48 protein-coding genes, 1 tRNA gene and 1 pseudogene (1 of these 50 running past the window's edge) are annotated in these 57,671 nt (G+C 45.3%); 19 read left to right on the top strand and 31 right to left on the bottom strand.

Going from position 1 to position 57,671, the window contains the following annotated elements; all coding sequences use genetic code 11:
* On the top strand, nucleotides 1–75 hold the 3' portion of the coding sequence (locus tag TW84_RS20720; RefSeq protein WP_084720276.1) for an MATE family efflux transporter. Its footprint begins 1,329 nt before the window's first position; only the last 75 of its 1,404 coding nucleotides appear in the window; its start codon lies off the left edge, out of view; the stop codon is at nucleotides 73–75.
* A 28-nt stretch (nucleotides 76–103) separates the two neighbouring features.
* Here the strand turns inward: TW84_RS20720 and TW84_RS23800 are convergent, their stop codons facing one another.
* From TW84_RS23800 to TW84_RS20680, 7 genes are all read right to left on the bottom strand, one after another.
* The gene (locus TW84_RS23800; protein ID WP_052707950.1) at nucleotides 104–922 is read right to left on the bottom strand and encodes an AraC family transcriptional regulator; all 819 of its coding nucleotides are present in this window, start codon (nucleotides 920–922) and stop codon (nucleotides 104–106) included.
* Between the two features lie 275 nt (nucleotides 923–1,197).
* The gene (locus TW84_RS20710) at nucleotides 1,198–2,310 is read right to left on the bottom strand and encodes a linear amide C-N hydrolase (protein WP_045977520.1); all 1,113 of its coding nucleotides are present in this window, start codon (nucleotides 2,308–2,310) and stop codon (nucleotides 1,198–1,200) included.
* 538 nt (nucleotides 2,311–2,848) lie between these two features.
* Nucleotides 2,849–5,005: a TonB-dependent receptor gene (locus TW84_RS20700; RefSeq protein WP_045977518.1), complete on the bottom strand. Its 2,157-nt coding sequence runs from the start codon at nucleotides 5,003–5,005 to the stop codon at nucleotides 2,849–2,851.
* Nucleotides 5,006–5,293: 288 nt separating this feature from the next.
* Nucleotides 5,294–6,250 (bottom strand): GntR family transcriptional regulator, encoded by a 957-nt coding sequence (locus TW84_RS20695; protein WP_045977517.1) that lies wholly within the window; start codon nucleotides 6,248–6,250, stop codon nucleotides 5,294–5,296.
* A gap of 198 nt (nucleotides 6,251–6,448) precedes the next feature.
* Nucleotides 6,449–8,446: a Fe(3+)-hydroxamate ABC transporter permease FhuB gene (gene fhuB / locus TW84_RS20690; protein ID WP_045977516.1), complete on the bottom strand. Its 1,998-nt coding sequence runs from the start codon at nucleotides 8,444–8,446 to the stop codon at nucleotides 6,449–6,451.
* Entirely contained in the window at nucleotides 8,446–9,339 is an 894-nt protein-coding gene (locus TW84_RS20685; protein ID WP_045977515.1) for an ABC transporter substrate-binding protein, read from the bottom strand. Before TW84_RS20685 ends, fhuB begins: the two co-directional genes overlap by 1 nt.
* 17 nt (nucleotides 9,340–9,356) lie before the next feature.
* Nucleotides 9,357–10,124, bottom strand: coding sequence for an ABC transporter ATP-binding protein (locus tag TW84_RS20680; protein WP_045977514.1), 768 nt, complete (start codon nucleotides 10,122–10,124; stop codon nucleotides 9,357–9,359).
* A gap of 153 nt (nucleotides 10,125–10,277) precedes the next feature.
* Between TW84_RS20680 and TW84_RS20675 the strand changes: the two genes are divergently transcribed.
* Nucleotides 10,278–11,486 (top strand): MFS transporter, encoded by a 1,209-nt coding sequence (locus tag TW84_RS20675; protein WP_045977513.1) that lies wholly within the window; start codon nucleotides 10,278–10,280, stop codon nucleotides 11,484–11,486.
* On the opposite strand, the pseudogene TW84_RS25350 reads toward TW84_RS20675, so the two are convergent.
* The 11 genes and pseudogenes from TW84_RS25350 to TW84_RS20625 form a co-directional block, all read right to left on the bottom strand.
* A pseudogene (locus tag TW84_RS25350) lies at nucleotides 11,483–11,579 on the bottom strand ((2Fe-2S)-binding protein); the annotation flags it as partial. The gene TW84_RS20675 and the pseudogene TW84_RS25350 sit on opposite strands and share 4 nt — an antisense overlap.
* Before the next feature lie 261 nt (nucleotides 11,580–11,840).
* The gene (locus TW84_RS20670; RefSeq protein WP_006960580.1) at nucleotides 11,841–12,092 is read right to left on the bottom strand and encodes a DUF2999 family protein; all 252 of its coding nucleotides are present in this window, start codon (nucleotides 12,090–12,092) and stop codon (nucleotides 11,841–11,843) included.
* A 72-nt stretch (nucleotides 12,093–12,164) separates the two neighbouring features.
* A complete protein-coding gene (locus TW84_RS20665) occupies nucleotides 12,165–12,419 on the bottom strand; it encodes a Rho-binding antiterminator (RefSeq protein ID WP_045977512.1) in 255 nt (84 codons plus the stop codon).
* 2 nt (nucleotides 12,420–12,421) lie between these two features.
* Complete coding sequence (locus TW84_RS20660) at nucleotides 12,422–12,736, bottom strand: cupin domain-containing protein (RefSeq protein ID WP_045977511.1); 315 nt, start codon at nucleotides 12,734–12,736, stop codon at nucleotides 12,422–12,424.
* Between the two features lie 4 nt (nucleotides 12,737–12,740).
* Complete coding sequence (locus TW84_RS20655) at nucleotides 12,741–13,037, bottom strand: Dabb family protein (protein ID WP_045977510.1); 297 nt, start codon at nucleotides 13,035–13,037, stop codon at nucleotides 12,741–12,743.
* A complete protein-coding gene (locus tag TW84_RS20650; protein WP_045977509.1) occupies nucleotides 13,034–13,561 on the bottom strand; it encodes an O-acetyl-ADP-ribose deacetylase in 528 nt (175 codons plus the stop codon). Before TW84_RS20650 ends, TW84_RS20655 begins: the two co-directional genes overlap by 4 nt.
* On the bottom strand, nucleotides 13,561–14,538 hold the full coding sequence (locus TW84_RS20645) for a D-2-hydroxyacid dehydrogenase family protein (RefSeq protein ID WP_045977508.1): 978 nt from the start codon (nucleotides 14,536–14,538) through the stop codon (nucleotides 13,561–13,563). The genes TW84_RS20650 and TW84_RS20645 overlap by 1 nt, the downstream gene beginning before the upstream one ends.
* Nucleotides 14,539–14,606: 68 nt before the next feature.
* The gene (locus TW84_RS20640; RefSeq protein WP_045977507.1) at nucleotides 14,607–15,014 is read right to left on the bottom strand and encodes a VOC family protein; all 408 of its coding nucleotides are present in this window, start codon (nucleotides 15,012–15,014) and stop codon (nucleotides 14,607–14,609) included.
* 18 nt (nucleotides 15,015–15,032) lie between these two features.
* Nucleotides 15,033–15,629 carry a LysE/ArgO family amino acid transporter gene (locus TW84_RS20635; protein WP_045977506.1) on the bottom strand — a complete coding sequence of 199 codons (597 nt, stop codon included), beginning with the start codon at nucleotides 15,627–15,629 and terminating at the stop codon, nucleotides 15,033–15,035.
* Nucleotides 15,630–15,637: 8 nt separating this feature from the next.
* The gene (locus TW84_RS20630) at nucleotides 15,638–16,186 is read right to left on the bottom strand and encodes a DUF924 family protein (protein WP_045977505.1); all 549 of its coding nucleotides are present in this window, start codon (nucleotides 16,184–16,186) and stop codon (nucleotides 15,638–15,640) included.
* Between the two features lie 86 nt (nucleotides 16,187–16,272).
* The gene (locus TW84_RS20625; RefSeq protein ID WP_045977504.1) at nucleotides 16,273–17,721 is read right to left on the bottom strand and encodes an aminotransferase-like domain-containing protein; all 1,449 of its coding nucleotides are present in this window, start codon (nucleotides 17,719–17,721) and stop codon (nucleotides 16,273–16,275) included.
* 86 nt (nucleotides 17,722–17,807) lie between these two features.
* Between TW84_RS20625 and TW84_RS20620 the strand changes: the two genes are divergently transcribed.
* A complete protein-coding gene (locus TW84_RS20620; RefSeq protein ID WP_045977503.1) occupies nucleotides 17,808–18,719 on the top strand; it encodes a DMT family transporter in 912 nt (303 codons plus the stop codon).
* A 142-nt stretch (nucleotides 18,720–18,861) separates the two neighbouring features.
* Complete coding sequence (locus tag TW84_RS20615) at nucleotides 18,862–19,647, top strand: substrate-binding periplasmic protein (protein WP_045977502.1); 786 nt, start codon at nucleotides 18,862–18,864, stop codon at nucleotides 19,645–19,647.
* Between the two features lie 31 nt (nucleotides 19,648–19,678).
* On the opposite strand, the gene TW84_RS20610 is transcribed toward TW84_RS20615, so the two are convergent.
* Nucleotides 19,679–20,227 (bottom strand): MSHA operon transcriptional regulator, encoded by a 549-nt coding sequence (locus tag TW84_RS20610; RefSeq protein ID WP_045977501.1) that lies wholly within the window; start codon nucleotides 20,225–20,227, stop codon nucleotides 19,679–19,681.
* Nucleotides 20,228–20,509: 282 nt separating this feature from the next.
* On the opposite strand from TW84_RS20610, the gene TW84_RS20605 reads away from it, so the two are divergent.
* Both TW84_RS20605 and TW84_RS20600 read left to right on the top strand, forming a co-directional pair.
* Nucleotides 20,510–22,789, top strand: coding sequence for an ATP-binding protein (locus TW84_RS20605; RefSeq protein ID WP_045977500.1), 2,280 nt, complete (start codon nucleotides 20,510–20,512; stop codon nucleotides 22,787–22,789).
* Between the two features lie 124 nt (nucleotides 22,790–22,913).
* The gene (locus tag TW84_RS20600) at nucleotides 22,914–24,263 is read left to right on the top strand and encodes a UDP-glucose dehydrogenase family protein (protein ID WP_045977499.1); all 1,350 of its coding nucleotides are present in this window, start codon (nucleotides 22,914–22,916) and stop codon (nucleotides 24,261–24,263) included.
* Between the two features lie 34 nt (nucleotides 24,264–24,297).
* Here the strand turns inward: TW84_RS20600 and TW84_RS20595 are convergent, their stop codons facing one another.
* Together TW84_RS20595 and TW84_RS20590 are read right to left on the bottom strand one after the other, a co-directional pair.
* Complete coding sequence (locus TW84_RS20595) at nucleotides 24,298–24,759, bottom strand: RDD family protein (protein ID WP_045977498.1); 462 nt, start codon at nucleotides 24,757–24,759, stop codon at nucleotides 24,298–24,300.
* A gap of 173 nt (nucleotides 24,760–24,932) precedes the next feature.
* Nucleotides 24,933–25,196, bottom strand: coding sequence for a DUF3012 domain-containing protein (locus TW84_RS20590; RefSeq protein WP_045977497.1), 264 nt, complete (start codon nucleotides 25,194–25,196; stop codon nucleotides 24,933–24,935).
* 307 nt (nucleotides 25,197–25,503) lie between these two features.
* On the opposite strand from TW84_RS20590, the gene rbsD reads away from it, so the two are divergent.
* From rbsD to TW84_RS20555, 7 genes are all read left to right on the top strand, one after another.
* Nucleotides 25,504–25,923 (top strand): D-ribose pyranase, encoded by a 420-nt coding sequence (gene rbsD, locus TW84_RS20585; RefSeq protein WP_045977496.1) that lies wholly within the window; start codon nucleotides 25,504–25,506, stop codon nucleotides 25,921–25,923.
* A 24-nt stretch (nucleotides 25,924–25,947) separates the two neighbouring features.
* Nucleotides 25,948–27,453 (top strand): ribose ABC transporter ATP-binding protein RbsA, encoded by a 1,506-nt coding sequence (rbsA, locus tag TW84_RS20580; protein WP_045977495.1) that lies wholly within the window; start codon nucleotides 25,948–25,950, stop codon nucleotides 27,451–27,453.
* Nucleotides 27,450–28,433: a ribose ABC transporter permease gene (gene rbsC, locus TW84_RS20575; protein ID WP_045977494.1), complete on the top strand. Its 984-nt coding sequence runs from the start codon at nucleotides 27,450–27,452 to the stop codon at nucleotides 28,431–28,433. Before rbsA ends, rbsC begins: the two co-directional genes overlap by 4 nt.
* 57 nt (nucleotides 28,434–28,490) lie before the next feature.
* Nucleotides 28,491–29,369, top strand: coding sequence for a ribose ABC transporter substrate-binding protein RbsB (gene rbsB / locus TW84_RS20570; RefSeq protein ID WP_045977493.1), 879 nt, complete (start codon nucleotides 28,491–28,493; stop codon nucleotides 29,367–29,369).
* A 136-nt stretch (nucleotides 29,370–29,505) separates the two neighbouring features.
* A complete protein-coding gene (gene rbsK, locus TW84_RS20565; protein WP_045977492.1) occupies nucleotides 29,506–30,426 on the top strand; it encodes a ribokinase in 921 nt (306 codons plus the stop codon).
* A 22-nt stretch (nucleotides 30,427–30,448) separates the two neighbouring features.
* On the top strand, nucleotides 30,449–31,453 hold the full coding sequence (locus tag TW84_RS20560) for a substrate-binding domain-containing protein (RefSeq protein WP_045977491.1): 1,005 nt from the start codon (nucleotides 30,449–30,451) through the stop codon (nucleotides 31,451–31,453).
* 155 nt (nucleotides 31,454–31,608) lie between these two features.
* Nucleotides 31,609–33,156: a DUF3369 domain-containing protein gene (locus TW84_RS20555; protein WP_045977490.1), complete on the top strand. Its 1,548-nt coding sequence runs from the start codon at nucleotides 31,609–31,611 to the stop codon at nucleotides 33,154–33,156.
* Here TW84_RS20555 and TW84_RS20550 read toward each other — a convergent pair.
* Entirely contained in the window at nucleotides 33,153–35,090 is a 1,938-nt protein-coding gene (locus tag TW84_RS20550) for a PAS domain-containing sensor histidine kinase (protein ID WP_045977489.1), read from the bottom strand. The genes TW84_RS20555 and TW84_RS20550 overlap by 4 nt on opposite strands.
* A 127-nt stretch (nucleotides 35,091–35,217) precedes the next feature.
* Here TW84_RS20550 and TW84_RS20545 point away from each other — a divergent pair, with 127 nt between their 5' ends.
* Nucleotides 35,218–36,186: an ABC transporter substrate-binding protein gene (locus TW84_RS20545; RefSeq protein ID WP_045977488.1), complete on the top strand. Its 969-nt coding sequence runs from the start codon at nucleotides 35,218–35,220 to the stop codon at nucleotides 36,184–36,186.
* Nucleotides 36,187–36,244: 58 nt separating this feature from the next.
* On the opposite strand, the gene TW84_RS20540 is transcribed toward TW84_RS20545, so the two are convergent.
* Nucleotides 36,245–38,155 carry a DEAD/DEAH box helicase gene (locus tag TW84_RS20540; protein WP_045977487.1) on the bottom strand — a complete coding sequence of 637 codons (1,911 nt, stop codon included), beginning with the start codon at nucleotides 38,153–38,155 and terminating at the stop codon, nucleotides 36,245–36,247.
* Nucleotides 38,156–38,464: 309 nt separating this feature from the next.
* On the opposite strand from TW84_RS20540, the gene TW84_RS20535 reads away from it, so the two are divergent.
* Both TW84_RS20535 and rnb read left to right on the top strand, forming a co-directional pair.
* Nucleotides 38,465–38,713 (top strand): NAD(P)-binding protein, encoded by a 249-nt coding sequence (locus tag TW84_RS20535; protein WP_045977486.1) that lies wholly within the window; start codon nucleotides 38,465–38,467, stop codon nucleotides 38,711–38,713.
* Between the two features lie 261 nt (nucleotides 38,714–38,974).
* The gene (gene rnb, locus TW84_RS20530) at nucleotides 38,975–40,969 is read left to right on the top strand and encodes an exoribonuclease II (RefSeq protein WP_045977485.1); all 1,995 of its coding nucleotides are present in this window, start codon (nucleotides 38,975–38,977) and stop codon (nucleotides 40,967–40,969) included.
* A gap of 58 nt (nucleotides 40,970–41,027) precedes the next feature.
* On the opposite strand, the gene TW84_RS20525 is transcribed toward rnb, so the two are convergent.
* Complete coding sequence (locus tag TW84_RS20525; protein ID WP_045977484.1) at nucleotides 41,028–41,381, bottom strand: DUF3024 domain-containing protein; 354 nt, start codon at nucleotides 41,379–41,381, stop codon at nucleotides 41,028–41,030.
* A 138-nt stretch (nucleotides 41,382–41,519) separates the two neighbouring features.
* Here TW84_RS20525 and TW84_RS20520 point away from each other — a divergent pair, with 138 nt between their 5' ends.
* On the top strand, nucleotides 41,520–42,338 hold the full coding sequence (locus tag TW84_RS20520) for a phosphate ABC transporter substrate-binding protein (protein ID WP_045977483.1): 819 nt from the start codon (nucleotides 41,520–41,522) through the stop codon (nucleotides 42,336–42,338).
* 52 nt (nucleotides 42,339–42,390) lie between these two features.
* Here the strand turns inward: TW84_RS20520 and TW84_RS20515 are convergent, their stop codons facing one another.
* Complete coding sequence (locus TW84_RS20515; RefSeq protein ID WP_045977482.1) at nucleotides 42,391–43,083, bottom strand: MaoC family dehydratase; 693 nt, start codon at nucleotides 43,081–43,083, stop codon at nucleotides 42,391–42,393.
* Nucleotides 43,084–43,401: 318 nt separating this feature from the next.
* Between TW84_RS20515 and TW84_RS20510 the strand changes: the two genes are divergently transcribed.
* Both TW84_RS20510 and TW84_RS20505 read left to right on the top strand, forming a co-directional pair.
* Nucleotides 43,402–43,492 (top strand) — tRNA-Ser (locus tag TW84_RS20510).
* 512 nt (nucleotides 43,493–44,004) lie between these two features.
* Nucleotides 44,005–47,715 (top strand): hypothetical protein, encoded by a 3,711-nt coding sequence (locus tag TW84_RS20505; RefSeq protein ID WP_045977481.1) that lies wholly within the window; start codon nucleotides 44,005–44,007, stop codon nucleotides 47,713–47,715.
* A 288-nt stretch (nucleotides 47,716–48,003) separates the two neighbouring features.
* Here the strand turns inward: TW84_RS20505 and TW84_RS20500 are convergent, their stop codons facing one another.
* From TW84_RS20500 to TW84_RS20475, 6 genes are all read right to left on the bottom strand, one after another.
* Entirely contained in the window at nucleotides 48,004–51,435 is a 3,432-nt protein-coding gene (locus TW84_RS20500) for a hypothetical protein (protein ID WP_045977480.1), read from the bottom strand.
* Between the two features lie 120 nt (nucleotides 51,436–51,555).
* Complete coding sequence (locus TW84_RS20495) at nucleotides 51,556–52,548, bottom strand: ABC transporter ATP-binding protein (RefSeq protein ID WP_045977479.1); 993 nt, start codon at nucleotides 52,546–52,548, stop codon at nucleotides 51,556–51,558.
* A 12-nt stretch (nucleotides 52,549–52,560) separates the two neighbouring features.
* On the bottom strand, nucleotides 52,561–53,514 hold the full coding sequence (locus TW84_RS20490) for an ABC transporter ATP-binding protein (protein ID WP_045977478.1): 954 nt from the start codon (nucleotides 53,512–53,514) through the stop codon (nucleotides 52,561–52,563).
* A complete protein-coding gene (locus tag TW84_RS20485; RefSeq protein ID WP_045977477.1) occupies nucleotides 53,511–54,500 on the bottom strand; it encodes an ABC transporter permease in 990 nt (329 codons plus the stop codon). The genes TW84_RS20490 and TW84_RS20485 overlap by 4 nt, the downstream gene beginning before the upstream one ends.
* Before the next feature lie 8 nt (nucleotides 54,501–54,508).
* Nucleotides 54,509–55,483, bottom strand: coding sequence for an ABC transporter permease (locus TW84_RS20480; protein WP_045977476.1), 975 nt, complete (start codon nucleotides 55,481–55,483; stop codon nucleotides 54,509–54,511).
* A 120-nt stretch (nucleotides 55,484–55,603) separates the two neighbouring features.
* A complete protein-coding gene (locus TW84_RS20475; RefSeq protein WP_045977475.1) occupies nucleotides 55,604–57,238 on the bottom strand; it encodes an ABC transporter substrate-binding protein in 1,635 nt (544 codons plus the stop codon).
* Nucleotides 57,239–57,671: the final 433 nt, after the last annotated feature.

Raw genomic sequence — 57,671 nt, 5'->3', positions numbered from 1 at the left:
CCATTGGCCGAATTCATCGCCTTTTTGTTAACGCTTCCTTTGCTCTATTTTAAGAAGGAAGAGCAGTTAGTGTAGTGGTTACATAAACTATCGAATTGTGCTTTCAGTGATTGGAATTTGTGGCTTGCTTTTTTCGCCACTGGGCAGGGGTTTGCCCTGTCACCTTTTTGAATTGGCGGATAAAATGCGTAACATCTTTCCAATCTAACTCGGTGGCAATGGCCTGAACAGAGAGTGAGCTGTGAGTCAACCGATAGGACGCTTTCTGTATTCTGGCCTGACAGATCCATTCTCCAACCGTAAAACCAGTTTCTTTTTTTACTATGGTTGCCACATGAGAAGATACGCGGTGCACTGCCGCTGCCACTTCTTTCAGTGAAATTGCATTGTGGCAATTCTGATGAATGAATTTCAGTGACTCTGATGCTAATTGACTGATGGGTTTTTGGCTGTGTTTAAAGCTCATCCCTCGGTATACATCACCTAAGATGATTGAGAGATAGGAGCTCAACAAGTGGGGGGATTCAACACTTGATTGCTGACTTTCATCGCCTAAAGCTTCTAGAATTCGAATCAAAAAAGGCAGTCGCTCTTGGTCTACCGGAACGTTAGGTAAGGCCCCAGCGGTCACTTGCTGAAAAGGCTGCATCAATAAGCTTTCTTCATCAACCCCTAAACAGCCGATGCAAAAAGACACTAAATACATATCAATGTTTTCGGCCCTTACGGCTTTGTGGGGTACACCAGGAGGAATGATGACGATAGCAGGAGCAACAACTTTTAAATTGGAACCATAGACCATCTCGACAACACCTTTGGTTAGCAATGCCAAGCGATGTTCTGGGTGGTGAGCTGTCTGATTATGCCCGTCAAAAGAGACACCAACCAAGTGTTCTATTTCAACATTGTGGGTGTGCTGCATCAATGATTCCTTCGGCTATGTACCATAATATTAGCCGATTTTACCTTATAATAGAGGTTATAGATCAAGTTTGTCTTATTGAGCGTAGCGGACTTGGTGTTGTGCACGACCTTAACAGGCTGAATGTTTACCTGCGGCACCTTCTAACTCGAAAGTGCCGCCCTATGTACTACCGTGAATACTATGTGCTGTTCAATGAAAAGGGGACCTATAACCTTGTTAAGAAGCCCGTTTTCAAATGTTTGAGGCCTTCTTTAGTGTGGCGGAGCCAATAATTATTTTGCGCAGAATGGTTGGCTTTTATTAATGTTGGTGCAAGGCTGTGTTTCTGGTCCGTTTGGGTTGCGGCCTAGTTCAACCACTTTTTTACCATTAACATCAAACATTGCGAAGTCGTATTGCTCAATTTGATCAGTGTCCCAACGGTCTAACTTAAGTGTTTTGTTCTTTAAGTCTACTTGAGAAACCCATAGAGTCGGGAAGTTCATATCATACGCTACGTCCCACTTTGTATAGCCGCTACGCATTTCATGAGCAACACCTTCAATAATATTGCCTAGTTGTTTATTGTCGCGGATACCAAAACGTTCTTCATACGCTTTAACTTCCTCCAGTGCGTATTGAGCTCGGTGACGACGATCCAAAGAGTTAATCGACGCGGTTGGGAAGCGCTTCTCACCCATTAGCTCTTTGTCGATTTCCGCCATAGTGTCAAAGGTTGGGTTGTTAGAAATGACGTCTAAGGAACCTGCTCCTCGATAAAGTTTTTTTTCGCCATTGACCATTTCAACAAGTATGGTCTCACCAGAATTATCGGCAAAAATGAAGTGAGCAAGGAAATGGTCTACTGTCGCATTCGCATCATACTGCCCAGGTACACCACCAAGTTTTTGATCGCGTATATTGGTGTTATTGATAATAGACTGCACTTCATCAAGGTTTTTTGCATTCGCAACAACGTATTGTACAAATTGCTGACCATCTATGTTTGTATTGCCTTTTTTTAGTGCTTTTTCATCTTGCCAGTCGGTATTGAGATAATGAATCTGACCAAGTACACCATGCTCGTTGATGGCTTCTGTGACAAACTCTGCGTCGAAGCTTGCAATTTCAATCATGGCATATTTTGACTTGTAAGCTTGGTTGGCAACCCCTGATTTGTTGAGGTCAACCCCGTATACTTTTGGTGCGCGTGTATCAAGGACTGTCCCTCTTGGGATACCGCGAACAACAGCTTGATCGTATCCTTCCCAATCCATAGAGCGTGTGACCATTGTCGTTTCTAAAGCGTCTGAGTGGTATAAAGCTCGCGTACAAGCCTCTGCTGCGCTAGAAATGGTTCCCATTGTTGTTGCAGTTAAGGTGAGCGCTAGTAATTGTTGATTCATAATCTAAATATTCCAAAAGAGAAGTTTTTATCTGTGAATTGCTAGAAGCCGCAATTAAAAGACCAAGAATATATGTGCCAAAGGCAGATAGAGTGGTTTTGTGCCTGGCTAACTTCAGCTTTCCACTTTTCAGAGGACGCATAACGATTGGTTATTAAATTGGAGTCACTTCTGTGCTCATATTATGCATTTGGTTTTATATTTATTCAACGAATAATCAACAGGTTAAGATGAAGATATGGAAAGTAAAAATTAAAAAAATTAGGGACACACACCAAAAAATAGGGACACACACTATAAGTAGATTGCTGCTTATGGCTTATCGCTTATTCGCTCGAAAGTGGCCAAACTTCTGGGCAACTCATATCGTAAAGTGACCAACGGCATCTAAACTAGATGCCGTATTTTAAAGTTTCTGGACACAGAGGGTCGTTGCAGAAAACCGTTTCTTTTTTCGCTAAGTGCACCCATAAAATGACCAATAACCCAGAGTGATGGGCATCTGAGCATGGAGTCGAATTTTATGGATGCCATAGCGTTAAAACTTAACTTGGTAGTTTAGAGTGTAGGTACGTCCACGACCTTTGTAATCATAAGCAGCAGATTCGTAGTGCTTTGAGTAGATGATTTGTGCACGTTGACCCCAAGCTGTGGTGTAGTCCTTATCAAATAGGTTTTGAATACCGAAACCTAGGCTACCTACTGGAAGCTGGTAGCTACCGACCAGATCAAATAAGGTGTAGCCATCTAACTTGTTGTTTGAAGCATCTTCATAGTCAAACATGGTTTGGCTTTGCAGTTTTACCGCAAGATCTGCGGCGTACCAACCTGCCCAAGCATTGGCTTTAGAAGTACTTGCATAGCCAGCATCATAGTCTTCCCAGCCATTATCGCCTTTCACTTCAGATACTACATAGTGACCAGAAGTACCAAGCTGAATATTGTCATGAACCCAGTAAGATGCCATTGCTTCTAAACCGTAGACACGTTTCTTATCTTCGATTTCTTCGATAAGCAGTGTTGTATCGTTGTATTTAACATTCTTGTCTGATTGAGAGTAGTAAGCCGCAGTCTGTAGGTTCAGATCGTCGATATCTAGACGGTAACCTAGCTCAAAGCTGTTGGTCTTAATCCCTGACATTTTTGATTCGTTGACGTTAATGCTGTCATTTAGTTGCCAATGATCTCCAACCAGTGTGTAGTTACCTTGTCCGTAGTACTTAGCGGGATCAGCAAGATCAAACCCTTGTGAGAAGTTTGCCCATACTTGAGAGTCACTGTTTAGGTGATAAATTGTTCCCAAATTAAATAGCGCGACACCGTAATCTGTTTTACCACCGGGAACTGCATCGGCTGAAGTACCATTTCCTTTGGCAATTTCTTTTTGCTGGTCGTAATCAACAAAATCATTAATCTTGTTTGACATGTATTGGTAGCGTACACCACCTTCGACTGTCCAATCTTCAGTGATTGAATAGTCTGCTTGAGCAAAAGCGGCAACTGAGCTGACTTTAACTCCCGGGTAACGTCCAACTTGGGCATAAGTCTTGTTGATTAGGTTGCCAGAGTTATTGGCAATGGTGGGATCATACAGTGCTTGGTTACTTTCCAATTTGTCTTTATAAGCATCAACACCGTAGACGACGTTAAACTTATCGAAATTCTTCGCGAGTGCCGCTTTAAACGAAATGACATCGGTAATCTGCTGACCAGAAGACTGGTAGTAAGGAGTGTAAGTCTGGTCTTCTTTACGGTATGACGCTTCCGCGATGAGCTGATGGCCAAGAAATTGCTCATCTGCATAAGAGGCGCTAAGCATGATGCGTTCCGTGCCGTGTTCACGGTCAGAATCGAAACCTTTACGCGCATCTACAAAGTCTTTACCGACAATATACAGTCCATATGGCGAGTCTTGTTGGCTATCATAGTATTGCGCAAGAAGGTTCAGCTTTTTGGTGTCTGAAACATTAACACCTACTGTGGTTAGAAAATCTACGGTTTGATTAAACTGGAGCGAGCCCTGTGAGATATCTGGAGTAACAATGGTGCCATTGGCATCGAAGAAGCCTTGAGTCTCTGTGTATACGACAGAAGTACGGGCTTGAACTTTTTCATTGCCGCCTGAAATAGACTGTGCAAGTTTGTAGTCAAAGTCTTCACTTGAGTTAAGGCCAGATGTTCCACCTACATAGGATTCAAATTCTAATTCTTCGCTTTGCGCTTTTTTGGTGATTATGTTGACCACACCGCCTGAAGCACCTGCTCCATATATTGATGTAGAACCAGAAAGTACTTCGATACGATCAATATTGAACGGGTCGATTGAATCTAGATGGCGGCTGATAGAGCGCGAAGATTGCAGAGAAACGCCATCGATCATCACGAGCATCTTACGTCCGCGAAGGTTCTGTCCTAGATTGGTACGGGCACCGCTGCTGACATCCAAAGATGGAATTGCCGTAGCCAGAATATCACCAAGAGTCTTACCTCCGCGGTATTCTTGTTCGATGGTTTCTGATTCGATATACCAAACCGTACCAGGAATATCGCTGATCGCTTTAGGCGTTCGGCTCGAAACCACTACCATTTTCTCTTCAGATGTGAACTCTTGGGCTTGAGCAGTAAACACTGTGCCTGTTGCGGCAATCGCCAAAGCAACAGTAGTTAGATGGAACTTACCTTTACTCGCTTTCATTATTTTCTCTATGTTTATCAATACAAAGCTGCGCAAATTAGTATTTGGCGGCAAGGCTGTTTTGTTATTTCTAAATAAGAATCATTATTATTGTATTTCTGCATCGAAAGTGCAATATGCTAATGCGAATTATTTTCTTTTAACTCAATAGCGGTGTGATAATTGTGGTTTGAAGAGGAAAGATGAACCGCTGACGCCGAGGTTTAGGTGCCTCTGCGACGCTTTAGAGTAAGAAAAAACTTATGGTGAGGTAAAAAGAAGGCAGCTGTAATTGGGCTGCCGATGTGATTAGATGTCTATGTCAGCAATACTGGTTACGAGCTTTTCTCGTTCTGATAGCGAAAGGTTAACCATATTGCCATAAGTGCGCTGCATGACGCGAATATCATTTTCTAGTAGTTGAGTGAGCTTCTTGGATGCACCTTGGTTGTCGCCTGCCAATACAAGCTCGATGATATCCAGGCGGCGTTGGCAAGACTTGGTGACAGAAGATTGAATATGCATAGATACGAGATCGGTCGCTTTACGCATTCGATTATGTTGCTGCATATTGCCAAGCAGAAAGCGATTACCAGAACAAGCAGCAAGCAACTCATGGAACTCTGCACTTAAGCTAAACAAATCACTCGCGCTCACAGCATCAGGGGTTTGAATCGCCTTAAAGTGACTGTCGCGACAATCCTCTAATGCATGGCGGTCGAGTGACCAACTCGGCTCAAGAAGACCAGCAGGTTCGAAGATAAGCCGACATCGGTAGCTCTCAGTGTGTCGTTCAAGCGTGTTGAGTACGCCATCCAGATGCCATTTATAGCCGGGACTGCGGCGTAAGATGCCATCACTTTCTAGTAGGCGGAGTACACTTTGTACTTCACCTCGGTTGGCGTTATAGCGCTCTTGAAGCTCTTTCTCAGAAAATGCAGCGTCGATATCACCGAAGAACAGATCCATGAGTAGTCTCAGGTAGAGCTTCTCCTGACGTGATTCTTCCTTATCGGAGGCGTCATCGGATTTGATGGCTTGCGCATCTAGCTGTAAGACAAAGCCTTTATAGGGAACCGCTTTGGCGATACCTAACGCTGACATATAAGTGAGCACAGCGCGCATCGGCGTTCTTGAGACTTCAAACTGTTGGGCTAATGAAGACTCGTTCAGGCTGTCGCCAACTTTTGCATGCTCCGCTTTGAGCTTGCTGATGACTTTATTGAACAAATCTTGCTGAAGTTTAGTAATTGCTGTCTTTTCCATGAGTGACAATTTGTAGTGTTCTTGCCCCCATAGTAATCATAAATTCATCTCATTACCATTAATTGTATTTTTGCAACTAAAATGTAATTTAATGAATTTGGAATAAGTAACAAATAGATAGGGCGCTTCAATAAAGAGGAGGAGTTGCCACAGAAGACCAATACATTAGCCTCCTGCGGCGAGTTGTGGTTCTAGAGGCTAACGTCTCATTAGGTAGAGGAAGTAGCCGCCACCAATCAAGGACGCAAGCAGTCCAGCAGGGAACTGCCAAGGGAACCAAAGTGTTCGTCCTATCCAATCCGCCAATACCATGATGGTTGCCCCGAGTAAGGCTGCGGTGAGCATTTGCGGAGTTGCTCGATATTGGTGAAGTGAACGCGCCATATGCGGAGCCAGCAGGCCAATAAAGCTGAGTGGGCCAATCACTATGGTGCACAGCGTCGTTAGGGCAGCAACCAGTAACAGTAGCACCAACCTAACCACAGTGGCGTTCATACCAATACTATTCGCCGTGACTTCACCTAAGCCAATCAACTCAATCCAACGATTGAGAGATAGCGCAATCGCACCAACGAAGGTGACACCAACTGCGAGTAATACAACGTCATTGTGTGCTACTAAGTAAGTCGAGCCAGATAGCCAAGTGAGCAGTGCAGACGCGTTATCATGGCCTGAGCTCATTGCGATTCGAAGTAAAGCATCTAAACCTGCACTTAAGGCTATACCCGTCAGTAGGGTTTGTGTTGGGGCAAAATTGTGTTTTCTGCCCATTAACCATACCACTGCGGTTACCGAAACCGCGCCAAGCGTACCGAGCAACATTTGCTGTTCTCGGCGCACAGCGATACCAAACAAGGTGCCGAGAACCAGTGCGAGCGCCGCACCCGAACTAATCCCTAGCACTTCTGGGCTAGCCATTGGGTTGTTAGAGATACGCTGAATTATCGTTCCTGCAAATGCTAAACCTATTCCCGCAAGCAGTGCGACAAGTACGCGTGGCGCGCGCAGTTCGAACATTGCTTGGTTGAAACCAAGACTCCAACCTAACTGATTCTTACCGACCATAATCGCGAAGAGAGAAACCGCGATGAGTGCAATGGTCAGTGCAACCAAAATATTGCGAGTGCTGACCAATTTGTAATGCTCGACATGTTCAGAGCGTGCTTTAAGGTCGGATTGCAGCTTAGTTCGTTGTAGTAGCCACAACAAAAAAGGCGCGCCAATTAAGGCTATCATCGCGCCTGTCGGTAACAGCTCTCCACCGACACCAGAGAAAGGTTGGATAACTAGATCAACAGTGAGCAAGATGCCACTACCAATAGCGCCACTGGCTAGAATTTGTTTGGCAAGGGCTCTAACGCCAAGCATTCTGGCAATCGCAGGTGCAACGATACCGACAAAGCCAATTAAGCCCACTTCACTGACCACTGCAGCAGTAATGAAGATGGCTAACGATAAGCAGAGCAGTTTGATCTGTTTGATATTCACGCCCAACGATGTAGCGACATTGTCACCAAACTGCAGTGCGGATAATGGACGCTGTAAGACTAAGAGTAAGCTGGTAGGTAAGAGAACCAAAGGCAACAGCATTTGTGTACTCGACCAATCGTTCTGATTCAGCACGCCTGCTCCCCAGACAAAGATACTGGTAAGTCGCTGCTCATGGAGCATTAATAGCATGGTGTTGAGTGAGCCTAAAAAGAGGCTCACCACCATACCTGCGAGCACCATATGCAGTGGTGAAAAGCCTCTAGCGGAACTTAAAACAAACACCAGTCCGGTCGCGAGGCAGCCACCAATAAATGCTGGAACAAAACTAGGGATGACAAGATTGGCAGGGATCAACAAAATACCTAGCACCATGCCCAGTTCAGCACCTGCTGCGACACCTAATGTTGTTGGAGAAGCGATCGGATTGCGCAAGACAAACTGCATCACACAACCGGCAACAGCGAGCGCAAACCCACAAATGATTGCGACAGCCAGTCTCGGTAAATAGGTTAAATGGGTGATGAGATGCTGATAATTGGCAGAATCAAAATGAAAAATGGTGTCCCATATGAGGCCGATACCTTGTGAATAGGGAGCGGTGACTTGCAGCAGAGAGCCAATGATCAAAACAGCAGCGCTGAATATCGCTGCTGTTTTAAAACTTAATCGCCCGTTAGCTTGGTTTGCGATTTTTAAGGTATTCATTATTGTTGGATGAGTTGCTCGGTAATGTGGTCACTAAATCTTTGTGCTGCGATTAGTCCACCAAACGTCCAAATTGCAGGAAGCTCGTAAACAGAATCTGTACGAGTGAATTCCATCGCTTGCCAAAGAGGAGACTGTGTAAGTTGCTGACGTTCTTCCTGTTTCAAAGGACCAAAAATCATCACGTTAGCCTTTTGATGTTCAGCCAGTTTTTCTGTTCCCGCTGTTGTGAAACCCCATAGATTGGTTTGCTCTTGCCAGTCATTCTCTAGCCCCATCGCACTGATGGTGTCTTGCGCCAGAGAGCCTTGGCTGTGAATTCGTAGTGTTTTATCGTCAATGAATCGTGCAAACAGTAGTGGCTTGTTTGCCTTGCCGGCTGAAACAACTTTTTCACCGTTGTTCGCCAGGCGTTGTTCCGTTTGCTCGATCACTTGCTTGGCACGCTGTTCTTTGTCGAACAGTTTACCCAAAGAGGTCGTAATGGATTTTGCTGACGCTAATGGTTGCTTTTCTTCACTATAAACACTGTAAACTAGAACAGGCGCAATCTTATTCAACTGCTCATAGGCAGCGGCCATGTGTTTGCTGATTAAGATGGCATCGGGTTTGATATCCGTGAGTAACTCTAAATTAGGTTCACGGCGCGAGCCGACATCAATCACATCAGAATCTAAGCTTGGTTCTACAACCCATTGTTGATAGCCGTTGGTATCTGCGACGCCTTCGAGGTCAACGCCTAGGCTGAGTAAGGTTTCGGTCAGTACCCAATCTAGTGCCACGACTTTCTTCGGCGTCGTTTCAAAGGAAGCCGTTCCCATTTCATGGGTAACATCGATCGCGTAGCTATTGAATGCCAATGCTGCAGAGAGCATTACTATGAGTTTTTTCACAACAGGATCCTTCTGGTTTAAGGGATGTAGCTGATTGGTTTGCCCGTTTTAGGGTGCTCGAACAACGCGAGCTCCATACCGTATATTTTCATTAATGTTTCAGGCGTCATTAACTCTTGAGGAGAGCCAGCTGCAATGACTTTTCCAGAGTGAAGCGCAATCAGATGATCGCTAAACTTGGCAGCCATATTGACATCGTGCAGTACCATGATCACCGTTAAACCCATCGATTGGTTGAGCTCTCGGATTAAGGCTAATAGTTCATGTTGATGGGCGACATCCAAAGCTGAAGTCGGTTCATCAAGCAAAATACATTGGCTTTGTTGAGCGAGCAGCATAGCGACCCAAGCTCTTTGTCTTTCACCACCTGATAAGGTAGCGACAAATCGCTGTGCAAATGGTGTTAAGCCAACTTTCTCAATCGCTTGGTCGACAATGGCATAATCTTCTTTTCCGTAACGACCAAATGCCCCTTTCCATGGATAGCGTCCGAAACAGACTAGTTCGCGAACGGTAACACCGTCAGTGATCGGCGGATGTTGAGGCAAATAAGCCACTTTATGGGCGAACTCTAAGCTCGAAAACGAAGAGACGAGTTGTTGATTAAATAAAACTTGTCCATGGGTTGGCGTATTTTGACGACTAAGAAGTTTGACTAAAGTCGATTTACCGCAACCATTATGACCAAGGAGTGTTGTCACCTTCCCCGGCGCAAACTCGAGGGTAGTGGGAGATAGGATAACCTTACCGTCGATTTCGAACGACGCATCGACAAGTTGATACATAAGTGAAATATGAAGTTGAGTTATTGGTTATTAGCCGCTAACTTTATCACGCAAAAAAGGCAATGAGAATTATTTTCACAATCAATAGTTCCATCAATAACAATGTAGTTAGAGCATTGCTGATTTTTATAACAATTAGAATGAATTACAAATATGTCGGTTTTATACAGCAAAAAGATTCAACTGTGGGCAATCAGTTCAGCTGCAGCACTGATGGGGATTGGCCAAAATGGCTTAATTGTTTCGCTTCCTTTTTTGGTTGAGCGTTCCGCATTCAGTTTACCTACTTGGTCAATTCTTATCGCGATTGGGAGCTTTTTGTTCTTGCCCTCGGCACCTTACTGGGGAAGGTATAGCGATAAACGTGGGCCGAGAAATGTGGTTGTCCAAGCATTGTTTGGAATGGCGACCAGTTTCGTGCTCTTGTTTCTATTTGCCATCTTAAGTGAGTATCAGCCTCATTTGGTGATGCTTTGGTTAGTCGGCTTGCTACTCGCACGGATTATATACGGTTGCACTGTGGCAGGAATGGTACCCGCTTGCCAGCATTGGGCAATCCTTTTATGTGGTGCGGAGCATCGGTTGCAAGCCATCACGAGTATCAGTATCGGATTGAGCTCGGGTAGGCTTGTTGGGCCTTTGATCGCGATAGTGGCGTTAAAGTTTTCCCCTTATTCCTCATTGATATTGATGGTCGCACTTCCTATTGTCGCTCTCTTCGTGGTGTTATTGCTGCCAACGCCTCAACATGATGCAAAGAGTAAGAAAGCGGCTGAGGTTTTACCTTGGTTGCCGAATAAATCCTTTATGCCTTATCTAGTGAGTGGTTTGCTACTTTGCACGGTGATAGCGCTGTTACAGTACAGCTTCACCCCGCTGATGAGTTCGGTAACCAGTTGGTCGACGGCTCAAATCAGTGACGGGATTGGGGTGCTGTTGACGATCAGCGCCGCGTGCACGTTTACCGTTCAGCTGCTAGTGGTTAAAAACAGAAAAATCACACCAGTGAAAATGTATCGACTCGGGGCGTTGGGCTTGCTGTGTGGCTTGGTACTTTTCCTCTTACCCAATATCTGGCTGTACGCTATAGCGATGGCAATTGCTGCGTGCGGAGCTGCTCTACTTGTTCCCGCCTATACTACTGAGGCGACTGAAAAGCATAGTGATGCCCCAGGCTCTGTGGCGGGTTACATCGCTATGTCACATACTATTGGCTATGGATTAGCGTCGTTACTGGCGTTCACCGCAACCATAAACCCTTTGTACCCTATTTATTTGTGTATCGCGTTTTCTGTGCTGATAGTCGCAACCGCTTATTTGGTTACCAAGATCCCCTCTAAAGACGTTTCCGAGCTGTCTTAATGCTTATTATCCGGGTGCCGAGGGCAGTCTAGTACAAAGTCGCCGTCCTTGGCACTTATAGGCTGAGCAACAAGAGACTCGGATAAAGATGAGGAGCATCGATGCTTCATCTTATCTGAGGGAGAAGACGAGCTTTTCGGTGATGTCGTGCGCCGCAAACCATTGTGGCCCCAATGGTCAAATGCTTCCTGGAAAGTAGGGAGAAAAACACAACCAAGCCGCCATCTGCAAATCACTGAACAGTCTATCTAGGCAGGATACGAGTCAATATTGAATCTGCATCAGTCAAATACCACACCGGATACAAAAAACCGCCAGACATAAGACTGGCGGCGGCTTTACGCAGATTTTTGCTTATTGCTGTAACTTGGACTTTGCTTCTTCGACTTTGGAAAAATCTAGGCCAAGCTCCTCAACGGCTTCTTTGATTAGCGCTGGGTTTTGCATTACTTGGCCCATAAGAAGTTGTAGCTTCTCTTGTGGTAGACCAAGTTGGCTGATGGTTGCCATGGCTGCTAGAGGATTCTGTGTCAACGTTTGAAACAGCTCGTTGATTTGCTCGTCGCTGATGTTGTTCTCTTTCAACGTCTCTAGAATGGGGTTCATCGAATTACCTTTTAACCACTAAATGAAATAGGCACCCAGTCTAACATCAAGCCAGCTAAGGTTGTACTAACGCTAGCCGACTTGAGTGAAGAAGATCTCATTGAAATGAGGGTTTTCGACCAAAGCGGTCATGGATACCAAGCTTTCCGTTGGCACATCCACCTCGCCTGCTGAAGAATCGATGATAATCGATTCTCTGCGATGCTCATCGTAACGGGTGGTTTTGGCTTTTCCCTCTACGATTTGACCTGACTCTACAACCAGACGTACAGGGATATGGTAGAGGCAAGCTATCTCGATGTAATCGTATTGGTTACAAGATATCATACTCAGTCCTCGTAAAATATCGCTAGCCAGATGGTTTCTTCATCTGGCGTGGTGTAGCTGACTCTATGCTTAGTATGGGCCGGAATCTGGATATGGTCACCTGTTTTTAACTCGATTTCTTCGCCGGATTGGTACTGAAGGCGGGCGCACCCCGCCAGCAACAAGACCCATTCATGTTCGTCCTGATCATACCAAAAATCAGGTTCTGAACATTGCCCCTTTGAGACGATACGCTCTAGACGAAATTGACGTCCAGAGAGTAAGTCTTCAAACACTTCCTGTGATAAATCTTCGGGAATGGATTGTATAAGGTTCATCTTGTTATACCGTATAATCAAACACTACAATGTCTTCGAGGATTGGTCTGAAGATCTCTTTTAAAGCATCATGTTCTGGGTGGGGGAGGTAAAGGTCGCGACCTGCTTCATCAGCAAACGTCATCATTACACAATGGGTATAGTGCTTATTTTTCCCTTCTGGGCTGTCATTGAGGCCCCATTCTACGCTTTCGACCCCACCAACCTTGTCTGGCATAGATAAAAATGAAGCTTTTAAGGCGTCAATCTGCTGTGATGAAGCATTCGGTTTAAATTGAATAAGTAGAATATGTCTGATCATGATTGTTCCTGAATGAGTGTCGTGTGAACGTGTTGCCAGATGGTCATCATTTCTTCACCAAAAAGGTAAAACTGAATGTCCAGCTGAGCAAATTCGCTCTCTGTGCATACCGTTAACGCAATCTCTGCGGCTTCTTGTAATGGATAACCATAAACGCCGCAAGAAATTGCTGGTAAGGCAATGCTTAGGCACTGATGAGCGAGTGCTAGTTTGAGTGATTCACGATAGGCAGATTGCAATATTTGCTCTGGATTAGCAACTCGATGATAAATAGGGCCGACAGTATGAATAACATATTTTGCTCTTAATTTACCTGCGGTGGTTATTCTTGCTTGGCCTGAAGGACAACGCACACCATCAACGGCTTCTACTTGCTGACAGGCTTTCAGGAGATCTGAACCTGCCGCTCTATGGATTGCACCATCGACGCCTCCGCCACCCAGCATCTTCGGGTTAGCCGCATTGACGATAGCATCTACTTTAGCTTGTGTGATATCTCCGTTAATGAGCGTGATCATGACCATTACTCCAGAATATAGGCGTTAGCGATATTGCTATAGTCACCTTTAGCGAAGGAGAGGATGTTGTCAAAGGCGTGTTGAAAGTAGAGCTCATAACTGCCTTGCTCTACGTAGCCTAAATGTGGTGTTGCAACTACGTTGGGTAAACTCAGTAGAGGTTCGTTGTCTTTTGCGGCGGGCTCATAGTCAAAAACATCCACGGCGGCTTGTTTGGTTGGAGCCTTAGCCAGTGTTTGATAGAGCGCATCTGGCTCAATGAGCTCAGCCCGACTGATGTTAACTAGCAACGAATCCGGCTTCATTGCGTCTAGATCTTTCTGAGTAACAATGTGGCGTGTTGCATCGTTAAGTCTCAGATGCAGTGAAATCACATCGCAATGTTCAAAAAACGTTTCTCGACTGCTTGCGGCTTGGTAACCCATCTCTAGAGCATTTTGTCTGGAGGATTCACTACCCCAGATTATCACCTGCATTCCGAACGCTTCAGCGTATTTAGCAATGCGTTGTCCGATTTTACCAAAACCCCAAATGCCTAGGGTTTGTCCATTGAGAGTTTTCCCCAATCTAGGTTGACCGGATTGCTGCCACTGTCCTTGTTTGAACCGTTCTAGGTATGCAGGAATATGGCGGCTGGCTGCCATAATTAATGCCCAACACAACTCAGACGGAGCAATAGGGGAACCAATGCCTTCGGCAACGGTCACCTGATGTTGATCGCAATCCGTTAGATTAAGGTGATTGCTGATTTTTCCTGTCTGGCTGATGAGTTTTAGGTTTGGTAGGTTTTTAAGTAGATTGGGTGTGATGATGGTGCGTTCTCGAATCAGCACCAATACCTCAAACGGTTGTAGCTGTTCGATCAATTGATTCTCGTTTGAAGGGATGCCAGAAAAAACAGTGACCTCATGGCCATTCAGTTTTTTATAGCAGTCTAAGTGACGAACTTGATCTTGATAGTCATCCAATATTGCAATACGCACAGTACAGTCCTTTTAACCAATGAGATGCATACATTAAAAGAGATGATTGAAGAAATGTAGCGATAGTATTAGGTCAATGTTTGCGCTTTGAGCTCGACCACATTTCCTTCTGGATCATGAATATATATTGAGCGACCAAAGCCTTGAGCACCGTAGCGTTCTGCAAAGGGTTCATAGATGAGGCCGGATTGATCGAGATAGTTGAGCAGAGCGTTTTCTTCTAACGGAGCGATTTGAAGACAGAAGTGATCGACATTGCGGCCATTCTGACTGGGCGCTTTGCCTCCTAATTTGCCGAGCTCACTGTCGACGACAACCAAGTCTATAAGGGCGTTGCCTGCGCGAAGCTGTGTCAAGCCCAGCTCTGGAAGTTCCCGTTCGATAGGGCAGTGTAGTATGTCTCGATAGAAGTGGAGCATAGCTTGGATGTTGCCTGTTCGCAGAACGATATGATCAAGTCCTTTTACTTCAATCATAATGGTGACTCCCTTAAGTCAGAAAACTAAGTTATACGCTAACACAAGCATGATGATACCGATGACCGCTTCAAGTATCTTCCACGCTCTCGCGTGTCGAAAGGCAGGGATAAGGCGTTTCGCCCCATACCCAAGGCTGAAAAAGAATACAAATGAGGCACTGACAGCGCCAAGAGCAAACTGCAATTTATTCGGTTCGTATTGGGTAGAGATAGAGCCAAGTAATATGACGGTATCCAGATAGACGTGCGGATTTAGCCAAGTAAAAGCTAGGCACATCAATGCCGTATTTAAAGCACTTTGTGATGAATTACCCGCAGGGTTGAGGGCGTGATTTGCCGTGCATGCTGTATACAGGCTGCGCAGACCGTACCAGAGCAAAAATAGGCCACCGCCATAACGAGCGACGAGTTCAATCAAAGGAAATTTCGCTACGATTAAACCAAACCCTGCAACACCAGCAGAAATCAGGATGGCGTCTGAAAGTGAGCAAATCAAACAGACCAACAACACGTGGTGCTGTTTGATTCCTTGCTTAAGGACGAACGCATTCTGAGCGCCGATGGCTAAGATTAATGAAAGACCGAGCGTAAAACCCGCGAAAAACGTACTCATTATCGAAGTTAGAAGCTAGAGCCTGGCTGAGTTAGAAATTCAACTTCTTCGGCAGTATTTTCTCTTCCTAGAATCTCGTTTCGGTGCGGATAGCGACCGAATCGCTCAATGATAACCTTATGTTTGATCTCGAATTCGTAGTTATTTTCCATGCCTGGAGCTTTAAACAATTCAACGGCACGCTCATGAATCAGCAGAGACTCACTGTGCATAAACGGCATATAAAGAAAAGACCGCTGTGTTGGTGAAAGCTCGGCATCTTTACTTAAAGCGATGGCCTCTTGTGCCAGCGCCAGTGCTAGTGGATCCTGAGCGAACGCTTTGGGCGTATTACGATACACATTACGTGAAAACTGGTCGAGTACAATGACTTCCGCCAGTCGACCAAGAGCGTTGGTACGCCAGCTGTAAAGCTCAGATTGCGCCGCACGTTGCAATAGGTCACCGAAACGTTGCGTGATCGTATTATCTAGCTGTTCGCTACTTACAAACCAGTCTTTAGGTTCTAACTCTTCAAACCAAAAGGACAGGACTTCTTGCGCAGTGATGGCAGTCATGGTGATATCATCCTTGTATGTAATGGGTTTTCTGTCGAATCTAATATACGAGAGTGACGGATAAATTTAAATGTTTAATCAGGCAGTTATATTAGGGGCGGTGTAGATTCGATAACTTGTTGGTGAATCAGTTTGGCCAACAGTTCGATGCCTTGATGCCACTCCGGAGTATCTTCAAAGTTAGCGGTACTCAGACGGATACAGTGACGAAATTGATCTGCGGTTGCAAATACAGTTCCCGGTAAGATGCTGATCTTATGCCTATTGCACTCCTTATAGAGGGCGAAGCTGTCTACCGATTCGGGCAAGTTAAGCCAAACTAAAAAAGAACCTTGTGGCTGAGATAGGTGGTAATGATTACCGAGCTCAGCATAGCGGTTTAACGCTGTTGTAAGCAGTAGGCTGAAACGGCGGTTGTTTTGCTGATAGATACGCCGCATCTTACTGATATGCTGTCGATATTTTCCTGTCGATAGAAATTCGCCTACAGCCGATTGCATCAGGTTCAAGCTGCCCATATTGTCACAAATCAGATACTTTTCGATCTCTGAACGATATTTTCCAGACAGTATCCAGCCGATTCGCAATCTGGAGTCGAGCATCTTTGACAGTGAATTCACGTAGATAACTCGATCTTGGTTATCGAGTGTTTTCAGTGGCAATACACCGCTATCAAATGCTAGTGCGCCAAAAACGTCGTCTTCGATAATTGGGATATCTTTAGACACGTTGAGTAGTTCAATTCGCCTTTCTTCCGGTATCCGTGACCCTGTTGGATTAGTGAAGTTTGGCGTTATCAGGATCACAGCGATGGGCCATTCCTTAATCGCATTTTCGAGCGCTTTAGGGTCGATACCATTGCGGATGCAACTCGGGATCTCGACCACTTTTAGCCCAAGTGACTCCATCAAAAGCAGATTGCCAAAGTAACAGGGGGATTCCACGGCGACGATGTCTCCGGGTGTGGTTAGAGCGCGAAGTGCAAGACTGATCCCCTGTTGAGCTCCGTGAGTGATAGCTAAATCATTCGGATTGGCTCTGACACCAAGGTCACGGCTGATTTTTGCCAGCTGCTTAATGAGCCTATCATTGCCTGGAGGCAGTTGATAATGACTCGGCATGTGGCTTTGCATTCTGCTGTGACGGCCTATTTCCGCATACAGCGATTTGATGGCTGGAGTCTGAATGTTTGGATGAGCAGAGCCAGTTGGTAACAACTCTTTCTCCTCTGGATAGCTGAGGATTTCTTTCGAAACAGATAGCAAATCAATGGACTGAGGTGGTTGCTGCTGCAACTCCCTTGGCTGTGCCGCTTTAACGCGATAACCTGATTTGGGTACCGCATAAATGAGCTCTTCGGCTTCCATCTCCTGATAGGCTCGAATGACGGTATTTTTGCTGACCTTCAAGTCGACAACCAGTTGGCGGATCGATGGCAGTTTGTCTTCAGGTTGATAAATACCATTGTTAATCGCCTGACGAATGTAGTGCTCTACTTGAACAAACTTGTTGTCGGTTAATGAATCTGTACCCATTTAAATAACTCTATCTGTGTCTTTTTGATTTATCTGTCCCTTATTAAAGTAGCGCCAATTGGAGAGAAAAAGCCAGAGGAAATGACATGTTGGTGAGGTTAATCCCGTTTGTATTTGTGGTGCTTTGGGCATCGGGCTTTGTAGGAGCTAGGTTTGGTCTGCAGTATGCGGAGCCCGCGACATTACTCACTATTCGCATGCTGGCCAATGTAGGTTTTTTTTTGTTGCTGATTGCTTTACTGCGTCGCTCGATACCCCAAGGCAAATTGTTTTGGCATAGCTGCGTGGTCGGGGTTTTGATTCATGGCTTCTACCTAGGTGGCACCTATATTGCGATTGATTTAGGAATGCCAGCTGGGTTGAGCTCGCTTCTGGTCGGTATTCAGCCGATATTAACCGCCATCTTATTGGTGGTATTCAGTCGTGAACAATTCAAAGTGTCGCAGTGGATAGGCTTAGCTTTGGGATTTGTAGGTATTAGTTTAGTCTTGATTGGCAAAACTCAATGGCAAGAGGAAGCGCATAAGTTTGCCGCCATCGCTCTGTGTGTGCTGTCGCTGATCGGGATCACTCTCGGCACTTTGTATCAAAAACGTTTTTGCCAAGGTGCGGATATGGTCGGCAGTGCGATGGTTCAGTATTTGGCGGCAGCTTGCTTATTCTTGCCTTATGCGATGCATTTTGAGTCAATGGAAGTTGATTGGACCGTCGAGTTCGTACTTACTCTTATCTGGCTGGTTGTTGTGCTGTCCTGCGTCGCGATTCTTTTATTGCTTTATATGGTGGAACATGGCGCATCGTCGAAAGTGGCTTCGGTTTTTTATCTTGTGCCTCCGACCACTGCAATCCAAGCGTGGCTTGTTTTTGGTGAGTCTTTTGATGGTCTTGGTATGCTGGGGTTTGGTTTCGCTGCGACCGCTGTCTACTTGGTGGTTAAGGCACCAAGTGGGCCCTCAACGAGAATACGACGCTCCAAGCCAATGATCAGTCGCTCTTAATAGTGCGGTACTCAGGTTCTCGGGGGGAATACAGTTTGTCGGAGTGGCATTACAAGCGCTTGGTTTTAATCCGCTATTTTTTCTTTAGAACTCCCGTTGTGTGGACTAAGTTTATAGAGAACTCACTAACTGGTAATTTGTCATGAAGCGAACACCTGCTCTTCTGTCACCATTGATTGGATTGGTGCTCTCTTTTTTATCGGTGTCTGCGGCGGGAAACTCTAACGACCTGCGTGAACTGTCGTTCTTTACGGAGTCATATCCCCCTGCTAATTTCAAGAAAGACGATAAAATCTCGGGTTATGCGGTTGAAATTCTCGTTGCTGCAAGCAAGTTGGTTGGAGAAGAGATTGATATTTCTCAGGTGACATTACAACCTTGGGCACGTTCATACCGAACTGTCTTAACGCAAGATAGCTCAGTGCTCTTTTCTACCACACGCTCAGAGCACAGAGAAACTCTGTTTAACTGGGTTGGCCCTATTGCTGATATAAAAATCGTTGTCATGGCACGAAAAGATGCGGGCATTAAGATTGAGAAACCGATGGATATGGCCAAATACCGGATCGGGGTGATTAGAGATGATATCGGTGAGCAAACTCTGTTGGCGATGGGCTTGCCAAGAGACTCAATGCAAGAAGCCAATTATGTAACGACACTTGCAGAACAGCTTATGAAAAAACGTATCGATCTTTTGGTTTATGCTCACCGTGCTGCAATATGGTGGTCAAAGCAAGCTGAACTGGATACGGATTTGTTTGAAGCGGTTTATGTGGTGAGGGAAGGCTTTGTCTATTATGCCTTTAACGTGGACGTTAAACCGGAAGTGACCGCTAAACTTCAAAAGGGTATTGACTTGCTGAAGAGTACTCAAGGTCAGTCGGGTAAGTCCTTGTATCAGGAAATTATGGATAAATACGAACGATAATAAGCAGCTCTCTAGCTACTTATTTAGGCGTCTAAACTTTGGCTTTTTTAACAAAGTATGGGTTATCAAACTTTTTCTCTGGGCCGAGTTCTGATTTGACCAGTCGGTTCCAAAGTGCTCTATCGAACTCACCTTTTGGAATTGAAGGGTATAGGGTCTCTTCCTCTTCACGGGCGTAACGGAGAAACTCTTTTTTCTTTATCTGGTTATATTTACGCGCGATATGATTATGCTTTGAGATCCATTCCTGCTTGAATTTTTCTAGCGCAGGCTCAGCTTGCTCAATCGGCAGACGTGTAAGATAGATGCGTTTGTAAGAGACTTTACGATCTACCATAGTTCTCATCGCGGTTTGGATGTATTTACCGTGATTGGTGATTGAAATATCTTCTTTGTCGAACAGATTCACGCTCCAACCTGTTGGAAAGAAATTTGGTTTACGATATTGCTTATTCCGCACTTCTATCGCCTGGTGGATCACCAAGTCCGACGTACCGTTGAATGTCTGTTGCCATTTGGCTATGCGAATTTGAGTCGCAGTGGGCAAACGATAGATATGAGTAAACTTATCTTGGTCCATAAATGAATACACAAATTGCTTTAGTTACGAGAAAGCCTATTTCAAAGGTAAGTGCTCAATAATAGGAACTTCGAAATAGGAATAGTGGGATAGGGATAGGCCCACAACAGACTAATTCTAGTGAAAACTTCAACAGGCTGCCACACTTTATTGGTCAATTTTTGGTAAAGAGCTGTTACGGCTTAAATATGCGTTTTAACAATGACTCTTCTTGTGTGTCACAGTTAAAAGGTATCGACTACGCTTACAGATAATCAGCAAATTATAACTCAAAAGGTAAGTATGGCTGGGACAGATACTGTGTCTCTTCTATGGTTGTTGGTTTGCACGTGTATTGCTTTCTTTATGCAAGCTGGTTTTACTTTAGTTGAAACAGGCAGCGTTCGCGCAAAGAATTCCGTCAACGTTGCCATGAAGAATATGGCTGACTTCCTTGTTGTGTCGGTCGTGTATGTGCTGGTGGGCTTCCATCTTGCTCAGGGAAGTTCACTGCTGTCATTTGATACCCTGCCAATCAGAAGTGAGCACCTGCCTGTTGTTATGTTTAATCTTATGTTTGTCGCGACGGCTGCTACCATAGTGTCAGGCTGTGTTGCAGAAAGGATGAGTTTTCGTGGGTATGTGTACAGTTCTGCTTTTATTGGCATTCTTATTTACCCCGTGGCCTCTTACTGGACTTGGAATCCCAACTCTTGGTTACATACGTTAGGCTTTTATGATTTTGCTGGAGGGGTGACAGTACATGTCGTTGGAGGCATGTGTGGCCTGGTGGCCACCATGGTTATCGGCCCACGTAAAGAGCGCTTCATGGCGAAACAAGAAGTGAACGAGATCCCTTCCTATAACCACACCTTGGTCACTTTAGGCGTATTCCTCATGGTATTCGCGTGGATGGGTTTCAATGGCGGAAGCTTCTATCAGTTCGATACACGTGTTCCGGTTGTGCTGTTTAACACCCTTCTGTGTGCCACTGTAGCGGGTTTCGTGACGCTTATTCTTGTTCATCGTTCTCGACATGTTCCAGTTTTTGTCACACTCAATAGCGTATTAGGGGGGCTGGTCATCGTAACGGCAGGTGCAGACCTATTCAGTACATTTGAAGTTGTGTTACTTGGGGTATTGGCATCATTTACCGTTTACTACGGTGAGAAAGCACTGATTGCCATGCGTATTGATGACCCAGTTGGTGCGATTCCAGTTCATCTCTTCTGTGGCATTTTGGGAGGTGTCTGTAGCGGATATACACTCAGTTTGACCTCGAATGGCGACTTAGTGTGGGATGTCGGCGTGCAGCTTATAGGTATATTGGCGATTTTACTTTGGTCTGGTACAAGTTCTTACATGTGTTTCCAAGTGCTGAGGTATTTTCACCTTGAGCGTGTCTCCCCTGATGATGAAAAACTTGGACTGAACATTACAGAGCATGGCGTTCAGATGAGTTGGTTGGAGACGCTTAGAGTGATTGAAAATATCAGCAGGAATGGAGATTATTCTAAACGCGTACCTGTTGAACTGGGTACAGAAGCTGGAGACGTAGCGATTTCTTTCAATCACTTAATGGACAGGCTCGAATCCAACATTGACGTTCTGCATAACGTCGCAAAAGGTAATCTTGTTGACGTCGACATTAAGCCAAGTAGTGACAAAGACATCATGGCTAACTCGCTTCATTCGATGATTGTCAGTTTACGTTCCTTGATCGACGAAGTTGAGGATGAAATCCAAAATCAGGCAAAACAGATTGAAACTAGTGAGCACTCTATTCAAGCCCTGATTGAGAAGTTCAAGCGTACACAAGACCAATTGATGGAGGCCGAGAAAATGTCGGCCCTGACTGGGATGGTCGTCGGTGTCGCTCATGAGCTTAATACTCCACTCGGAATCACAGTGACCAGTTTGTCTGTCCTTAGCGATAAACTGGATGAGGTCGCAAAGAAATTTTCTGAACGGACTATTACCACTGAGGATTTAAATCGATTTTTGACGGTCGCAAATGAGTGTGTCGAAATGGTGGTAAACAATATCGAACGCTCTGTCGCGATAGTCAGTAAATTGAAGCAAATTAACCAGAAGATGGCATCAGAAGAACCTAAAAGGGTGGCTCTAAGGCAAATGCTGGATGAGGCAGTGTTGCATGTGAATGAGACGCTGACACAGAAATCGATCAATGTGGAAATACAGTGCGAAGCGTCTCTTGATGTCTATTTGCCGCCGATCTCGCTGCAATGTGTGATAGAAGAATTACTCAATAACAGCGCGCTTCATGGATTTACCACAGATGACCACCACTCGCAACGAGTGATTGTAGTGAAAGTCAAAGAGGCGAGTGGACGCATTGATATTATTGTTGAAGACAATGGAGTAGGCATACCGCCAGAGAATCAGAAAAAAATTTTTCAACCTTTCTTTACGACGTTACGCGCCAAAGGGGGTACCGGTCTAGGCTTACATATGGTTTACAACATCTGCACGCAAAAGCTTGCTGGTGAGATCGACATGCAGAGTGAAATTAACAAAGGTACTCGTTTTGTCCTCTCATTGGAGTCTTTCGCTGACGCTTAACGAGGTATTTACTGAGCGCCAGTGAGACAAAATAACGTGTAAAAATATTGCCGCAAAACCTTAAGCGTCTTGTCACTTTTTGCCAAGAAACTGGGGAGCAGTGAGTTAACATGCTGGTGCGGTGATGAATGTAGCAATTTTTGGTAGTGGTTATGTCGGGCTTGTCCAGGCAGCGGTGTTGAGTGATGCAGGACATAACGTTTGCTGCATTGATGTTGATGTTGAGCGAGTAGCAAAGCTGAAAAAAGGCCTTGTGCCCATCTACGAACCAGGGCTTGAAAAGCTGGTTGAAGAAAACGTGTTGGCAGGCCGGCTGGCTTTCATGACACAAGCTGAAGAGGCCCTCAATCAAGTCGAATTAATTTTCATTGCAGTTGGTACACCTCAAGACGAAGATGGCTCTGCGGATCTTAGCCATGTTCTCGCGGTCGCGTCAGAGGTAGGTAAATACATTAACAAAGATATGATTGTGGTTAATAAATCCACAGTGCCTGTTGGGACAGCGCGAGCCGTCGAAGGTGAAATCCAACACCAGCTAGCTCAACGTGGACAGCCAGCGCTTGATATTGCTGTGTTGTCTAATCCAGAGTTTCTCAAAGAAGGTAGTGCGGTGGTGGATTGTATGCGTCCGGATAGAATTGTTATTGGTCTGGATAAAAATCATCGGCGCTACCAGCAACTTAAAGATGTGATACGCGAGCTCTATGCTCCTTTCAATCGAAATCATGAAAAACTGATTTATATGGATGTTGAATCGGCGGAACTAACGAAATACGCAGCAAATAGTATGTTGGCGACCAAAATCAGTTTCATGAACGAAATGGCCAATATTGCTGAGCACGTTGGCGCTAATATTGAGGATGTCCGTAAGGGCATAGGTAGTGATGAGCGCATAGGTTATCACTTTATCTACCCCGGTTGTGGCTATGGCGGTTCATGCTTTCCTAAAGATATACAAGCCTTGATCAAGACCGCCGAAAGCTGTGGTTACAGCAGTGAAATATTGAAAGCGGTCGAGAACGTCAATTTCTATCAAAAGCACAAACTGTATGACTTAGTGCAAACACATTTTGGGGGCAGAGAACAGCTGCGAAACAAGACGTTGGCATTGTGGGGCTTGGCGTTTAAACCGCGTACCGATGATATGCGTGAAGCGCCCAGTCGTGTATTGATAGAAGCACTATGGCAAGCGGGGGCGAAGGTTCAAGCTTTCGACCCTAAAGCCATGGAAGAAGCACAGCGAATCTATGGCCCACGTGCAGATTTGTGTTTGATGGGGACGAAAGAGGCCACATTGAGGGGGGCCGATGGGCTTATCATTTGCACCGAATGGCAGAATTTCAAGGCGCCAGATTTTGATTTTATCAAACAGGCCTTGAATCAGGCTGTAATCTTTGATGGGCGGAACCTGTATGAACCTGAACGCCTTTCAAGCAAAGGTATTCAGTACTACTCTATTGGCCGCCAAACCTAATTAGTAAAAGAGGGGCACAGTGCCCCTCGTCAAGTTAGCCTAAAAACTCTGCCTGTTTGGTGTGTTCAACGACTCTACGAACTACCACAGTATTGGCAATTAAGTCATGCCAGCCTTGTTTTTTGCTACTAAAAGCGATCCAAATGAAACCAAGGCATAGTGGGATGGCGCTGACGTAATAAGCAAAATAACGAAGAACGGACTTTGAAAATGTCAGTCGATGACCACTATCTGCGTCGAGGACTTCGAGTTTCAGAGCCATTTTTCCGGGGGTTGCTGAACGATAAACCCAGAATGCAACTGTGGCGATTAGAGGACAAACCCAGTTAAGGACCAGATCCCACCCGCCCAATAGAAAATCATCCGAGTTCCAATAGACTTCACCATAAATCCAGTGCATTAATGGTGTAATGAGGAGGAAGAGCAGTACCGTATCGATCAGTGACGCCGCAAAACGGATCCAAAAGCCCGCGTACTCGGTTAATTTATCGTTCATTTTTACCTTCTAGCCAGTTGAACAGCCCTTTTATCGCAAGGCTTGGTTGTGTTGAGGTGCATAATAAGAGCAATATATCAGAAGCTGAAGGTTAATTGCTTTCTTTGCTGTGAATCTAACCAAATAATGACGGCAATCATACCATTAGGTAAGGGTGGCGTTGTACTTAGAGATTAAAGAATGCAATGTTTGGCGTAGCTGGTAGCTTCGTTGGCTGTCCAGTCGCCTTTCGGTTTATCAGCTAAGTCTTGGCACCAATCTTCGCTACCGACCGTATTTTGAAAGACACAGTGCTTGGCAAAGTCGAGCGCTCCCTGAGCATTCCATTCGCTCTTCGGTTTATCTTGCATATTGTCACACCATTCCTGTGTGCCGATTTCTTCTTGGCACGCGCTCAGTGCTATCGCTGTGGCAAGAACGAAAACTATTTTTTTCATCGTTTCTCTCAATGTTTTGTTTGCGCCACTATACCCAAATTTGCGTCTCAAGTGTGTAATTTACGGCCGAATCAAGGGGCTGATACGCGAATAAATGCATCAAATTTGGTGAATGATGTCACTTTTTGGCGCTGTCAAAACCATCAATTAAGGATCCGTTTCACACTCTAAAGATGAGTGACTCGCAAAACTGAAGTCAGCGATTATGATTTCATCGAAACGTTTCGATGAGTTTTTTGTTAATAGCAAGACCAGTGTGAAATAGAAACTCAAGGCAGTTTGAACGTGTAATCGATAGGTCGATGAAATGAAAAAAAGTACCCTGATAAACTCTGAACTTTCTTACCTCGTGGCGACACTAGGCCATACTGATGAAATCACGATATGTGATGCAGGTTTACCGATCCCCGAGCAAGTACAGCGTATAGATCTCGCGTTGACTCATGGCGTGCCGGGCTTTCTGGAAACTGTGCGAGTGATTCTTTCGGAGTCGCAAATAGAAGGTGTGATCATTGCTGAAGAGTTTGCCTCCGTCAGTCCAGCGCATCATGAAACTTTGATTGCTGAGCTGCGTGCTGAACAAGCGCAGACAGGAAAAACTATTTCAGTAGTTTATGTACCACATGAAGAATTCAAAACGCGCACGCACCAAAGTCGTGCTGTAGTGAGAACGGGTGAGTGTACGCCTTACGCCAATGTGATTTTCCAAGCTGGTGTTGTGTTTTAAGCCGTTTGAGACTGAGGACCCATTATGACTCAAGCTATTCTACAACTGAGTGAGATTGAGAAAGCTTTTCCTGGCGTCAAAGCCTTGGATAAAGCGAGTTTGAACGTTTATCCCGGTAAAGTGATGGCTTTGATGGGGGAAAACGGTGCGGGCAAGTCAACCTTGATGAAAGTGTTGACGGGAATTTACAGCAAAGATTCAGGTAGCATTCATTACCAAGGCCAACCAGCTGCGTTTAAAGGCCCGCGTGATTCGCAGCAAGCGGGAATCAGCATTATTCACCAAGAGCTAAACCTGATCCCGGAACTCACGATTGCAGAAAATATCTTCCTTGGCCGAGAGTTTACAGGCGCAATGGGTCGAATTCAGTGGGACAAAATGTATGCTGAAGCGGACAAATTGTTAGCAAGACTGAACGTAAAGCACAGTGCTAAACAACTGTTAGGCGAGCTTAGCCTCGGTGAACAGCAGATGGTTGAGATTGCTAAAGCCCTGTCGTTTGAGTCGAAAGTCATCATTATGGATGAGCCGACCGATGCACTGACGGATACCGAAACTGAGTCTTTGTTTGCCGTGATTCGAGAATTACGTGAGCAAGGCTGCGGCATTGTTTATATCTCTCACCGTCTGAAAGAGATTTTTGAAATCTGCGATGACATCACAGTGCTCCGTGATGGAAAGTTCATTGGCGAGTGCTCTGTAGCGTATACCGACGAAGATGGACTGATCGAGATGATGGTTGGTCGTAAGCTAGAAGAGCAATACCCACGCATTGACGTTCAACATGGCGACATTTGCCTTGAAGTGATTGGATTGACTGGCTCTGGGGTTCACGACATCAGTTTTAAACTGCAGCGCGGTGAAATACTCGGTGTCTCGGGTTTGATGGGCGCTGGTCGAACTGAATTGATGAAAGTTATCTATGGTGCTCTGCCCAGTGAGCGCGGCGTAATTAATCTGAATAACAAGACCATTAATCCAGTGAGCCCACAAGATGGCCTTGTAAACGGTATTGCTTATATTTCTGAAGATCGTAAGGGCGATGGCTTAGTCTTGGGTTTGTCAGTCAAAGAGAACATGTCGCTTTGCGCTCTGGATAAGTTGACCAAAGGTGGTCGAATTCAGCATGGTGATGAAGTGGTTGCCGTCGAAGACTTTATTAAACTCTTTAACATTAAGACGCCAACTCGCGATCAGATCATTGGCAATCTATCTGGTGGTAACCAGCAGAAGGTAGCGATAGCGAAAGGTCTGATGACTAAACCTAAAGTACTGATCCTTGACGAGCCCACTCGTGGTGTCGATGTCGGTGCAAAGAAAGAAATTTACCAGCTCATCAATAAATTCAAGGCCGAAGGCATGAGTATCATTCTGGTCTCTTCAGAAATGCCGGAAGTATTGGGAATGAGCGACCGCATTATTGTGATGCATGAAGGCCGCATTAGTGGTGAGTTTGATGCCAAAGACGCCGATCAGGAGAAGTTGTTGGCGTGTGCAGTAGGCAAAGAAATAAACGAGGAAGCAGCATGAGTACTAATACCATGAGCAAACCAAACCAAGCGGGCAGCAAAAAACTGTTCAGCAAAGAGTGGCTTATTGAACAAAAGTCGCTCATTGCACTTATCTTCCTAATTGTTGTTGTATCGTTCCTTAACCCCAACTTTTTTACGGTCGATAACATTCTTAACATTCTGCGTCAGACTTCGATAAACGCAATTATTGCAGTAGGTATGACCTTGGTTATCCTAACCGCAGGTATTGATCTGAGCGTTGGCTCCGTTCTGGCTTTATGTGGTGCGTTTGCGGCAAGCTTGATCGCTTTGGAAGTGCCAGTTTTGATCGCGGTTCCAACGGCTTTATTTGCTGGGGCAGCACTGGGTGCTATCAGCGGCATCATTATCGCCAAAGGTAAGGTGCAAGCATTTATCGCAACACTGGTCACCATGACCTTATTACGTGGTGTCACTATGGTGTACACCGATGGTCGTCCAATTTCGACAGGCTTTACCGATACCGCTGATGCTTTCGCATGGTTTGGTACAGGTTACGCTTTGGGTATTCCTGTTCCAGTCTGGTTGATGGTTATCGTGTTCGCTGCGGCTTGGTATTTACTTAATCACACACGCTTTGGTCGCTATGTGTATGCATTAGGCGGCAATGAATCTGCGACACGCCTATCTGGCATCAACGTCGATCGCGTTAAGATTGGTGTTTACGCTATATGTGGTCTGCTGTCTGCTCTAGCGGGCATCATTATCACATCTCGTCTTTCTTCTGCTCAGCCAACCGCTGGTATGGGCTATGAACTGGATGCCATTGCAGCCGTTGTACTCGGTGGTACCAGTCTGATGGGCGGTAAGGGTCGAATTATGGGCACATTAATTGGTGCGCTCATCATCGGCTTCCTAAACAACGCTCTTAACTTGCTCGACGTGTCATCTTATTACCAGATGATCGCTAAAGCCGTGGTTATTCTGCTTGCGGTATTGGTCGACAACAAGAACAAGTAATTCAAAAAAGGCTTGGAGGTAAGTACTCCGAGCCACCCTACACAAGGACTAAACACAATGAAAAAACTCGCAACTCTTATCTCCGCTGCACTGCTTTCATCCACCGTTTCTATTTCAGCACAGGCGCAAGACACGGTCGCTATCGTACTGTCGACGCTGAACAACCCATTCTTCGTTACGATGAAAGATGGCGCACAAGCAAAAGCCAAAGAGCTGGGCTATGACCTGATTGTTCTGGACTCACAAAATGACCCAAGTAAAGAGCTGTCTAACGTCGAAGACCTTACAGTTCGAGGTGTAAAAGCTATCCTGATCAACCCAACCGATTCTGATGCAGTTTCAAATGCAATCCGCATGGCAAACCGCTCTGATATCCCTGTACTGACTCTAGACCGTGGTGCAAGCCGTGGTGATGTGGTAAGCCACATAGCTTCAGATAACGTAGTCGGTGGTGAAATGGCGGGTCATTTCATTATGGAAAAAGTGGGTGAAAAGGCAAAGGTTATTCAGCTTGAAGGCATTGCAGGTACGTCAGCGGCGCGTGAGCGCGGTGAAGGCTTCATGAACGCCGTCAACGGTGGAGAGATGGAACTGCTAGCAAGCCAACCGGCTGACTTCGACCGCACTAAAGGTCTCAACGTAATGGAAAACTTGCTCGCTGCCAATCCAAATGTACAAGCGGTTTTTGCTCAAAATGATGAAATGGCGCTAGGCGCACTGCGCGCTGTTCAAGCATCAGGCAAAGACGTGATGATCGTTGGTTTCGATGGTACTGATGATGGTATCGCTGCCGTTAACCGCGGTAAATTGGCTGCGACAGTGGCACAGCAGCCAGATCTTATCGGTTCATTAGGTATCGAAACGGCAGACAAAGTACTGAAAGGTGAGTCTGTTGAAGAGTACATCCCAGTACCTCTGAAAGTGATCACAAAGTAATGTGAATTTTGCCCTTCTTGCCATTTTAATCTGTCGTTTGGCGGAGGAGGGCAAATAAGTTTGCGCTTTTGCGAGAGCGCAAACTTATAACTCCCGTTGCAAATTAGTCAGGTTCAATTGAACCGAGGATAACCGTATGAATAAGTTAGTGGTATTAGGTAGTGTTAACGCTGACCATGTTCTCCAAGTGCCTTCTTTTCCTCGTCCAGGCGAGACATTACATGGTCGCAATTATCAAGTTATCCCAGGTGGTAAAGGAGCAAATCAAGCCGTCGCGGCTGCGCGATTAAACGCAGACACCGGATTCATCGCCTGTGTCGGTGATGATGCGTTTGGTATCAATATTCGTGAAAGCTTTAAAATGGACAACATCAATATTGCAGGGGTCAAAATGCAGCCGAATTGTCCAACTGGCATTGCCATGATTCAGGTAGCTGAAAGTGGTGAAAACAGTATATGTATCTCCGCGGAGGCGAATGCGAAGCTAACTGAAGACGCGATTGACGTTGATTTAGAGCGAATTCGTCAGGCCAACTATCTGCTCATACAGTTGGAAACACCGATGTGCGGCATTGAAAAAGCTGCGCAAGTAGCAAAAGCGTCGAGAACTAACGTCATCCTGAATCCAGCGCCAGCGCGTGAGTTATCGGATGAATTGCTGGCATGTATTGATGTGATTACGCCTAATGAAACCGAAGCTGAAGTGCTTACTGGTATTACAGTAACGGACAACCAGTCAGCGCAAGAAGCTGCAAATGCGCTTCACCGTAAGGGAATAGAGGTCGTCTTGATAACACTCGGTGCTAAAGGAGTATGGCTTAGTCTCAATGAGTGTGGTGAACTTATTCCAGGCTTCCGAGTCGAAGCAACAGATACTACAGCTGCAGGCGATACCTTTAATGGAGCCTTGGTCACTGGTTTATTGGAAGATTTGCCTCTAGAATCTGCGATAAAGTTTGCTCACGCTGCGGCAGCCATTTCCGTGACACGTTTTGGCGCTCAGACTTCAATTCCTAGCCGACAGGAAGTGGATACTTTTCTCGAGCAACACAGTTAGTCAAATGTAAGGAGATAGTGACATGGCTACAATGAAAGATATTGCCCGGCTCGCCGGGGTTTCCACTTCAACGGTCAGCCATGTCATTAATCAGTCTCGTTATGTGAGTGAAGAAATCTCTGAGCGTGTCAATAAAGCGGCTCAAGAACTTAACTACACGCCTTCCGCGCTTGCCCGTAGCCTCAAGATCAATCGCACTAACACCATCGGTATGCTAGTAACGACCTCGACAAACCCCTTCTTTGGCGAAGTGGTTAAGGGGGTAGAACGCAGTTGCTATCAACAAGGCTATAACCTTATTTTATGCAACACCGAAGGGGACAACGAACGTATGCGTGAGTCGATTAACACCCTGTTGCAAAAGCGCGTTGATGGGTTGATTCTTATGTGTTCTTCTTTAGAAGGGGAACGCATCGATGTGTTCGAGAAATACCCTGATATTCCAGTCGTCGTGATGGACTGGGGTCCGATGCTGTTTACCAGTGATAAAATTCAGGATAATTCCTTACGCGGCGGCTACATGGCGGCGAAGCATCTGATTGAATCGGGCCACACAGAGATAGGTTGTATAACGGGACCTTTAGCCAAACATCAGGCACAGATGCGTTATGAAGGTTATAAACGCGCTTTGATAGAAGCAGGGATAGAATTCAATCCAAATTGGATTATTGAATCTGACTTCGAATGTGAAGGCGGCTATGAGGCGCTGAACAAGATGCACGCCAAAGGTTCGTTACCCAGTTCGATTTTCGTCTGCAATGATATGATGTCGATGGGCGTGATTAATGCCGCCCATGAGAAAGGAATTCGAGTACCAGAGGAACTTTCCATTATCGGTTACGATGATATCCACATCTCCAAGTTTATGACCCCGGCCCTGACGACTATCCACCAACCTAAATACCGTTTAGGTAAAGCTGCTGTGGAAGCCGTATTGAAGAAGTTAGAAGGTGGAGAGACGGAACCACAAGTCGTTCAGTTGGAGCCCACTCTGGTTGAACGAAAAACGGTACGTGCAATAAATTGATGTGTCGAGATTGTTTATATCCATAAATTTCATGTGGTTAAATATTTCCACCAAATGGCGGAATGAAGCTGCATATTGAATGCCATTTACACTTTTTCTATAAGTTTGTGCTAAAACTTAAGATAGGGAAATAGAATTAGGGGGTTAGACAAGAAATGGAATTGTTTGCGGACCATCGACAGTCACAACAACCTGAGGTCGAAGGCAGTAGTAATACTGAAAATTTGGCTACTCCTTGGAAAGTGCTACTTATCGATGATGATGAGCAGATGCATCAGGTTACGAAGCTGGCCCTATCTGATTTTGAATTTGAAGGAAGACACTTAGAGCTTATCTCTGCTCACTCAGCGGAGGAAGCGAAAGGTATTTTCCAGAGCGCAGATGATATCGCTCTCGCGCTTGTTGATGTGGTGATGGAAACCGAGCATGCTGGTTTAGAGCTGGTTAAATATGTCCGTGAAGAGCTAGGTAACAGCTTAGTTCGCCTCGTGCTGCGAACCGGGCAGGCGGGGCAGGCGCCAGAAGATACCGTCATTCGTGAATATGAAATCGACGACTACAAAGAAAAAACCGAACTGACTACGCAGAAACTCAAAACCCTACTTTATTCCATGCTTCGTTCCTACCGTGATCTTTGTTTGATTGAACATCAAAAGAAGGGGCTTAGCAAAGTTATTGAAGCGTCAGCGTATGTTCAAAACACCAATACCCTTCAGACTTACGCTACTTGCGTTTTAGAACAACTGACCTCGTTACTTAAACTGGACAAATCTGCTTTGTACTGCATTGTTCAGCCAAGACCGAATGGCGAAGAGTCGCGTGCTTTAACGCTCGCTGCAACGGGCAATTTCGTTGATTTCTATAGCGAATGTGCATTTGAAAAGCTACCTCAAGAAGTCTCAGAACGGTGTAAACGAGTCTTTGAGACTCAGAAGTCAGAAAATTTTGGCGACGCCTATGTATTGTATACGCATGATGAGCAAGGGGTTGACTGTATCCTATATGTCAATGTCGCTCGTGTACTGACCGAGCTCGACATGCAGCTACTCGAAATCTATATGCAAAATATAGGGCTAACCTTTGAAAATCTAAGCTTGATGCTCGATATCCGAGAAACATCGAAAGAGCTGGTTTACAACTTGGCTAATGCGGTTGAAGCGCGGAGTAAAGAAACAGGGGCGCACGTACAGCGAGTGTCTTTGTTCAGTGAAAAACTGGCTCAGCTATATGGATTGAGTGAGTATGATGCATCAATGATCAAACATGCGTCGCCTTTACATGATGTAGGGAAGGTAGCGGTACCGGATTCTATCCTTCACAAACCCGGTAAACTTAATGCGGAAGAGTGGGAGATAATGAAGAAGCATGTTGATTACGGTGTTGATATTTTGAGCAAGTCTAAGCGTCGCTTGATTACTGTTGCTAAGGAAATCGCTGGTTATCATCATGAAAAATGGGATGGGACTGGTTACCCAAATGGTTTATCAGGTTTGGACATCCCTGTCACCGGTCGTATCACCGCTCTAGCGGATGTGTTTGACGCATTGGGTGCGAAACGCAGCTACAAAGAGCCATGGAGCGATGAAGATATTATGGTCGAGCTGGTCGCACAAAAAGGTAAGCACTTTGAACCGGAATTGGTCGAGCTCCTTGTTCAGCACTGGGACGAATTTATTGAAATTCGTAACTCACTCCCAGATTAATCTTGTTGTTCATCCAAAGGAAGCTCTTTGGGGATCGTGAGTATAAACAATACTCCTTCCCCTGGTTGAGAGTTGAATTTCAGCTCTCCTTGGAGTTTCTGTTTCACTAAATTAAACACTAAGTTAAGCCCCAATCCTGAACCACCCAAACCGCGTTTACTGGTATAGAATGGTTCAAAAATCTTCTGATGCAACGACTCTTCAACGCCACTGCCATTGTCCCGGTATTCAAATACTACTGAGTCATCAACGGCATAAAAATGTATCTCAATCTCAGCATCAGGCTGGTCGTCAAACGCGTGGTTAATACTGTTCATCACTAGATTAGAAATGATCTGAGTGAGCACACCCGGTAAGCTAGTCATCACGATCGATGAGTCGCCACTCAGGCGCGGCGCTACAGGTACTTTACGCGTTTCCGGGTGCAAACTGGCGAGTAGGGCTTCTAGCACCTGAAGGACGTTAAACGGCGAGCGAGCTTCGGAGACTTGATCAACGGCGGTTTGTTTGAAATCTTTCACCAGTTTTGCAGCTCTACTAAGGTTGTGTTCTAGCATTTGGCTGCCATCAGACATACGTTTCATCAGCGTCTCAAACTGAGTACTGGTCAGAGTCTGGGCGGCAAAAGCCGCGTTGAGCTCACTGGTCACGTCCCTTATCACTGAGGTTGCTGTGACTGCAATGCCGAGTGGCGTATTCACTTCATGAGCAACACCTGCTACCAGCCCTCCTAAGGCTGCGAGTTTTTCTGATTCAACCAGCTTGTCCTGAGTCTCTTGCAGTTGCTCCATGCTTTGTTTGAGGTCCAAGGTTCTTGAGGCGACCAAGCGTTCAAGATTTTGGTTGAGTTCTTCAAGTTCAATCTGCGTCAGCTTGAGTTCGGTAATGTTGATGGCAGTACCTCTAAAGCCTAAAAATTGACTATTTTCATAGCGTGCTTTCGCTTGGAATAAGAGATATAAAGTCATGCTATTGATGGTGACACTTTCTTCAATTTGTGTGAAGTCATTGCGCTTAGAAATGGCCTGATGTAGGCCTGTCGCATCACGTAAACCTTGGATTTCAGTAAAGCTGATGTGATTCACTGTGGTCAATTCCAGGGTCTCCTTCATTGTTTCTGAGCAATAAACAAGTCGGCCAAGATCATCGGTTTCCCATAACCAATCGGAAGATACATGGGTAAAATCAGCCAATCGTTCCTGCTCTTCTTTGATGCTGTTGTAGAGCAGAGTGATGTTGCTGCTGATTTTATTCGCACCCTCACCGAGCCAATCCAGTTCGTCATCTTTCTCTTGGATCCAGCGCTGCCTTTCTAACACTAAAGGCTTGCTGGGGTGGCGAGGGTTAAATGCCCGAAGGTATTGTGCAATTTGAAATATGCGACGATTGACACTGGCATGGAAGATAAACAGCATAATGGAGCAGACAAGCAGAGTCTTAAAGGCATTGAGTAATAATGTAGAAATAAACTGTTGAATTAGATAGTCGTAGATTTCTTGTGCATTGGATTCAACATTGATGGTGCCAATGTCTTCAGTATGGCCATCTTCTGGGTCACGATAGGTCAGCAAGTAGGTGGCTTTGACGACATTGCCTTTGACTTTTTTACCAGAGTTGAAGGTGTAGTTTCCGGAATGAACTTCAAGGTAGTCAATTTTGGGTAAGTTGACCAATCCATCGAGTCTTTCCTGTAGAACGACTAAATCAAAAGACCACAGGGAAGAGGCTAACAAGCTCGCATGCACGTCACGTATCTCAACGTGCCTTTGCTCAACATCATTGAACTCTTTTTCATAATCCCAAGACAGTTGCAATACAGTGGTAAGCAGTGTCACCACGCTACTCAATGTCACCATGAGTAAAATAATCCGACGACCAATCCTGCTATACAAGGGGTTGTTTATGCTTTCTTCTACTTTTTTACTGCGGCTCATAGGACTCTAACGTCGTGTTTTTACTTGAGTATAGTCTGCACTGGTTGACTTTTATAACGTGCTATTCATACCAAAGATGGTTTTTAATCCTAAACTAAAGCATGAGTTGCATTTTTTGAGATGGTCTATGAGAGTATTGACGCTTTGGTTATTGCTTTACTGTGGCTATTCTCAAGCTGAGAAAGTGCTGCTTATAGAGAGCTATCACGCTGAATATCCATGGGACGCCAGCTATGTCAAAGGGATTGAGTCGGTCTTGACCGATTCCGCACAGCTTTATCGGTTTCAAATGGACACTAAACGCCTACCGGCCAAAGAATTCGAGTCTAGAGCCGACGAAGCGCTGTCGTACTATTACAGCTTACAGCCAGACGTTGTTATTCTGGGTGACGATAACGCGTTAAATTACATGCTACCTAGGCTTTATAAGGAACCGATTTCTATTGTGTTCTTAGGGATTAACGCTAACCCTCGTTATCTTTTGTTCCAATATCGGGGACAAGCCAAGATTACAGGAGTATTAGAGCTTCCTTTGTACGTCAAAAACCTTGGTGATCTCAGTCTTGTCTATCCTGAGCGCTATTTTAAAGTACGTGTGATGTTTGACTCAGGAGTGACGTCCAAAATTGCGGCGAAGTACATTCAACGGCAATATGAAATGATCAAAGATAATCTAGGAATTGAAACGGAAATACTACTGCTGTCGACGCGTAATGAATGGGAAGCCGCGATTATGGGGGCCAAAGCTGACAATGTGGCGATGATCATCATAGGTTTGTATCATACATTGATTGATGACGGAGGTGAGAGTGTACCTTCAGAGCAGGTGTTGCAGTGGACCAATGAACATGCCACAACACCATTGTTTGCTTTCTGGGATTTCGCCGTGGGAACGGGCAAAGCGAGCGGAGGTGTCGTCTTATTTGGCGAAAGTCAAGGTAAGCAGGCAGGTACTATGGTCAACCGGATCTTAGCGGGTGAAATTGCCGATCAAATCCCTATTGCTATTGGTGAACAGGGCAGAGCTATTTATTCCCCGGCGGAGATGGAACGCTGGGGTTTGAAGCCTCCCTCTCATTGGCAGCCAATTGATTAACCGTAGATAATAAAAAGCCCCACTAGCTGAGCTGGTGGGGCTTTTCCATGAATGCTAATTAAGCTTCGCTGCGACGGTCACGGCCATGTCCGCGTTCACCACGATGGTTGCCACGGTGGTCACCACCACGGTTACGGTCAAAGCGACGCTCGCCATCACGACGGCCACCGTCGCGATTACCACGGCCACCTTCTCGGTTACCACGATAGCCACCTTCACGGTTTCCGTCACGATTGCCACGGTAACCGCCATCACGGCGACCACCATCGCGACGTCCACCGTCACGACGACCACGAGGTTCACGGAAATCATCAAAGTCACACACTACCGCACCCACTTCTTTCTGACGAATGCGTAGTTTGCGCAGCTTGTTCGCTGTCTCAGAAGACATCGCTTTTGGCAGCTGAACGTAAGTCTCGCCCTGTGCTAGTTTAATCGCACCGATAGAGCCTTTAACTAGGCCAAGCTCGTTTGCTAGTGCGCCAACGATATCTTTAACTTGAACACCTTGATCACGACCAACCTGAAGCTGGTAAGTATCCCAGTCTTGGTTGTTGAAGTTGCGATCACGACCACGACCGTCACGACCACCTTCGCGACGCTCTTTACGGCGTTGCTTGTCACGTTCAATTGCTTCAATCATTGGATCTTCGCCAATGTAGAACAGTGGGCGCTTACCTTGTTGGCGTTTAAGTAGGATTGCTGCAAGTGTTGCTGCGTCAATCTCTAGCGTATCTTGTAGCTTTTCTACAAGCTCACCGAACTTCTCAAGAGATTTGTGTTCTTTCTCTTGCTCAAGCTCTGCACCAAGTTTAACCAAACGAGCTTCTGCTACCTTGTCACGAAGTGGAAGTTGAATTTCTTCCATTGAAGACTTAGTCACGCGCTCGATCGTACGAAGCATACGAATTTGGTTAGTGCGAACTAGAAGGATCGCTTTACCTTTACGTCCAGCACGACCTGTACGGCCGATACGGTGGATGTAAGACTCGACATCGAATGGGATGTCGTAGTTAAATACGTGTGTGATACGTGGAACGTCAAGGCCACGTGCTACAACGTCAGTTGCAACTAGGATGTCGATAACACCTTGTTTGATGTGATCAACAGTACGCTCACGTAGAGACTGAGGAATGTCACCGTGCAGTGCAGACGCTTTGAAGCCGCGAGCACATAGCCAATCAGCAAGACGCTCAGTATCTTGACGAGTACGTACGAATACGATTGATGCATCAGTCTCTTCTGTTTCTAGAAGACGAGACATTGCTTCGTCTTTCTCTACACCTTTAACAACCCAGAACTGCTGCTCTACTTTGTCTACAGTGTGGTTTTTACCTGCAACGTCGATAGTGATAGGGTCACGTAGGAAACGCTCAACAATGTTTTTCAGCATTGGAGGCATAGTTGCAGAGAAAAGTACACGTTGTGCTGATTCAGGAGCGTGCTCCATAATTTCAGTTACGTCGTCAACGAAGCCCATGTTTAGCATCTCATCCGCCTCATCAAGAACGAATGTGTGTACTTCGTCTAGGTGCAGACGTTCACGATTGATAAGGTCTTGAACACGGCCTGGTGTACCGACCACAATATGAGCACCGCTCTTGAGGGCGCGCATTTGGTCAACGATTGAAGCACCACCGTAGATTTCAAGTACCTTAAGGCCAGAGATGTTTTGGCCGAGGTTTTTCATTTCTGCAGCAACCTGAATCGCTAGTTCACGAGTTGGTGCTAGAACGATAGCTTGAGGCTTACGCTGAGACAGGTTGATTTTGTTCAGAAGAGGTAAAGAGAATGCGGCAGTTTTACCAGTACCAGTTTGAGCTTTACCTAGTGCGTCTGTACCTTCCATTAGGTGCGGGATAGCTGCAGCCTGAATTGGAGTTGGTGAAACGAAACCCATTCCGTCAAGTGCAGAAAGGATAGAGTCGTTAAGCGCTAAGTCGCTAAACTGAATTACAGAATCTGTCATTGGGATCCTACTATATTAATGTAAACAAAAGGTCCCACGAGCTCTACCAATTCCATTACCAATCCAGTTCTTTGCTGAATCCGTTCAGATGCGGATAAGTCGTAAATCGCATCAAGCCGCTAGGGACATATCTAAGGGTGCGGAATTATTCCTTAAATACACAAAAAAAGCCAGAAAAAATTGAATTACATCACATATTTTTCTCACTATTGATTAAAGCGAGTATTCAATGACCAAAAATAGTGAATATATGAATCTATTAGCGCGCAAAATAGTCGCTGTTAATTTTCGAGACGGATAGGTAAATCAATGGATAGGAGAAGCTTTGCTAAACTTTGCGGTTTGCTCGGCATTAGCGCTGTATTCCCGGTAAGTGCAGCGCTCAACCCACAACTGAAAAACAAAAGGGTAGGTATCATTGGAGCTGGTGCTGCTGGAATGTGTACTGGTTGTCTGCTCAAGGCTCTTGGTGTTGAACATACCTTATTCGAAGCGTCATCGAGAATTGGGGAGGAGTACATAATGCTACGCGGGCGGCGCGATATGTGGTTGAGATGATCACTAGACACAAGTTCAATTGAGGCTGTTTTCTGAGGCAATGGTACAAAGCGTTGTCATTGTGGCTTTAGTATGAACAATCAATGATAAAACGCTTCTTCAATATACTTTCAGTACATTAACTAGTACCATGTGCGCAATAGATTGATGCCCCAAATAGGCTTGCCACTAGCTTGTGCGGCAAGCTTATAAACTTGGGGCCCATATAGCGCCGCATGCATTTGTCATTCGGAATAAAGAACGAATTAGTTAGAAATTAAAATGTTCCAAGATAACCCTCTACTGGCTCAACTTAAGCAGCAAATTCAGGAAAACCTTCCTAAAAAGGAAGGTACGATCAAAGCGACTGAAAAAGGCTTCGGCTTTTTAGAAGTCGACAGCAAGACCAGCTTCTTTATTCCGCCGCCATACATGAAAAAATGTATGCATGGTGACAAAGTGAAAGCCATTATCCGCACAGAAAAAGAACGTGAAGTAGCAGAGCCAGAAGAACTGGTTGAACAAGGTGTAAACCGTTTTATTGGGCGTATCAAACTCTTCAAAGGCAAGTTGAATGTTGCACCTGATCATCCTCAGCTTAAGAAACTCTCTTTGAAAGCAAAAGTGAGAAAAGGCTTAAAAAGTGATGAATTCAAAGAGGGGGACTGGGTGGTGGCTCATCTCACCCAGCATCCTTTGAAAGGCGACAATGGTTTCTTTGTCGAGATCTCAGAGAAAATCACCGACGCTGACGACAAGATTGCCCCTTGGTGGGTAACGTTAGCGCAAAATGATTTGCCAAATAGTGAGCCTGCAGGTATCGACAACTGGGAAATCAAAGATGACGCTGATTTAGCGCGTATCGACATGACGCACATACCGTTTGTGACCATAGATGGTGAGTCAACCAAAGATATGGACGATGCGTTGTACGCGAAGAAGACAGAAACCGGTGATTTTGAACTGACAATTGCGATTGCCGATCCAACGGCCTATATCACGCCAGACAGCGATATGGACAAGGTTGCCCGAGAGCGTGGCTTTACCATTTACCTGCCGGGTCGCAACATCCCGATGCTACCGCGTGATTTGGCTGATGAACTCTGTTCTCTTATCGAAAATGAAGAACGTCCAGCACTTTGCTGTACAGTTACAATCAGCAAAGATGGTGTGATTGGCGATGACGTTAAGTTCTTTGCCGCGAACATTAAATCCCACGCGCGCCTCGCTTATGATCATGTATCTGATTGGCTTGAAACAGGGCAATCTGAATCGTGGCAGCCTACGGAAGACATTGCTGAAATTGTTCGTGACTTGTACGAGTTTTCTCAAGCTCGCGCAGAGTGGCGCGAGACCAACGCGGTGGTTTTCCCAGACCGACCAGATTACCGCTTTGAGCTAAGCGAAGATAACGACGTAGTCGCCATTCATTCAGATATGCGTCGCTGTGCGAATCGCTTGGTTGAAGAGTCGATGATTACGGCAAACATCTGTGCAGGTAAAGCGCTGAAGGCAAGCTTTGATTCAGGTGTATTTAATACTCACGCAGGTTTTAAACCAGAAAAGATCGCTGACGTGATTGAGTTGGTTAACCCTGAAGGTGAGTTGCCGTTTAATGCAGAAAGTGTGGTGACCCTAGAAGGATTTGCGGAACTCCGTCGTTGGTTGGCAACACAAGAGACGAGCTACCTAGACAATCGTATCCGTAAGTACCAAGCTTACAGCGAAATTGGTAACCAACCTTTGCCCCACTATGCAATGGGCCTAGAGCTGTACGCTACGTGGACCTCTCCAATTCGTAAGTACGGCGACATGATTAACCACCGTATGCTTAAAGCTCATATTTTGGGTAAAGAGCCCGTTCAAATCGCAGATGAATCTGTGGGTGAAGAATTGGCCTTGCATCGTAAGCATCATAAGATGGCAGAACGTAGTGTGAGTGATTGGTTGTATGCTCGCACGCTAGCTGAAGAACCAGCAAAAGGGACCGTATTTAATGGAGAAATCTTTGATGTATCTCGGGCTGGTGTTCGAGTACGACTAATCGAAAATGGTGCGGCGGCGTTCATCCCTGGCTCTTTGATTTTGGCGAATAAAGAGCGATTAGAATGCAATAGTGACCTTGGTACGGTTTCGATTGATAAACAAGTGATTTACCGTTTGGGCGATGTACTTGAGTTAGTCCTGAATGACGTTAACCAAGAAACGCGCAGTATTGTAGCTAAGCCGACTCAGGTTTTTGACGATGTCAAAGCAGCTGAAACGAGCACAGATTAGCCACGACATTTAATCGAATAAATAAGGGCGCTGAAAGCGCCCTTATGTTTGACTATACTTAATCGTCCCAAAATACCGACTTAGGATCCTTGTCTACTTCGCGCATGATCGCCGTCAAGTCATGGCTTTGTGCTAGGTAAGGGTAGGGCAGCCACCTTTCTTCTTTCGACTCGTCAGGCATAGATAACAACCATGCACTGCGCTCATCGTCCCATTGGACTTTGGCCACAGGCAGCATATAGTCACAGTGCGTGGAATCGAGCAAAAAGTGTTGCTTGATAAATACCACTCCGTTATCCGTTACCTCATACGTCGCTTTGCCCAATTCAGCGGGTAAGCTCCTATTACGTTGCTCACATATAACCCGTGCACGACTTTCGATTTGTTTTTGTAGCAAACTGACCAGTCCCATACCGGCTCCATAGTTAATGCCCACCTTTTCATAGTATGTACAAGAATATGAAGAGTCTGTATAGGTTTTCACAAAAATGTCATGTAATCGAAATATGATAGCGCCAGTTAACTCACCCGCATCAGATTGGAGATTATTATGATTCGTGTTGCGCTGGCGGCAATATTGTCCTCTTCTTTACTTACATTCCCTACGCTAGCGAGCGAAGTCAATGTGTCTGGTTCAACTTCCGTGGCACGTGTTATGGATGTGTTGGCGGAAAACTTCAATACAGCTCACCCAGAGACTTATATTGCAGTCCAAGGCATTGGCTCAACGGCAGGCATCACTTTGTTAAAGAAAGGTGTTGCAGATATTGGTATGAGCTCCCGATACCTCACAGAGAGAGAACAGGATGAATCACTGACGGTCACGCCACTCGCGTTTGATGGTTTGGCCGTTGTTGTGAACAAGTCGAATTCGGTTCAGAATGTCAGCCGTGAACAGTTGTATGATATCTATAAAGGTAAAATCACCAACTGGAAAGAAATTGGTGGTGCCGATCAGAAAATTGCCGTGGTAACCCGTGAAGCGTCTTCAGGTTCGCGTTACAGTTTCGAGAGCTTGTTAGGGTTGACTAAGATCGTCAATGGTCGCCAGGTCTCTGACATCAACCCAGACAACTTGGTGGTTAATAGCAACAGTATGGTTAAGACCATAGTTAACCACAATAAACAAGCAATAGGATTTATTTCAACTGGTTCTGTCGACAGCTCAATTAAGGCGATTCAATTTGAAGGGGTAGATGCGAACAGCCAGTCAATTGCCAACCGCAAGTATGAGCTTGCACGTCCATTCCTTGTGTTGTACAAAAAATCAGAACTAGGTAAAGAGGCTGAGTCGTTTATCCAGTACCTGAAAGGCAAGCAGGCTAGAGCTCTGATCAGCGAGTATGGTTATACGCCAGTGGATAAATAATAGCGATAAAAAAGGAGAGCTTTTGGCTCTCCTTTTTTAAATAAGTGGCTACTTAAAAGTGCAATTGAATCACGGATACCACCACAGCACCTGGGCGACGAACCCCTTCAATTTCTACTTTGATTTCACGCTCGATTTCTAAACCTTTGCGAATGGGCGTTATTTTCGAGAGTCGACTTATCGCACGAACTCGGCTGTTGGCTTTAACCGGATAAGGAAAACGAACCTGATTAAGACCAATATTGACCACCATTTTTGCGGTTGGAAATAATGTATGGTCTGGGTTAACACTGTCTGTTAACTTTGGCAGCATTGCGAGTGTCAGAAAGCCATGAGCAATCGTTGTCTTGAACGGAGATTCGTTTTCAGCACGCTCAGGATCGGTGTGGATCCACTGCATATCTTCCGTTACTTGACCGAACTGGTTTATACGCTCTTGAGACATATCAAGCCAGTCACCGGTGTGAATGATTTCACCTAGCTTGCTTTGCAGCTCATCATAGAGCTTTTGTGCTTCTGGCTTTAGCTCAAAAGGTTTTGGCTCGGCTTTCACCGGCACGACGGTTGTCGGTACTTCATCGTTGACCGCTGGGCGTTGCAAATCTCTTAGACGAGTAAATAGCTGACGATTGTTTGTTTTGTGCAAAAACTCGCCCCAATATTCACGTACAGCAGGAGATACCCATTGCATGAGCTCTGAGTGCTGCTTATCACCACGATGTTTAAATAGGTCAGCGACTTTCATAAAAACCTCAGAAATCTAGTATTGATAAAGGTCAACTTGCTAATTTTGAAATACTTCACAATTATGTGCAATGACTTTCGGGCGTACAAGTGTTTTCCCAAAGTGCTATTTTTTATTTAAATCAGAAGCTTGCTAATAAAACATTATTTTATTAGAAAATGCTGTTTAGAGTATTTACTCTCCATAATCGGCTTGTATTATTGCTTTATTCGGTAAAAACGACAGTAAACAGGTGGTTAGTTTATCGTCACTTAAGCTCGTTGGCGCAAATTAACGCTTTACAAAACTCGTGCCAAAACCTAGTATACCTCCCGCAACGGAGAGATGGCTGAGTGGTCGAAAGCACCGGTCTTGAAAACCGGCATACGTTAATAGCGTATCTAGGGTTCAAATCCCTATCTCTCCGCCACTTTTAAAAAAGCCGTTGATATTCAACGGCTTTTTTACTTTCTGTATGCACCTGCTTAATCAAATCTCCTTTTGGCAGCTAAAACACTCGTCTTTGCCATAGAATCTTTTATTAATGCTTCGGAATCGTCACACGCTTAGCCTAGAAAATGGTTTTGTAGTCTCTATCACAGGTTCAATTTCAACAATGGGCTCCAAGAAAGCCACAAGCGATGGCGAGTAAGCCTCAACGAACAAGCTTGCGAACAATAGTATTAACTCCGAAAAGATGCCCCTTGCGCACAATTTGCCTGTCCCCGCTGTGGTAATGTCGAAACGAAAACCTGTTTAAAAACATGTGGTTAAACGCTGTGCTTGCACCACAGAGCGAGCAAAAATGGGTCTACCTGAACAATGAATGCGTTTGACTAACTGGCAAAATTTGAATGTAGTCACAATTAACATATGCATCAGTATGCTTTTTCAGAGTTTTGAAATAGTGTTACTACATTTTTGATCAAGCAGTATCGGTCCATGAGCGAATTTGATAAACACCAAATAATCACCCTTGATATCCACAAACCTGAGCAAATTGAATCTGCACTTCACCAGTATCAAGCCCTATTAAAAAGTGGCGATGCTTTCAACCCGCACCATTTTGATGTGGAGTTCAAGCAGCAAGACGCACACGGTGTGCGCCGCTTACAGCCAAGCGATGCTGGTGAAAACCTCAAACTGTTAAAAGCAGCCCTTAATATGGGGCAGGAAGGTGGACGCCATTACTACGCTCATGAAATTACTGATGAGCGCGAAGTGTATATCTCGGAAGTGATTTTGTTCGCCGCAGCGCTGCAATACCCTCAGCTTAAACCAAGCGTAGTTGAGACCGCCAAATCGATCGTTGCGTATGCACGCCGCGTAAATGATACAGATGACATGTGGCTAGATGATATGCGTGTCTTTGGCATTGAAGCCTTGTATATGCTGGCAAAAACCGATCTGCAATATGCCTACCTAGTCGGTCAGTTCTTTGTGCCGTATTGGGATGATGAGCATGCCACTCAATATGAGGAATACCTTGCTACGCTTTTGAATGAGCATGGCTGGCATCCAGAGGTCATCAAAGCGTTCATTTGGTGTGACAATTCGAGTTTTCGCTTAGGGATGTTTATGGCTGATCCCTACGGTGAGGAAACGACTCATCAATCTTTGGGCGAATATTTACAACAGAATCCGAGCCAATATGACCATTTTAAACAGATGGTGCTAGAACGTTTTACCGCCGAGCCGTTCTTACTTGAAACTTACGACGGGATCTATGATGACGAACCAGATGAACCAGATGAACCAGATGAACCAGATGAACCAGAGTGGAACAGTTATAAACCGGTTATTTGGCTCTATCAAACTCTATTTGCTGGTCGCTATGCTTGTGATGAACAAGAGGAAGACAGCTTTATGCAGCAGCCTTTTATGGCTAGCACTCTCGAAGACGAAGCGTACGACTTGCAATCTTACATCGAAAGCCAAGTCACTACTGACTTAGTCAAACCCGCGGATAGCGCCTTGGAGAAACGCGCCAAATATCTGGCCTCTCGGGAACGCGACGATCGCCGTTATGACCTTAACTATGGCAGTGAAGTGCTCAAACCTTTGATCCTTGCTCTTCCACAGGGCGAGTGTTTATGGCGCTACATCGAAGATGGCTCTGAAATAGATGCTTTGGAGACACTTTCAGAGGTGGAACTGTTGCCTCTTGCCCGCCAGCATGCGCCCGAGATGGCGGATCATATTGATGACCATGTACACAAGTGGGCATACAACAACCAAGGTGTTGCAGACGAGATCGAAGGTGTTCTTGATCTTGTTCGTGGGGATTTATTAACGGATCACTTCGGTCAAGAAACCACGATTGAACATGCCAATGGATTGACCATCACTCTCAACATCACCCCAGACAGCGAAGTCTCTCTTCTTCAGTCGCGATACGAGCAGTATTTACGAGTCATCGATGTCTTCTATCGAGCATTGGGTAAACGCGAGTTTAGTGAGTACATGATGGAGTCGCTTACGGACGAAGAGCAACCGCTCATGTCTCGCCAAGACTATTACCGCCGTTACAGCCAGTTGCCAGCACCACAAACCGAATCAGACGACGAACAAGATGGCGCCCTAACACGTGAAATACAATCTATTTTCTCCGCTTTCGCGCATAAGAATGAGATTCTTTACAAAAAGAATTTTCAGTCGATCGACTGTGTTCTAAGAAACTCACGTGAACTGTGTCATCCCAAGCATTACTCACGAGCACATAAGGGCTTTGTTGCTCTTACTTGTTACAAATTGCAATTGAATGCGGATTTTGATCACCTTATTTGTGAAGACGTCACCCCACGAGCACATATGGGTTTTATCGCTCTCACATGTTATCAATTGTACACAGATTTCAATCAACGTATTGGTGATGACGTCAGCGAAGCACTGCTCAACTACTTAAATCAGCAGAATATCTGGCAGCAAGCAGTCGATAAAATGCTGGATAAAGCTTTTATCAAAGGACGCTATCATTGCCCAGAACACAAAGGGTTAACAGAGCATGATGTCGCCCGAATACGCGACTACTTCTGCGCCGAAAACCCAAGTGAAGATCAAGCGAGTGTGATGGCGCTTTTAGAGCCACAACTAGTGCGTGATCAAGTTTGTCGAGGCGATCTGTACGTCAATAAATTCAGTGAATATCAACCAGATTATGATTTTTTACACGATCACGATGAAGACTTCCAGCGCTTTACATTAATGGCCTTTTGGCTAAGACAACTACCTTTACCGCAACGAGCGCAAGCCGATCGCTTATGGACATTTATTGCCGCTTTAGCGCCTGTGCGTGTTGCACGAAACGTGCTGCGTGCATACTCTGATGATTCATGGAGCATCGAGTTCAATAACCTATTGGATGAGATAGAGGTTCACGATCAACTCATAAAAGCGGGTATCGACAGAGGTATTCTCGACGCCTATCGGATGAGCCGTGTCACTGGCGACATTGAACAATATTCAAGTTGGCTGGATCGCTACAGTGAGATCACTAATACCTCAACCAGTATCTTTGGCAGCCAAGATCGTCAAAACGCGCAGGCGCTACATAAAGGTTTGAAGTTTATCAACGAGAGTGACCGTGTGGCTTTCTTGCATCATGCATCACTTAAATATCCAAACATCACTTTAGACATAGAGCATGATTTTAAACGAGCGCTGCAACTGTTTATCCAGAACAACGTTACGTCGTGGGAATTTGCGTTTGCTCACGAACTAGGAACCCTCTGTCTGTATGTGGGTGAGGGCGAAAAAGTGCCGGCTAAACTGCGCAAACCAGTGATCGTCGATGGCAACACCGTACATGATAAGCCTTGCCATATGGATGGCAGGAGCTGGCTTGCTAGTACAGTGGTGCAGAAACAAGGTGATCAATATGTTGTGCTTATGGCTGATAATGACGTGCCGCTCGAGATTTACCGCAGCGGTCTGCCAAGTGGAATGTTAGTGATTGTTGATGAGGCCCTTGAGCCTCATGCGCTGCGAACGCATATTGCTGAACTGCAACAAACATCACAGCGTATCACGTATCTAGTCGAGCAAACTTTAGCCTACCTTGCTGGGAGTATCGATTACCCGACCATTTCCGCATTGTATCGTGCGCAAATAGCAACAGAGAACTTGTGTCCAAGTTTGGATGAATATCGCCTCTACAGCTTGGGCCAATTAATGTGGATGCTTGAAAAGCCTGTGCGTGACAAGTTTGCCAAACTTATGTTCAACCATGACTATCGCGGCTTTAAATTTATCGAGCAACAATACGGTAAAGCTTGGCTAATGCATCAACTTTCCCACAGTGAGATTGATTTCGATAGCTACTTAGAAGAAGAGAGGGAAGCAGAAGTTTCTGAGCAGGGCATGCAGTTTTTACTCAATTGGATGCTTCAATTAGAGATTGATACCGCCCACATGACGTTATTCTGTATTAAACACGCTGAGTTTGAAGCTTGCAGTGAGTTTATTCAAGCCCATGCTCGTGGACAATATGGCGACTTTAAGCGCACGCTGAAGTACCTTCACGCAGGCAGGCGTGCACAACTTCCAGAGATCTTAAGCCAAGTGAATGATGCGACGCAATTGATGGAGCCGTTAACAAAAGACCGCTCACGCCTTGTGCAAGAGGCGGTGGCTAATTGTCTACTGTCAGCCTAAGCCCTCCTAGCTAATCTTGCTAGTTAATCAAACACTCTTGGCGATGATGCCAAGGGTGTTTGGAAGTTCATGCCATTGATGGTACCAAAGCCCATCCACACACGACTGCTTAGCGCTGTCGTTCCACTGTATACCAACAGATAACATATAGTATTGGTGCTGCGATAAACCGTCGCTTCTTATGCCCTTTGAACACCAAACCGGAAACTGGAAATTCAGCTCCCAGCTTTGGTTTTAGTATAGTGAGTAGAAACCTTAAAGCGATGATTAAGTGGTTGTTATAGAATACTAGCTCTGTCGAAGGCTATCTTTAGTCATCGTTACATGGACCTTCGCAATATGGCCTTTTCGGGCAAATATCGATTGTGAAATACTTTGAGGGATAGTTAACTGATCATAGGTGTGACTTGCCCCTGTGTTGTCAAAGCAAGTAATACTCGATTTATCAGCAATGCTATAGATAAATGGGATCTGACAGTAGGTAAAAGCAAGTTGGCCTTCCTCAATTTTAAAACTGCAGCTTTCTCCTTGGACGCTCTGACAGTTAAACTGCGCCGTTTCGGTTAAGAACTCCGCTCGATTAAGCAGAGTGGGGTTGATGTGAATAGTTGCATCCGCCACTTCTAGGCCCAATTCAACAAAGCGGGTAATCACTTCTTCTTTTACCTGCCCCGTCATTCCGGGTTGCTGTGCACCCGCCTGCTTTGGTGTATGTGAATAAGGATCGGTAGGGAAAGCACCATAGTTTTGCGGTGTTTTGTTAAAGCCAATTCCCGCACGTACGTTGTAGTAGTAGTCAGCAAGTTTTTTGGTCTCTTCGCTCTGTGCGTCGATCTCACGAGCGACAAGATAGTTCTCTTGAACCGCAAGTAGTAGCTTCGAGACCATATGCCAGTATATACAGCCAAGACCCTCATAGCCAAACATGGTGCCAGAGCGCCCCGTAAAGGCCTTATGATCAAATACCTCTTCATATAGGGTCTGGATCTGCTCTTTCACGTCTGCATCGATTGATTCGATACTCTGCAAAGCTTTGTTTAAGTAAGCTGCATTTTCAAAGTTTGGGTTGAAGTGAATGTGACCCTCTGAATCGCTATTGATAATGCGTTGATCACCTTTTTGCAACATCTCATTGAGTAATGGAATATCATCGAGCTTTTCTAGAGCGATTTGGTTTTTATCCACAAAAAGACTTAATTCTCGGTCTGGGTAAAGCATAAAGCTATGTTGGTCTGGACGGTACATATCACTAGCAAAGAGCTTATCCAAAAGCTCAACGGCTTGTTTCGGTGACAATACACCTGAGCTCAGTACCGCTACCTGACCTTCAAGCATTGGGTAGAGTTGTTCGATATTGAGTGCTTCTGACGAGTAAGTCACAATGTTGTACGCATTGTACAGGCCGTCTTGACGCAAATTGTTGCTAATGCTCGAGTCAAGAACCTCTATGCTGGTGGTCAGCAGCTGCTTGACAGCAGACAGCTCTACATTGGTTTTACCTGAGAAGCCGTTCATGCGATAAACCTTGCTACGATAATGTTCAAATGCTTTTTCTAGCTTTGTGAGAATCGCTTTTCGTGTCTGGCGAGTGACCGTTCCGCGACGGATTTCTTTCTCTGCTTCGTTCAGCGTTTTCTCAATTGCTAGCATCCATTCAAACACTTCTTTTGAAATCGACACCGAGCTTGGTACATCATTGATGAGTGTTTTCACAAAGACCACATAGCGGCGCATGTAGTATAGCGTTACCATCGATAATCCGTTGCCCACTATAGCATTGTTAGCATCGTTCCATTCTGGACGTTGAGTATTGAGCCAGATACCGCCATCGAGCACAAGGTTGCTGAGTTTCGAAAGCAGAGGAACCAAGATTTTTTCCAGCAGATTAACCGAGTAGACTTGGCTTCCTCCCTCGACCAGTAGTCGACCGTCGCTGCCAAACTTCGCAACCCGTTCTTCGATAGTCGCTTGTAGCTCATTGTCAAAAGCAACGGTGTCTTTTGGATTAGTAAACAACTGCTTAACACCACACAGTCTGTATGGCACGTTGGCGTAACTGTAAATATCACTTGTGAGGAGCGTTTTGAGTTCATCACTTTGATACTTCTCTGCCAGCTCTAGGAACTTAAGCAGATAGATGATCTGATGATCACCCCAGTAACCGATGTTGCTCCATGGATCGTCGGGTTCAAGCATTTCCCAGTCAATACCGTCTTTAGTAATGCGGTATGGGTTGTAGCCATCTATTGTCGATGCGTTGACAAACTTCGCGATGAACGAGGGAATAAACTCAGGATAGCTAAGAGCAATGGCTTCCCAGTTTTGGAAAATGTCGCGCCAGTTGCCTTGGTAAGAGAGTAAGCGACCACCGTTTTCATCCTTAAGCTTAATTTCATAGTGGTTCCATGGGCGGCTTGGATCACCGTGTCGTCGACCAAAAGTCAATGGCAGGTATTCGTAGGCTAAGCGGGTCAATTGAGGGTCTTGAGAAGCTTTTGCTTGGCGTATCAGCTCTTGATGGGTGAAGCTTTGAGGCAGATTAGCCAATAAAGACTGATGCTTGTGTGCTACCAATTTGTTGGCATTGGTGATGGTCTTAAGAACGTCTGCTTTATCGAGATCATAATTGTTTTCGATGACTCCACCGCGCATATTGTTGAACAGTACGTTTGCGTAGTGGTGTACGCTGGTGTTTTCTTCGGCTGTCATTTGCCAAGCATCGGCACCAGACATCAGAGTGATAAGATCGTTTTGGTTGTCCGTAATGCTTTGTTCAACGTTTTGGCGCAGTTCGGCAGGTTTTTCAAGCAGATGGTTGAGTTCGACGATTTCACGGTGGCCTTTGTCGATGTCGGCGACTAGCATCCAACCTTGTTGACCGTGGGCCTCTAGCGAGATGGTTTTATGGATTAAATAACTACCACGAACCCCTTTGGTCAGTGTCTCTGGTGCTATATTGCGATCTTGACGAAAAGCGGTGAGTTGCTCGCTGCTAAGTAGGATAGAGCATTCTCCTTGACCTAGCGCAAACACTGTACTGGCGAGCAGCGATTCTGCTGGTTCAGCGCGATCGCTCAATTTGGCATACATGGTGTAAATCGCCAAGGAAGAGTTTTCAGCCCGTTCGTTCCATTTGTAGGCGTCAACCAATGCGCTGCGTGTTTGCAATGCGCTCAGCGGTGCGCCAGAAGGTAAGAGGTTTTGCAAACCATCGAGTATTTCTAACTCACGAGCGTGACCAGATAGATCGCTAAACTCGCAGTGTCTGACAAAGCCAAAATGCTCACTACTACTCCAGCTATACGTAAATTTAAGCTTTAACGTGTGATTAAGCTCCTCAAATACGATCTTATCGCCAATGGTGTTTTTGTATAGGTTGCGCTCTGTATGGTACAGGCCATCATGATGACGATTGAAGGGTTCCCAAAGCGTAACACCAGTTTCGTCTTTGACTCGAACGATGGTTTTCGAACCAGTGTTCTCCGCATTTTCATGAATATGGTCCACGGAGCGGTATGGAAATAGTGCATTTTCAGGGCGAATACGACCAGCAGACAGACTACCAGTCGATGAGATAAACAGCCAATGATCGCTGGCCGATACGACGCTGATGAAAAATGGATTCATTCTATCGACGTGAGAAATTTTGTAGAATCGTTCTCCCATAAGATCCACAAACTGACCGTTTGTTGTTTGGTTTTCTTGATAGTCAAAGTTCATAAATTTGTTCCTTTCTTGAGCACATTTCTCTTTTTTAGCCGAGCTGGGCCAAACCAAGCGTCATCTGAGATTTGACGGTCGGTGTGGTAATGAAATGCACTGTTTAAATTGGGTTAAATGCTATTGCTGTGGCTCAAGGTGGTGGCAGCGAGCGTAATGATCTTCACCGACTTTAGTGGGCTTCGGGACTGATTGTGTACATATCTCGGTCGCTTTTAAGCAACGGCTGGCAAATGGGCAACCGATACTGCTTGGTTTCCACAGTGGAATGTCCCCTTTCTTAGCCGATAGCTCACGTTTGCCAGAGTTACCTACTTCTGGAACAGCTGACAGAAGCAGCTGAGAGTATGGGTGTTGTGGGTTTTGTGTTACGTTGTCGCTATAGCCCCACTCAACCATGTGACCGACATACATCACGGCTGTTTTTTCCGCAAAGTATCGAGCGGTGGCAATATCATGAGTAATGTACATAAATGAGATGCCGTGTTTATCTTTTAAGTCAGACATCAGGTTCAAAATACCTAAGCGTACTGACACATCGAGCATAGAGATTGGCTCATCGGCCAGAATCACTTCCGGAGATACCGCAATAGCCCGGGCAATTGCAACACGTTGACGCTGACCACCACTAAGTTCATGCGGGTATTTTTCCGCGGTTTCTTTGACTGGAGCAAGCCCAACCATGTCCAGTAGTTCATACACAAGTTTTGGAATGGCATGTTTATCTGCGCGATTGTGGATCATCAATGGGCGCGCAATATGGTGGTAGATCGTGTGGACCGGGTTTAATGAACCAAACGGGTCTTGGAAGATCATTTGTACTTGGCGAGCGTACTCTAACTCGCCGTGTTCTTTTATGTACTCATTTAGTGGTTGGCCTTTAAACTCAATATCACCTGAGGTTTTGTCATAGATATGTGTGAGTACACGTGCGCCAGTACTTTTGCCAGACCCCGATTCGCCAACAATCGCCAGCGCTTCGCCTTTGCGAAGATCGAATGACACGTCATTTACTGCACGCATCAAATTGTCTTTGACTGAATGACCAATGGGAAAGTCTTTCACCAAGTTTTTGACTGAGAGAATCACCTCAGGATTTGTTATGTTTTCCATCTTTTTATCCTTTTAAACTAGGTGACAAGAAACGAGATTGCCGTTGTCGGCCTGAGCAAGGTTCGGGTCAAGTTCTGCACATTTTTGGATACACTCAGTACATCGTGCGCGGAAATTACACCCTTGTGGAATCTGTAGCAGGTTGACAGGGTTACCAGGGATGCCGTACAAGCGCTCTTTCGGACCATGAATGGTTGGAAATGATGAAATCAATCCCTTGGTGTATGGATGTTGAGGGTCACCAAACACTTGTTTTGCTTCTCCAAACTCAATTAAATTGCCGGCATACATGACACCGATACGGTCGGCAATTTCGCCCATCAGACTCAAGTCATGGCTGATAAACAGTATTGAAAAGCCAAACTTGCTCTTTAGCTCATACAGTTCGTTGAGGATCTCACGCTCAACGACCACGTCCAGTGCAGTAGTTGGCTCATCCATAATGATCAACTTAGGCTCAAGTGCCAGTGCCACTGCAATGACCACACGCTGACGCATACCACCACTCAACTGATGAGGGAAGCTTGCCATACGATCACCGTGGATACCGACAATGCTAAGCAGTTCAACCGCTCGTTCATAAGCTTGCTTATAGGAGGTCTTGCGATGGGCAAGAATGACATCAGTCAACTGTTCACCGATGGTGATAACAGGATTGAGTGAATTCATCGCACTCTGGAAAACTACGGAAACATCATTCCAACGAAATTTGCGTAGCTGTCGTTCGTTCATCTTGAGCACGTCTTGGCCGTCATAAATGATCTCCCCCTCAGAGATAAGAGCGGGGGCTTTGTGCAAGCGAGCAATAGCGAATGCAAGCGTACTTTTGCCACAGCCAGACTCGCCAGCAATACCCAGTGTTTCACCAGGCGCGATGGACAGACTCACATTGTTAACTGCTCTTGCTACGCCATTGGGTGAAACATAGTCAACACAAAGGTTGTTGATTTCTAATAGATTGCTCATCGTAGACCTCGGCGCTTATCTGCTTCTTTCTTAAGTTGATACCATAGCTTGATGTGTGGACCAGTACGTAGTTTCGGGTTACTGACTTGGTCAATTGACATGTTTATCAGTGCTAATGCACCACCCGTAATGGCCAGAGCCATCGCGGGAACGAGCATCTCCCACCAGGCACCTGTGTACAGTGATGAAGAAGTTTGTGCCCAGTACAGCATTGAACCCCAACTGACTTCGGTTGCATCGCCCAAACCAAGGATACCGAGGCCTGCTTCAGCGCCCATGGCATAAATAACAGTACCTAAGAAGCCTCCAAACACAATAGAAACGAGGTTTGGTAGAATTTCGACTAGAATGATACGAGTTTTTGATTCACCCATAACCTCTGCTGAGATGATGAATTCTTTATTGCGAATCGCCAAGGTTTGCGAACGTATCACTCTTGCGCCCCATGGCCAGGATGTCACCCCCAACAACACGGTTATAACCAAAGAACCTACTTGCCCTAAGAAGGCGGCGAGTACAATCAGCAAAGGTAACTGTGGGAAGACTAAAAATACGTTGGTTAAGAAGTTCAAACGTTCATCGATTTTGCCGCCATAGTAACCTGCCGATACACCTACGATTATGGCAATGCTCATGGCGATCATACCTGCCGAAATGGCTACAGTGAGAGACTTTTGTCCGCCGTGCAACACCTGGCTGTATACATCGCGACCACTGCGAGTGGTCCCTAGGTAGTGCTCAGCACTGATAGGTTGGTGCGGGCGAGCAACACGCTTTTCAGGGTTGTGAGTCGCGAGTATTGGCGCAAACACAGCACCTACAAGAACGATGGTTAGCAGCAGTCCGCCAATAATCGCTGGTGGGTTGCCGTAGAAAAATGCGTAAAGTTTGCCAAGCGACTTTTTAATACGCGGCCACGAAAATTGGGATTCTCGAACCGTCAGCGCTGGATCATTGGCTGGAGGATTGTGGATTGATTTGTCCATGATGCACCTTAATTAGAGATTCGTGGGTCAAGCCAAACGTAAAGTAAGTCGGCGATAAAATTGGCTGTCAGAACAGCACTAACCAGAATGAGTAGGATCGCTTGAATAAGCGGATAATCACGGGCAACGATGCCTTTAAGCAGGATGTTGCCAAGACCTTGGTAGTTAAATACCACCTCTGTCATGATTGAGCCCGCGAATGAGAAGCCAATTGCCATGGCGATTGCGGTTGCAACAGGAAGGATTGCATTGCGGCCAGCATAGCGAGACATCACCCTATAACTGCTCAAGCCTTTCGCTTCTGCCATGGTCACGTAATCTTCACCAAGTACGTTAATCATGGCGTTACGCATGTTAAATACCCAAGTTGAAATGCCTACGACGACCATTGAACCAACAGGTAGCACCGCGTGTTTCGCCACGCTAGAAATAAATTCCCAAGTAAAACCAGCTTCTAGTGACGGGTCGTAAGTGTAAGCAAGTGGTAGCAGTTCAAGTTTTAATCCGAAGAAGTAGAACAAAATTAATGCAGTAACAACGTAGGGGAAGTTACTGATGAACGCGAGCACAGGAGGCACTACTTGACCAAAAATGCCCTCCCTGCGATAAGATGCATAGGTACCTATGCTGACGCCGATGATTAATGCCACAATCAGTGAACCCAGCGCTAAAAACATAGTCCAAGGGAGGGCCATCGCAATCACTTCAGATACACTGACGGGAAACATGAGTACTGATGGGCCCAGATCCAGAGTGAAGACGCTTTTCATGTAAGCGAGGTATTGAACAAAGATGTTACCGTCGACGAATCCGTACATTTCACGAACGGCATCCATTTGCGCGGGGTCCATGCGACCTTGGGCTGCTGCGAATAGGGCATCAACAGGATCACCTGGCATCAAGCGAGGTAACATGAAATTAAACGATATTGCGATGAGAAACGCGGTAAAATAAAAGCCAAATCGGCGAGCTAGAAACGACATAACGAACCTTTTTTAGGAGGGGCTCAAACATTTATCGCCCCTATATTTATAGTAGATTGCTAGTAACTCACATAGGTGACTAAGGGCTGTTGAATCCCTTAGCCAATCCTTTAAGCAGCATTACTTCAGGTGAAGGTTGTTTAGAATGATGACGCGCTTACCACCGTCATACCATACAGGCTGAACATATGGATTACTCTCACTAGGCCAACCAACAATGTTTTTAGTACTGTACTGGAACCAAGTTGCATTTGAAAAAAGAGGAATGATTGGCATATTATTCGCTGTGTATTCCTGTAACTCAGAGAGTACTTTTGCTTGCTCATCTGGGTCACCAATCATGCCAAAGCTGTCGATAAGCTCGTCTATTGCTGGTGAGTTAACGCCGTGACCTGCGTGCCAGGTTTTACCAATTCGAGAAGTGTGAAAGTACTCTTGGTAAGCTAGGATTGGATTTGTTGCCACTAATGACCAGTTGATTGACATGGTGTAGTTACCCTCTTTAAGGTTGGCATCGTACACAGCCCAATCAACAGTTTTGACGTTCGCTTTGATACCCACTTCGTCAAAGTACTCTGTCACCATCTGTACCACTTGGATCCAGTCTGTCCAGCCGTTGACCACTTCGATGTCAAAGTTTAAAGTTGAGCCATCTGGGTTCTCACGATACCCATCGCCATCGCTATCTTTGATGCCCGCTTGATCAAGTAATTGTTTGGCTTTCTCTGGGTCGTACTGTGCCAAATAGCCATATTTTTCGTTCACGTCTTGGTCGATGTGCGTTTTGTATAGCTCTGCAATGCCGCCGATATTATGGTTGACTGTTGGGTAGCCATAAGCCGCGATGTCGACGATCATGTCGCGATCCAGCGCCATAGAAAGTGCTTGGCGAACTCGCAGATCATCAAATGGCGCTTTTTTTGTGTTTACATAAAGATGAATCGCATCATTTGCTGGGTACCAGAATTTGTGATTTTCTTTGTCAGACTCGACGAATGTTTCTTCAACGCTAGCAATGAAGTTTGAACCCCAATCAATTTCACCTTTAATCAGTGCTGGCTGAATTTGCGAGTTGTCGTTGTATGAACGGAAGTTGACGCAGTCTAAATATGGGCGTCCCTCTAGGTAATAGTTCGGATTACGACATAGTTCCATTTGTTGAGGTTTAAGAAATCTAACCTCTGTCATTGGACCACTACCGACAGGGTTAGGGTTGGTGAAAGTGGTCAAGTCGTCGACTTTTGACCAAATATGCTTAGGTACAATGTGGTAGCGCTCTAAGTTCCAAGCGAAGGTCGAATCGGCGTCGTTAAGCTCAAACACAACGGTTTTAGCATCTGGAGCTGTGATAGCTTTTAAGTTGCTACCTGACCAAATACCTTTTTGGTCAAACGCTGGTGCTTCTTTAGTTAAAACAAAACTAAAAACGACATCTGCTGCTGTAAGAGGTGTACCGTCAGACCATTTTAGATTGTCACGCATTTTTATTGTGATGGTTTTAAGATCATCAGAGTAAGAAAAAGATTCAGCTAAGCGGAAATCTGTTTTGCCTGTCATGTTGTTGAAGACCATTAAAGGTTCGAACATGATGCCATGCAGTAGGTCTTTGGTCGTGTAAGGATTATAGTTTTCAACGAAGCCAGTATTTACAATTGGGACGGTAAGTGTTCCTCCATGTTTGATGGGCTCGGCTTGAACTGCGCCAGTACACAGGATTCCAGTAGCGAGTGTAGCTATAAGTGTCTTATTCAGCATCTCAAATTCCTTAGATAGCCATAATTTTAGTTTAGCGAACATTTAATGAAAGCGCTTTCTTTGGTTTCATTGTTAGTGAATAAACTATCAGCTTCAAACCTAGGTGGTAAAAATCATTCTTAGATCACAAATAGTGCAAAATATAATCTCAGTTTGATTTGGTTTGTTTTTCTAATTAAGTTTCTGATATATAAGATAAAATAAATAAAATGCTCTCAGGTTATCTGACATCTACTTTTTATATCTTGCCCCATCTAGCGCACCAAATTAGTGCAATGAAGTGTTTTTTTTTGAACAGGCTCACTTAGTTTTAGTGGATATTCTTGCTTAATATCACAAAATTACCAAATATATAAGAAAGCGCTTTCTTGATGAGTTTGGAGGAGTAAAGTAGAAGCCAGTATTTACAAGCTAGGAAAATGATATGAACGCT

Origin of the sequence: Vibrio neptunius (assembly GCF_000967495.1) — a bacterium.
GTDB classification, from domain to species: domain Bacteria; phylum Pseudomonadota; class Gammaproteobacteria; order Enterobacterales; family Vibrionaceae; genus Vibrio; species Vibrio neptunius.
Note: the sequence above shows the minus strand (reverse complement) of the source record. Positions and strands in the feature narration are given on the sequence as shown.

What these genes read in the sequence shown, in the direction of transcription:
- TW84_RS23800 (WP_052707950.1), bottom strand. Translation starts at nt 922, where the DNA reads ATGCAGCACACCCACAATGTTGAAATAGAACACTTGGTTGGTGTCTCT.
- TW84_RS20710 (WP_045977520.1), bottom strand. Translation starts at nt 2,310, where the DNA reads ATGAATCAACAATTACTAGCGCTCACCTTAACTGCAACAACAATGGGA.
- TW84_RS20700 (WP_045977518.1), bottom strand. Translation starts at nt 5,005, where the DNA reads ATGAAAGCGAGTAAAGGTAAGTTCCATCTAACTACTGTTGCTTTGGCG.
- TW84_RS20695 (WP_045977517.1), bottom strand. Translation starts at nt 6,250, where the DNA reads ATGGAAAAGACAGCAATTACTAAACTTCAGCAAGATTTGTTCAATAAA.
- fhuB (WP_045977516.1), bottom strand. Translation starts at nt 8,446, where the DNA reads ATGAATACCTTAAAAATCGCAAACCAAGCTAACGGGCGATTAAGTTTT.
- TW84_RS20680 (WP_045977514.1), bottom strand. Translation starts at nt 10,124, where the DNA reads ATGTATCAACTTGTCGATGCGTCGTTCGAAATCGACGGTAAGGTTATC.
- TW84_RS20675 (WP_045977513.1), top strand. Translation starts at nt 10,278, where the DNA reads ATGTCGGTTTTATACAGCAAAAAGATTCAACTGTGGGCAATCAGTTCA.
- TW84_RS20670 (WP_006960580.1), bottom strand. Translation starts at nt 12,092, where the DNA reads ATGAACCCCATTCTAGAGACGTTGAAAGAGAACAACATCAGCGACGAG.
- TW84_RS20665 (WP_045977512.1), bottom strand. Translation starts at nt 12,419, where the DNA reads ATGATATCTTGTAACCAATACGATTACATCGAGATAGCTTGCCTCTAC.
- TW84_RS20660 (WP_045977511.1), bottom strand. Translation starts at nt 12,736, where the DNA reads ATGAACCTTATACAATCCATTCCCGAAGATTTATCACAGGAAGTGTTT.
- TW84_RS20655 (WP_045977510.1), bottom strand. Translation starts at nt 13,037, where the DNA reads ATGATCAGACATATTCTACTTATTCAATTTAAACCGAATGCTTCATCA.
- TW84_RS20650 (WP_045977509.1), bottom strand. Translation starts at nt 13,561, where the DNA reads ATGGTCATGATCACGCTCATTAACGGAGATATCACACAAGCTAAAGTA.
- TW84_RS20640 (WP_045977507.1), bottom strand. Translation starts at nt 15,014, where the DNA reads ATGATTGAAGTAAAAGGACTTGATCATATCGTTCTGCGAACAGGCAAC.
- TW84_RS20635 (WP_045977506.1), bottom strand. Translation starts at nt 15,629, where the DNA reads ATGAGTACGTTTTTCGCGGGTTTTACGCTCGGTCTTTCATTAATCTTA.
- TW84_RS20630 (WP_045977505.1), bottom strand. Translation starts at nt 16,186, where the DNA reads ATGACTGCCATCACTGCGCAAGAAGTCCTGTCCTTTTGGTTTGAAGAG.
- TW84_RS20625 (WP_045977504.1), bottom strand. Translation starts at nt 17,721, where the DNA reads ATGGGTACAGATTCATTAACCGACAACAAGTTTGTTCAAGTAGAGCAC.
- TW84_RS20620 (WP_045977503.1), top strand. Translation starts at nt 17,808, where the DNA reads ATGTTGGTGAGGTTAATCCCGTTTGTATTTGTGGTGCTTTGGGCATCG.
- TW84_RS20615 (WP_045977502.1), top strand. Translation starts at nt 18,862, where the DNA reads ATGAAGCGAACACCTGCTCTTCTGTCACCATTGATTGGATTGGTGCTC.
- TW84_RS20610 (WP_045977501.1), bottom strand. Translation starts at nt 20,227, where the DNA reads ATGGACCAAGATAAGTTTACTCATATCTATCGTTTGCCCACTGCGACT.
- TW84_RS20605 (WP_045977500.1), top strand. Translation starts at nt 20,510, where the DNA reads ATGGCTGGGACAGATACTGTGTCTCTTCTATGGTTGTTGGTTTGCACG.
- TW84_RS20600 (WP_045977499.1), top strand. Translation starts at nt 22,914, where the DNA reads ATGAATGTAGCAATTTTTGGTAGTGGTTATGTCGGGCTTGTCCAGGCA.
- TW84_RS20595 (WP_045977498.1), bottom strand. Translation starts at nt 24,759, where the DNA reads ATGAACGATAAATTAACCGAGTACGCGGGCTTTTGGATCCGTTTTGCG.
- TW84_RS20590 (WP_045977497.1), bottom strand. Translation starts at nt 25,196, where the DNA reads ATGAAAAAAATAGTTTTCGTTCTTGCCACAGCGATAGCACTGAGCGCG.
- rbsD (WP_045977496.1), top strand. Translation starts at nt 25,504, where the DNA reads ATGAAAAAAAGTACCCTGATAAACTCTGAACTTTCTTACCTCGTGGCG.
- rbsA (WP_045977495.1), top strand. Translation starts at nt 25,948, where the DNA reads ATGACTCAAGCTATTCTACAACTGAGTGAGATTGAGAAAGCTTTTCCT.
- rbsC (WP_045977494.1), top strand. Translation starts at nt 27,450, where the DNA reads ATGAGTACTAATACCATGAGCAAACCAAACCAAGCGGGCAGCAAAAAA.
- rbsB (WP_045977493.1), top strand. Translation starts at nt 28,491, where the DNA reads ATGAAAAAACTCGCAACTCTTATCTCCGCTGCACTGCTTTCATCCACC.
- rbsK (WP_045977492.1), top strand. Translation starts at nt 29,506, where the DNA reads ATGAATAAGTTAGTGGTATTAGGTAGTGTTAACGCTGACCATGTTCTC.
- TW84_RS20560 (WP_045977491.1), top strand. Translation starts at nt 30,449, where the DNA reads ATGGCTACAATGAAAGATATTGCCCGGCTCGCCGGGGTTTCCACTTCA.
- TW84_RS20555 (WP_045977490.1), top strand. Translation starts at nt 31,609, where the DNA reads ATGGAATTGTTTGCGGACCATCGACAGTCACAACAACCTGAGGTCGAA.
- TW84_RS20550 (WP_045977489.1), bottom strand. Translation starts at nt 35,090, where the DNA reads ATGAGCCGCAGTAAAAAAGTAGAAGAAAGCATAAACAACCCCTTGTAT.
- TW84_RS20545 (WP_045977488.1), top strand. Translation starts at nt 35,218, where the DNA reads ATGAGAGTATTGACGCTTTGGTTATTGCTTTACTGTGGCTATTCTCAA.
- TW84_RS20540 (WP_045977487.1), bottom strand. Translation starts at nt 38,155, where the DNA reads ATGACAGATTCTGTAATTCAGTTTAGCGACTTAGCGCTTAACGACTCT.
- TW84_RS20535 (WP_045977486.1), top strand. Translation starts at nt 38,465, where the DNA reads ATGGATAGGAGAAGCTTTGCTAAACTTTGCGGTTTGCTCGGCATTAGC.
- rnb (WP_045977485.1), top strand. Translation starts at nt 38,975, where the DNA reads ATGTTCCAAGATAACCCTCTACTGGCTCAACTTAAGCAGCAAATTCAG.
- TW84_RS20525 (WP_045977484.1), bottom strand. Translation starts at nt 41,381, where the DNA reads ATGGGACTGGTCAGTTTGCTACAAAAACAAATCGAAAGTCGTGCACGG.
- TW84_RS20520 (WP_045977483.1), top strand. Translation starts at nt 41,520, where the DNA reads ATGATTCGTGTTGCGCTGGCGGCAATATTGTCCTCTTCTTTACTTACA.
- TW84_RS20515 (WP_045977482.1), bottom strand. Translation starts at nt 43,083, where the DNA reads ATGAAAGTCGCTGACCTATTTAAACATCGTGGTGATAAGCAGCACTCA.
- TW84_RS20505 (WP_045977481.1), top strand. Translation starts at nt 44,005, where the DNA reads ATGAGCGAATTTGATAAACACCAAATAATCACCCTTGATATCCACAAA.
- TW84_RS20500 (WP_045977480.1), bottom strand. Translation starts at nt 51,435, where the DNA reads ATGAACTTTGACTATCAAGAAAACCAAACAACAAACGGTCAGTTTGTG.
- TW84_RS20495 (WP_045977479.1), bottom strand. Translation starts at nt 52,548, where the DNA reads ATGGAAAACATAACAAATCCTGAGGTGATTCTCTCAGTCAAAAACTTG.
- TW84_RS20490 (WP_045977478.1), bottom strand. Translation starts at nt 53,514, where the DNA reads ATGAGCAATCTATTAGAAATCAACAACCTTTGTGTTGACTATGTTTCA.
- TW84_RS20485 (WP_045977477.1), bottom strand. Translation starts at nt 54,500, where the DNA reads ATGGACAAATCAATCCACAATCCTCCAGCCAATGATCCAGCGCTGACG.
- TW84_RS20480 (WP_045977476.1), bottom strand. Translation starts at nt 55,483, where the DNA reads ATGTCGTTTCTAGCTCGCCGATTTGGCTTTTATTTTACCGCGTTTCTC.
- TW84_RS20475 (WP_045977475.1), bottom strand. Translation starts at nt 57,238, where the DNA reads ATGCTGAATAAGACACTTATAGCTACACTCGCTACTGGAATCCTGTGT.